The organism is Bradyrhizobium sp. LTSPM299 (genome assembly GCF_000938235.1).
Lineage (GTDB): Bacteria > Pseudomonadota > Alphaproteobacteria > Rhizobiales > Xanthobacteraceae > Bradyrhizobium.
On record NZ_JYMU01000087.1, the window covers coordinates 1 to 57,671 of the forward strand.

Genomic DNA, 57,671 nt, shown 5'->3' on the forward strand with positions numbered 1-57,671 from the left:
GGCCGGTATTGTTCAGCGGTTTGCCTTTGCGCCTTGGACCGGTTCCGGGTCGCCACATCAAAGTGTTTGGCAAAATGCTGACCGCGTAAGATACGCCCAACTCCGTCATGCCCGCGCGCAGACGCGAGTCGTTGCCATAGGCTGTATCCATCAATGCGACGCCACGTGGCAGGCCGGCTTCACATGCCCGACGTATCTGCTCCAGCGCGATCTCCGGTTTGGTTTTGAACTTGACGTCCTTCGGCACACCCGCCTTCTTCCGCCGTGCGCGGTCCTTGGTCCAATCCTGCGGCAAGTACAGCCGATAGGCCACTGGCAGGCTGCTGGAGTGGTTGGCAATCGATAACGACACCGTTACCTGGCAATTGGCCTGCTTGCCGAGCTGGCCGCAATATTGGTGGTGCACGCCGACCGAATGCTTGCCTTGCTTGGGGAACGCCGTGTCGTCGATGATCCACGCTTCGATCGGCCCATCCTTCTCGATCGCCGGCAACACCATCTCGCGCACCTTGGCCAGCACCTTCTCGTCCGACCAGGTCGCGACACCGACAAAGTGCAGCAGCGACTGATGCTGGGCCGCCGTCCGCGCTGGAGCCGTCTTCGCCGCCATCGGCTCGACGCTCTTGCGCTCACCGGGCAGTATCAAACCGGTGCAATAATCGCGCAGCGGCCCAGCTCGGTCCGCGTGACCAATGACGCTCGAAAGCCCCTCAACATACGCCGCAAAGCGTGCTTCGCTGCCCTTGAGATTCATCTGGCCCTCCATCTGCCAAAATCTGAATCTCTTCAATTATTTGATTCTCAGACCCGACGCCTGCGGCCTTCTGACTCAGTAGTACTAATCCGCCCTACGCGTGCTACTCTCCACCCTCCGCCCGTGCGGTGTTTTCGTCGACTGGCAGGATGAGGCTTGCCCGATACTGATACAACGGCAGCATGCAAAGCTGGAAGATGAGCCAGCATGCATAGAGCGCGTCGTCCGAATACGGTTCGCCGTCGCGCAGCAATCCATGCGCGATCGATGACGAATGTAGGGGCCAGGTTTCTTGAGGAAGACGTTCTCGATGTCGGTCGTGATCGCTCTGCCGAAGATCGAATCCAATTCCTCCCGCATCTGTTCGAACAGTGACGATATCGTTCGATCCTCTTGGCTCTTTGTGGCGTCGTCCATTTTAGTGACGTCGTGACCATGACCTTTGAGCACGTGCCGAAGCGAGGCCTCAAGAAGCGGCGTCAGGACGTAGAGAGCGCTGATGAAATCGCCCTGGAAGAAGCGTGTGAAACCGTGGCTGTAAGTCATAACCAGCCCCCGGGGTACGAAGGGGCTCTTCTCCAGAAGGAAGACGAAAATCTCTTCCGAAAGATAGTGTCCTTCGACGATGGACCGCCTGGCCACATCGATCTCCGCGGACGCCGTGATGTGCCGCCGGATTCCCTCGTCCCGCGCAATCTGATGGCGGACCGCCGAATCGCCTGCTGAGTCGCCCAAGCCTGCTCCTTCGCTGCGATAGATGACCTTGCCGTCATGATCATGGTGGCTGACGCCGAACAGGGACGACAGCGGATGCTCGCTGATCGATCGTTCCGCGTCGGCGACCAATTCCGCAGGATCCGGAGACTGGCTCAGGGCGGCGAATACGAACAGTTTGTCGAGTAGATTTAGCCGCTGCATCCTCGCTTCGACGCTCTTAGCTATCTCCTCAAGATTTATCGGATGCGAGAACGACGACATCTCGTCGACGATACCCGCCTGAACGTCGACGAGCAGATGCCTCAGCTCTTTTCGCCGGTCCTTGGTGCCGGGTACGCCATGCAGTTCGCCAACTGCCTCCGTCAACGTATGTGCCGCCAGCATAGCCGATGGTTGTCGCTGCGCTATCGTAACGAGCAACTCGGCTGCAGCCGACTGAGACCGGTTCTTGTCGTTGTCCAGCTTGGCAAGATGATAGGCTCTAGCGGCAAGCCGCCAGAGATCGACGAGGGCATGAAGGTCGGTTTCGACGGGCAGGCGAGTGATCAGGGTCTCCACGTCCTTGCCGACCTGGGCCGCGTCCGAAATCCTAAAGTAGAGATCCAGATGGCCGAACATCTGGGCCGGCCTCGGCTGCTGCTTTTCGACTGATCGTTTCCGTAGATCGGAGACGAGTTTTTGCGCCTCCGACGGCCCGTTCTTGTCCATCCCAGTACCGCGCCCGATGAACAATGCCCGCTTGAGAAGGTCTCGCGCTTGGTGTCTCAGCGCGCCGGTCTGATCTGTATCGAACCGAAACCTGAGGGGGCCGGCATCGACCCTGGAGACGATTTCGACGTATGCCGTCGCGGCAGCGACTCCTAGGCGGCCACGTTTTCTATCGAGCAGCCAGCATATGTCTGCGAGCCGAGCCCGCAGCACGGGGTGTTCGGATCGTTCCGCCATTTCCGCCAAGACGCCCACAGCATCGCGAAAGTCCGCGGGTATGGCCGAGCGGCGTCCGTCCGCGAAGACGACCATCGCGCCGAAGGGCTGGTTCGGCTCGTTGGGTTTGAAATGCATGCCCATGATCGCAGCGAGCATCGAGTAGACGCGGAAAGCCGCGGTTTCCGCCGAGGGCCGGGTCTCTTCGACGACCTTTCGATAGATATCACCAAGTTCGGCCGCGTCGGCGCTGTCTGAGTGCCGAACCGGCCCTTCGAAATCGACTTGGTAAACGTCGTCCAGCGTTACCTCCGTCCAGGGAGGTTGTAGGGGCGCGGTGTCGTCGACGCTATCGCCGCTCGTTGGGCTGTCTTCGCTCAAATCGGTACCCGCAAGTCAGTTCGGAATGAAGCGGGGCACCGCGATATGCCAGCTTGCTTTAGTGAGTGTGCCAGTGTTCAATCTTAGATTGTTAGAATATTTGAGGTTCTCTCAATGAACACGGCTCCAGGATGGTTCGCTGAAATTTCATTGTTTCGAGGCTTCCGGGCTTCATTGCCATACGTTGGATATGTGGCCGCCTTGCTAATCTGTGGCTACGTAATGCTTTTTCCCGCGAGTTACTATCCAAGCGTTGTTGTAGCCTCCAAGCTCATCGGTGTTGGTGCTTCTACCGCTTTATTCACCAGGTTTCTCGGTGGGATGGGACTCTTCTAGGAAGCTATCTCGGATGTTCTGGGCGATGATAAGTGGTTAGACCGCCGCAATGACCTTGATGACCTATGGAGAAGAATTTCTCGTAGGATATTTCTTCCAGGCTTTGTTGAATCAGAAAGCCCATCGGCTGGTGAATTCCTGAATGCACTCAACCAAACAATGACGCTGACCCTTCTTAGGTCCGCGAATACTCATCACAGTTATTACAGCAAAGACGCAACTCGAACTATTATAATTTGCTGGAAGGATGAATCCAGCCGGATAATCGAAGTCAGCGATACTCTGCATTGCGAAATAGTGGTCTTTGGCAAGAACGACGATGCGTACGCTATCCGCTGCATTCCGACGTCGGGGAGCCAGTTGAGCGACTACACACTATCGTTAGTTTGCGACGATCGGCAAGAAGGACGTCTTATCTGAAATCAAGGCATCGGCTGTCGACGGCGTCCACCTTATGCCTCTGAAGGCCGGAGCCACTCACGCGATATCGCGCGAAATGCTGATGACGCAAAATGTTCTGAAGGATCCTCTCTACGTCATTTCCGTCGGCCATGTTTTTTGGGGAATGGACGTTACGATCATAAATGAGATTCCGGAGTTGCTGCTCAATTGGGAAGAGACCGGTATGCGGGGTGTCTTCGAAATAATTATTTCTGAACCGCGACTTGCCCGACTGCGAACTCGAAAGGTTCTTCTGCCCACCCAAGGAATATATATCGTTCTGACGGCAGCTCCCCAAGGTATACAAAAGCCCTAAAAGGCGGCGCATCACGCGCCGCCTCTAGCAAGCTTCTATTCTTCGTGAAACTTAACTGCACCCCGTCGTCGACCCACACGTATCGCACTTCATGCAGGTCCCATTCCGCACCAGCGTGAAGTTGCCGCACTCCGAGCACATCTCGCCTTCGTAGCCCTTGGCTTTCGCCTCGGCGCGACGTTCAGCCTTGCTGGGAGCGGCGGCGGCCGCGGCGCCCGCCTTGCTCCATTGCAGGGCCTCGAGCTTCTCGGTCGGCGAGAGGTCGTGGTTGACTTCCTGCTTCAGCGCGACGGCGCCTTCCAGGGTGTCGGAGACACGCGAGGTGGCGCCGTGCGTGGCGAGGGACGTGACGCGGGAGCCGCCGGCGGGGGCACTGTCGGAGTTCGCGCTCACTGCGGCCGAGCCGCCGCGCATGACGACGAGGTTGTCGGTGCGCGAGCGGGTCAGGCCCTTCGACAGGTACTTGGTGGCCTGGTGGTTCTGGGTCTCCGGGTCCTTGCCTTCCTCGACGCCCTTGCCGAGCGCGTCGAAATTGCTCTCGCGGGGATCGACATGGGCGAGGTCGAAGCGGCTCATGTAGCTGACCGCGAGTTCGCGGAAGACATAGTCGAGGATCGAGGTCGCATACTTGATCGAATCGTTGCCCTGCACCGGGCCCGCCGGCTCGAAGCGGGTGAAGGTGAAGGCATCGACATATTCCTCCAGCGGCACGCCGTACTGGAGACCCAGCGAGACCGCGATCGCAAAGTTGTTGATGAAGGAGCGCAGTGCCGCGCCTTCCTTGTGCATGTCGATGAAGATCTCGCCGATCCGGCCGTCGTCGTATTCGCCGGTGCGGAGATAAACCTTATGCCCGCCGACGACCGCCTTCTGGGTGTAGCCCTTGCGGCGATCCGGCATCTTCTCGCGTTCGCGCATCACGACGATGCGCTCGACCAGCTTCTCGACGATCTTCTCCGAGACCTGGGCGGTGCGCGCCGCCATCGGCTTGTCGTAGTACGACTCGACCGCATCGTCCTCGTCCTCATCGTCGGAGATGAGCTGCGAGTTAAGCGGCTGCGACAGCTTCGAGCCGTCGCGGTAGAGCGCGTTGGCCTTCAGCGCGAGCTTCCACGAGAGCAGATAAGCGGACTTGCAGTCCTCCACCGTGGCGTCGTTCGGCATGTTGATGGTCTTCGAGATCGCACCCGAGATGAACGGCTGCGATGCCGCCATCATCCGGATGTGGCTCTCGACCGAGAGGTAGCGTTTTCCAATTTTGCCGCAGGGATTGGCGCAGTCGAACACCGCATAATGTTCTGGTTTGAGGTGCGGCGCCGATTCCACCGTCATCGCGCCGCAGATGTGCACGTTGGCGGCCTCGATCTCGCGCTTGGTGAAGCCGACCGCGGCGAGCAGGTCGAAGCCGGGGGCCGCGATCGCCTCGGCTGAGATGCCGAGCGTGGTGCGGATGAAGTCCTCGCCAAAGGTCCACTTGTTGAAGGCGAACTTGATGTCGAACGCGGTCGGCAGCGCCTTCTCGACTTTTGCAATGGCTTCGTCGGTGAAGCCCTTGGTCTTCAAGGTCGTGGCGTTGATGCCGGGGGCGTTGGAGAGCGAGCCGTGGCCGACGGCATAGGCCTCGATCTCCGCGATCTCGCTCTCGCGATAGCCGAGCACGCGCAGTGCGGCCGGCACCGCCTGGTTGATGATCTTCCAGTAGCCGCCGCCGGCGAGCTTCTTGAACTTCACCAGCGCGAAATCGGGCTCGATGCCGGTGGTGTCGCAATCCATCACCAGGCCAATGGTGCCGGTCGGCGCCACCACCGTGGTCTGGGCATTGCGATAGCCGTTGATTTCGCCGAGCGCGAGCGCGTCGTCCCAGGCGAGCTTGGCATGCGCGACGATGTCCGCCTGCGGGCAGGAGGCATGGTCGAGCGCCACCGGATTGACGGCGAGCGCCTCATAGCCGCGGCTTTCACCATGCGCGGCGCGGCGGTGGTTGCGGATCACGCGCAGCATGTGGCCGGCGTTCTTCTTGTAGCCGGGGAAGGTGCCCAATTCCGCGGCCATCTCGGCCGAGGTCTTGTAGGCAATGCCGGTCATGACAGCGGTCAGCGCGCCGCAGAGCGAGCGGCCTTCCTTGCTGTCATAGGGCAAGCCCATGGTCATCAAGAGGCCGCCGATATTGGCGAAGCCGAGGCCCAGCGTGCGGAATTCGTAGGACAGCTCGGCGATCGCCTTCGACGGGAACTGGGCCATCATGACCGAGATTTCCAGCACGATGGTCCAGAGCCGGCAGAGGTGCTCGTAGGATTCGACGTCGAAGCGCTTGCCCTCGATATTGTAGAACGTCAGCAGGTTTGCGGAAGCAAGGTTGCACGCGGTGTCGTCCAGGAACATGTATTCCGAGCACGGATTGGACGCGCGGATGTCGCCTGACGACTTGCAGGTGTGCCAGTCGTTCATCGTGGTGTTGAAGTGCAGGCCGGGATCGGCGGAAGCCCATGCGGCGTGGCCGATCTTCTCCCAGAGGTCGCGCGCCTTGAGGGTCTTGGTGACCTTCTTGGTGGTGCGGCCGATCAGGTTCCAGTCGCCATCGGTTTCAACAGCGCGCAGGAAATCATCCTTCAGCGAGACCGAGTTGTTGGAGTTCTGGCCGGAGACGGTCAGATACGCCTCGGAATCCCAGTCGGTGTCGTAGATGTCGAACTGGATGTCCTTGTAGCCCTGCTTGGCAAACTGGATGACGCGCTTGATGTAATTGTCGGGCACCAGACTCCGGCGCGCGAGCTTGATCTCGCGGCGCAGCGCCGGGTTCTTCTCGGGATCGAAGCAGTCGTCGCCACTGCCTTCGCAGTTGACGCAGGCCTTCATCACGGCCTTGAGGTGCTTCTGGTTGATCTTGGAGCCGGTGACGAGGGCTGCGACCTTCTGCTCCTCCTTCACCTTCCAGTCGATATAGGTCTCGATGTCGGGGTGATCGACGTCGACCACGACCATCTTGGCCGCGCGGCGCGTGGTGCCGCCGCTCTTGATGGCGCCCGCCGCGCGGTCGCCGATCTTGAGGAAGCTCATCAGGCCGCTCGAGCGGCCGCCGCCGGACAAGCGCTCGCCTTCGCCGCGCAGGCGGGAGAAGTTGGAGCCGGTGCCGGAGCCGTATTTGAACAGGCGCGCCTCACGGACCCAGAGGTCCATGATGCCGCCCTCGTTGACGAGGTCGTCACTGACGCCCTGGATGAAGCAGGCGTGCGGCTGCGGATGCTCATAGGCCGACTTGGACTTCGTGAGCTTGCCCGTGAAGGGATCGACGTAATAGTGGCCCTGGCCGGGACCATCGACGCCGTAGGCCCAGTGGAGACCGGTGTTGAACCATTGCGGCGAGTTCGGCGCGACCATCTGTTTTGCCAGCTGGAAGCGGATCTCGTCGAAGAAGGCGAGGGCATCTTCTTCGTTCGAGAAGTATTTGCCCTTCCAACCCCAATAGGTCCAGCAGCCGGCGAGGCGATCGAACACCTGTTTTGCGCTGGTTTCGCCGACGATCCGCTCGTTCTCGGGCAGCAGGCTAAGCGCCTCAGTGTCGGGCACCGAGCGCCACAGCCAGGACGGCACGGTCTCTTCCTCGACCTTCTTCAGCTTTGCTGCGACGCCGGCCTTGCGAAAGTACTTCTGCGCCAGCACGTCGGAGGCGACCTGCGACCAGAAATCGGGGACCTCGACATTCTCGGCCCGGAACACGACCGAGCCGTCGGGATTGCGGATTTCCGATGTCGTCAGCCTGAAATTGATCCCGGCATAGGGAGATTGTCCGCTGGTGGTGTTGCGTCGTTCAATGCGCATGGTCGGCCCCGTCTCTTCTTCTGACCGGTCCCGCGTTTCCCACAGGTTTGCCGGTAATGTTATCCTTGAGCGAACTTTCGGAACACGCGAGATCGACCCGCTCTCCCGTCATTCGCAGCTCAGCCGGTAGACCCGGCCTGTTTCTCTCATCCGCGGGGAAGCCGGCTTTCACCGGCCCTGCGGCGGCACGTCCTCGGCCGGTCCGGAGATCCGGGCCTGCCAGGCCATGCATTCAACGCCCCAACACGTCACACGACACGCCACTCGCACGCATCTTTGCGGGCCGGTTCCGGCCTCTGATTTTTCGAGCCTTGCGGCCCGTCTAGGCGCCCCTGAGATGGTCCAAAATCAGGGCAGACAAACCCTTCACCCGCGGCCCAAAGGGCCTGGCGGAGTGGTCATTTTGGAACCCTTGTGGGAGCGACCGGCGGGGACCCAAACACACTCGCGCCGAACAGGCAGAAAGCTAGGCCATGTCAGTTGCGCCCGTCAAGGACTAGTACGAGTTTCTGAATCAAACACTAAATATGGTGGACAGAAGGGGATAACAGGGGGCAATGCCGCGCCTGTGATGGCCCCAAGTATCGGTGAGTCCTCAGGGATTCCCAAGCCAAAAAAATCTCATTTGGGCTGTGGATCGGGGCTTCGCCCCGCTGTTCACAGGCGAACTATTTATCGGCGCTTGCGGATTGATTTTTAGGGACTCACGTAAGCCTACGGGCAAAGCATGGATCAGGCATGTCTGACGCGTGATGGTCGGGCGACAAAATCGCAGGCAAGGTGACCTCTGATTCCACACCCTGCCGGGTCCCATGACAGTTTCGACACCGCCTGCGCGGGCGCGCCTTGCGCCCGCTGGCCTGATGTTCCTCGCCATCACCTCGGTGGGCTGGGGCTTCAACTGGCCGGTCACAAAATTCCTGATCGGCGAGCTGCCGCCGCTCACCCTGCGCGGCGCGACCGGCGTGATCGGCGCTGCGCTGCTCGCCCTGCTGGCACTGATCCGTTCGCAGAGCCTCGCCGTGGAGCCACGGCTGTGGCCGCGGCTGGTGCTGTATGCGGTGCTCAACGTCACCGGCTGGATGGTGCTGATGGGGCTCGCGCTGCTGTGGTTGCCGGCCAGCGAAGCCGCGCTGATCGCCTACACGATGCCGGTCTGGGCCTCGCTGCTGGCGTGGCCGGTGCTCGGCGAGCGGCCGACGCTGTTGCGCACGATTGCGCTTCTGATGGCATTCGTCGGGCTCGGCGCGATCATGGGCGGCAACGGCATCAGCGCCAGCGAGGAGAAGCTGCCCGGCATCATCATGGCGCTGTGCGGCGCGATCGCGTTTGCGCTCGGCACGGTGCTGGCGAAGAAATATCCGCTCTCGATGCCGCCGATCCCGGCCGCGGCCTGGCAGATCGGGATCGGCTGCGTCCCGATCGCGATCGTCGGCCTGTTGGTCGAGACCACGCATCTCGATCGGGTGACGACGACAGGCTGGTGGCTGCTGGTCTATTCGACCGTGATCCAGTTCTGCGTCGCCTACGTCGCCTGGTTTGCCGCGCTCGCCCGCCTGCCGGCCTCGGTGGCGGCGATCGGCACCATGGCGGTGCCTGTCATCGGCGTGGTGGCCTCGGCGATCTCGCTGCACGAGCCGCTGGGCCCGACCCAGATCGTGGCGTTGCTGTTCACGCTGTTCGGCGTCGTGCTGGCGACGCGGTAGCGGCGCGCGAGCTGGGGGCGGAGGGCGCCTGCGTGATTTCGGGATAATGGAATAATGCCGCTGAGTTGCCCGACGTGTCAAGTTGCCTCGTCGAGCGCCGGCAGCCGCCGGCTACTTTGCATGGGGTTGTTTTCGATATTTTGGCAGTGCGCTCCTGCGGAGGCGGGCTCCGCAGGCGGGGAGAGGTCAAGCAAGCGAGGCTCGAGGCCAATCATTCCGTCAGCGCCTGCTGGATCATCCTTGCGAGCTGCGACTTGCGATAGGGCTTGGCCAGCAGCAGCACGCCGGGATCGAGGCGGCCGTGATGCACGATCGCGTTCTCGGTATAGCCTGAGGTGTAGAGCACTTTCATGCCGGGCCGTCGTTTGGCGACCTCGTCGGCGAGCTGCCGGCCGTTCATGCCGCCGGGCATGATGACGTCGGTGAACAGCAGGTCGAATGTCTCTCCCTTGTCCACCAGCGCCAGCGCAGCGCGGCTGTCGGGGGCCGCGATCGTCTTGTAGCCGAGGCTTGCGAGCTGCGTGGTGACGTAATTGCGCACCAGCGCGTCGTCCTCCACGATCAGGATGGTCGCGCTGCCGCGTGGCACCGGCGCCAGCGCGGATGGCTCCACCGCGACCTGGCCGCGGGCGGGCTGCAGATAGAGCTTGATCGTGGTGCCGTGGCCTTGCTCGCTGTAGATCTTGATGTGGCCGCCGGATTGCTTGACGAAGCCGTATACCATGCTCATGCCGAGGCCGGAGCCCTTGCCGACCTCCTTGGTGGTGAAGAACGGATCGAACACCTTGTCCTGCACCGCCTGCGACATGCCGGTGCCGGTGTCGCTGACCGCAAGCAGCACATAGCGGCCCGGCGCGACGTCGGGATTGGCCGTCGCGTAGGCCTCGTCCAGCACGATGTTGCTGGTCTCGAACAACAGCTTGCCGCCCTCGGGCATCGCGTCGCGTGCGTTGATCGCCATGTTGAGCAGCGAGTTGGCGAGTTGCGACGGATCGATATGGGCGTTGGCGACGTCGGGTGCGAGCACCGAATTGATCTCGATCTGCTCGCCGAGCGTCGGACGCAGCAGCTTGGCGATGTCTTGCACGGTGCCGTTGATGTCGACGGTGCGCGGCTCCAGCGGCTGGCGGCGGGCAAAGGCCAGCAGATGCTGGATCAGCTCGCGGCAGCGCTCGGCGGCGCGGTCGATCAGCTCGGCGGTCCTTGCGAGCTGCGGCTGGCCGCGCAGGCTCTCGACCAGCGTCTCGGTGGTGCCGGTGATGATCGTGAGCATGTTGTTGAAGTCGTGCGCGACGCCGCCGGTCAGCTTGCCGATGGCGTCGAGCTTCTGCGACTGTTGCAGCTTGTGCTCGGTTTCGCGCGAGGCGGTGATATCATGATAGACCAGCGCCGCGCCGGTGATCTGACCTTCGCCATCGCGCAGCGGACGGCCGGAGACCACGAGGTGGATCTGCGGTGCGCCGCGGACGGGCCGGGCAATGAACTCAAATCCGTCGAATTCCTCGCCGCGCAGCGCCTTGGCCGACGGCATGTCCTCGACCTTCATGGTTGTGACGCCGTCGGACTGGAACACGTTGCTGAGCGCGCGCAGCAGCTGGACCGTCATGCCCGGCTTGTAACGCAGCATCTTCCCGGCGGCCGGGTTGGCGAGCAGCACAGTGCCGGATGTGTCGATCACCAGCACCGCCTCGGCCATGCTGCGGAAGGTGGTTTCCATGACCGCGGTGGAGCGGCGAAGCTCTTCGAGCGCGGCGGCGAGATCCTTGGTGCGTTCGGCGACCTTGGCCTCGAGCGACAGGTTGGTCGCCTGGGTCGCGGTCAGCGAGTTCTGAAGCTCGCGCCGCGAGCGCCGGGTCGTCAACGTCAGCACGGTCGCCAATAACAGGATCAGCGCGACGCCGGCGAGGTCGATCGCCAGCAGCAGGCGGCCATAGGTCTTCGACTGCTCGGTGCGGACCGCGAGCAGGCGGCGCTCTTCGGTGACCAGACGCTCGAGCTCCGCACCGACCTTGTCCATCAGCGCGCGACTCTCGCCGGCGGAGATCAGCGCCGCCGCGCCGGCGGTGTCGCCGGCGCTGCGCAGCCTGATCAGTTCGGCGCCGAGCGCAATGCCGTGGTCGACCTGCGCCTTGGCGTCCGCGAGCAGCTGCGCTTCCTCGGGCGCGGCCTCCACCGCCGCGATCAGGCTGTCGAATGCGGAAGTGAGGGCTGTGCTCTGTTCGCGAAATTCGTCGGCGAAGGACGGGTCTCCGGTCAGCGCGTAGGCGCGCGCCGCGCTCTCCACGCCGCGTGGCAATGGCCGCGTGTCCGATATCCGCTTGAGGATGCTGAGCGTGCGCTCGGCCGATTCGATCTCGCTGCGTGACTTGACGTCAAGTCCGATCGACGCCGCACTGATGGCGAGGAGGATTGCGAGGCCGCTGCCGAGGATGAGACGCTGGGAAGCCATGACGCCGGGATGAGCGGTTATTTCGAGAGGCGAGCGGACGAGGGGGACTTCGCGAGGCAGTCGTTGATGGCAGCGATCAGCGCCTGCGGCGTGAACGGTTTGCGCAGGCAGGCTGCTGCGCCGAGCTCGATCGTCATCCGCAGGAAATCCGGCGCGCGGTCGGCATTGGCGAAAGCATAGCCGGACATCGCGATGACGGGGATATCGGGCGCACGTTCATGGAACACGCGGACCGCCTCGAAGCCGCGCATATGCGGCATGAAGACGTCGACCAGCATCACATCGAACGTCGCGCTGTCCAGTGCGCGCATGCCGGACTCACCGCCATCGGCGACGGTGACCTCGAAGCCCTGGCGCTGCAAGCAGACCTCGATGGCAACGCAGACCATCGGGTCGTCATCGACCACGAGAATGCGCGGCACGGTGCTTCCTCTTCAGTGGGCTTCGCGTGCCGGCGACTCGCTTGGCCCGTTGCGTGATTAAGTCGGAACGGAGACGGGTAGTCTGTATGATAGAGTGCATATGTCGTTTGATGACAAGCATAATCCCAGCTAGTCGTGACACATCACCTGCATTTGTCCACCCGTTGATTGCAGGCCGGATTACAATTCCATGACCGCAGTTCCCGTCGCCGGCCGCGCTCCGATGTTGCCGCTCGGCGTCACACTCGCCGTGATCGACAATTGATTCTGTCGCACGCATCTCGCGCCGCTGCGTCAGCCGACTCGCACGCATGAAAAAGGGCGGCGTTGCCGCCGCCCTTTGATCATCACGAATTCAGGCCGGCATTACGGGCAGGGATGCCGCAGGCCGTCATTGCCGAGATAGGTGCCCGAAGCCGGGTCGTAGGACCTGAAGCGCTGCACGCAGTAGCTCGCATCGCCGTCGGGCGCCGCTTCGACGGCGACAGGGGCGCTGTCGTCATCGTAATAGCCGTTGCTGTTGTCATAGTAACCGGGGCCGTAGCCATAGCCGGGGCCGTAATAGCCATTGGCAGCGATCGCGCCGCCGACCACTCCGCCGACAACCGCACCGGGCCAGAAGCCGCCGCCGCCATGACGATAGCCGCCACCGCCACCGTTCCAGCCGACGCGGCCACCGCCTCCGCCGCCAACCGGGCCGCCGCCGACCCGCGGGCCGCCGCCAATCGCTCCGCCGCCCGGACGCGCACCGACGCCGGGCCGAAGATAGGCGCCCGCGCCAGCGCCGCCGCCCGGCCTGGCGACAGCGCCACCGCCGTGGCCGCCTACGTGAGCCGGGGCTTGGGCAAAGCTTTGAGTTGGCAGCACCAGCGGCAGCGCAAGCGCCAACGCCGCGGCGGTGCCCAGAACCTTCAGATTGATCATTTTAGACTCCATGAAACCAGATGATGTCTAACCTTTGCTGAGGTCAGACGTTCCCGCGCGGCACATTGATTGTGCGTTATCTTTGCTTCGCAGCCAGCGCATGTATGGCGCGTGAATGCGAAAGCCTCCTGCCGCGTCATTTGGTCGCCGTCAGGGGTATCCTGGCCCGGTCTGACCGGGCGGCAGGCCGTCCGGCCGGCGGCTGGACATTTGGGGATTCAGGTGGCATCAGAGCCCATCTGCCTCGAACCGACAACCGGCCGCGCATGAAACAGTTCCTGCTCAAAGTCTTCACCTGGTGGAACGGCCAGACCTTTGGCACGCAATTGTGGACCTCGCGCTACGGTGAGCTGGTCGGCACCGACGAGCAGGGCAATCGCTACTATCGCACCAAGGGCGGCAAGATCGACCCGACGCTCCTCTTTGAGCGCCGCTGGGTGGTCTACAACGGGTATGCCGAAGCAACGCGGGTGCCGCCGGGCTGGCACGGCTGGATGCATCACACTGTCGACGTCCCGCCGACCGAGCAGAACTACACGGCGCGGGAGTGGGAGAAGCCGCACGTGCCGAACATGACCGGCACTCCGCAGGCCTATCGCCCGTCCGGCTCGACGCTGGCGAGCGGCCGCCGCCCCAAGGCAACCGGCGACTACCACGCCTGGACGCCCGGTAGCTGATCATCCGCAGTTGATGTGGAGATTTGCGCGAGCGCGCATCCGCGTGCAGCGCAAGCGTGCCTGCGGCAACGCAAGCGTGCCTGTGAACAGCGGTAACAGCGGGGACAGCCGCGCCCGGGCGAGCTTCTGCGCTTGCGCCAGTCCCGGGTTCGCAGCTCAATAGGAACATCTTACGGAGATGGGAGACCATCGCGTCGGATCGGGCTCCAGATCGCGACTGTCCCGATGAGCAGCGGCTTCCGAGTAGGACACGGCCAGGAGATAGGCCCCTGGTGCAGATGTTCTGAAATCGCCCGCTAATGTGAGGCCACCGTGAGACAGGAAAGGCCGCCCGGGAAACCAGGCGGCCTTTTTCTGTTGGGCGATGACTGTTCGACTTTTGCTTCGAGGGGGCCGTCCAGGAGTTCGGTTCACTACTCCCGCTTGCGGGCAGGGCTATCACTGCCAAAATATCGAAAACAACCCCATGCAAAGTAGCCGGCCGCTGCCGGCGCTCGACACGACAACTTGACATGTCGGGCAACTCAGCGGCATTATTCCATTATTCCGAAATCGCGCAAGCACCCTCGCCCCGGACGATCGCATATGGCGTTTGCGGACTTCTGCAGCTGACGTTTCCACGTCGGCATGGCCGGGCTAGCCACATGCGATTGTCCTGCCCGCAAGCGGGAGAGGGAGCCCTGCCATCGTGCCTTGCTACTGCGCGAGCCGCGCCGCGGCACGCTCCATCTGTTCCGTGCGGCGCACCTGCGAAGGCGCGATCCGCTCTTTCACCGAAGCGAGCACCTCCGCCGGCGCGGTGTCGGGCGAGCCCGCATTGAATGGGGGTGCCGGATTGTATTCGATCCCGAGCTGGATCGCTTCCGCCATCCTGCGGTCGACCAGCTCGGACACCAGCGTCAGCGCAAAATCGATTCCGGCGGTGACGCCGCCACCGGTGAAACGGTTGCGGTCGACACAAACGCGCGTCTTGGTCGGGATCGCGCCGAAGCCTGCGAGGAAATCGATCGCGCTCCAATGCGTGGTGGCGCGATAGCCCTTCAAGAGACCGGCGGCGCCGAGCACCAGCGATCCCGTGCAGACCGAGGTGACGTATCTGGCACCAGCGGCCTGCTTGCGCAGGAAGGCAAGCATCTCCTCATCGCCCACCATGTCGTTTGTGCCGGCCCCGCCGGGCACGCAGATCACGTCGAGCTGCGGGCAATCGGCAAACGTCGTGGTCGGCGTCAGCACCATCACGGTATCGGTCGGAACCGGCTCGATGCGTTTCCAGATTAGATGCACCTTGGCGCCGGGCACCGAGGAGAACACCTGCAACGGACCGGTGAGGTCGAGCTGGGTCACCTTGGGGAATACGAGCAGTCCGATCTGCAGGGACGTCGACATCGATAGCCTCCAAATTGCGCTTGACGGGACCACCATGGCATGGTGGCCTTTCGTCCAAAATGCCATATATCCCTCATTTCAGGACATGGCACTTCTGCGAAAGGATTTGACGATGATCGGCGTCCTGATCTTTCCCGACTTCCAGTTGCTCGACGCGGCCGGTCCGATCGCAGCATTCGAGATCGCCGCGCGCTTTGCCAACGATACGCCCGCGATCCGGACGCTCGCGGTGAAGGCCGGGCCGGTGCGCAGCTCATCCGGCGTCGAGATGCTCGCACGCGGGCTGAAGCCATCGGCGGCGATCACGACGCTGATCATCGCCGGCGGCAATGGCGTGCGGACGCCGGCCACATGTCCGACCACGCTTTCGTTCGTGCGGCGCCTGGCAGGGCGCGGCGTTCGTATCGCCAGCGTCTGCTCGGGCGCCTATGTGCTGGCTGAGGCAGGTCTGCTCGATGGCCGCCGCGCCACCACGCATTGGCAGCGCACGCCGCATTTCGTGAAGGCTTATCCGAACATCAAGCTCGAGCCCGACCAGATCTACGTCCGCGACGGCAACATCTGGAGCTCGGCCGGCATCTCTGCCGGGATCGACCTGTCGCTGGCGATGATCGCGGAGGATTATGGCGAAGAGGTCGCGCAGAGCACCGCGCGGCAGCTCGTGCTGTATCACCGCCGCAGCGGCGGGCAATCGCAATTCTCCTCGCTGCTTGAATTGAAGGCGCCGAACGGCCGCTTCGGGCCGCTGCTCGCCTGGGCGCGCGAGAACCTCGATGCGCCGCTGACGGTCGAGGATCTCGCTGACAAGGCCGGCATGAGTTCGCGGCATTTCACCCGCGCCTTCATCGCCGAGACCGGCACCACACCGTCGAAGGCGGTCGAGCGATTGCGGATCGAGGTGGCGCGGCAGCGCGTGCAGTCGTCGGGCGAAGCCATCGAGCGGGTCGCCGAGATCACCGGCTTCCGCGATCCCGAACGGATGCGCCGCGCCTTCATCCGCGCCTTCGGCCAGCCGCCGCAATCGCTGCGCCGCGCCGCGCGGACGGGATAGGGCGTGGATCCATAATCCCGATTGCTAGACTAGCTTTACTCGCCGCTGGCAAAGGACGCGACGAGTGCATCGACTTCCTTCTGATCTGGACCCTTGCAGCGGGCGTTGACGCGCGGACCGGTGGCGTAGCCGATCCATAGGACGATCTCGTGCGGCCGCGGCGCGTCGTGGATCTGCGCCGGGGTCGAATCAAAGGCATCGAGATCCCAACCCTCGTCGAGGGGCCCATAGATCAGATCGACCGTCGTGCCCGGCGGGCCCACCTTGGCGTGGCCCGGAATGATAACGCGACCACGCTTGATCGCGCTGCGCATCGCCATGCCCAGTCTCGGATGGATCATCGCAGCGCCATGCTCGAGGTCGCCTCCGATGCCTACCACCGCCGCCTTGGTGTAGGCGCGCAGCTGCGCGGGGCTCGCGCCAAGCGTCGCCAGCGCCGTCTTGGTGAGCGAAGCCCCGAGCTCGAGCGAATATTCGATCAGGGGCTTGAGGTCGGCACCGGCGGCCTTGCCGGCGAGCGGGTTCTCGAACACCGCGGCAATTGCGATGCGTCGCAGCGGGGGGCTGGCGGCCGCGCCGTACTCGCTATTGATCTCTTCGACGAGAGCAACGGTCTTGCGGATGATCATGATGTGTTTCCTCCTCTAGCGTTTAGTGCGGCTTCGTCTCAAGCAGGCCCAACCGTTGCGCGAGCCAGCGCGTGGTGGAAGCCTGGATCAGGATCGTCATCAGGATCGCGATGAAGGTGACGGAGGCGATCATCTCGGCGCCGGGCGCCTTCATGCCGAGCAACAGGCCGGCAAGGGCGGCTGGAATGACACCGGTTTCGCGGGTCCAGCACATGAACAGCATTTCCGCAAAGCTCCAGCGCGCGCGGCGATCCGGCAGTGCGCAGAGGAACACGGTGGCGGGCCGCGCCACGAACATCAGCACCAGCGTGACAGCGACGCCGCCGAGCCAGTATTGCTTCATCAGCGCGAAATCGACCTGTGCACCAAGCAGGATGAAGATGAACAGGCGCAGGATGAACGCCGTGGTGAGCACGAACTCGTCGAGCCTCTCGGCTTCGCCGGGTTCCATCCTGAAGCCGAAGCTTTCCTTGTTGCCGAGCACGATGCCGAACACGAACACCGCCATGAAGCCGGAGGCATGCATGCCTTCGGCAGCAAAGTACGCACCGATCACCGCGACGACGGTGACGACGGGGGCGTATTCGGCGAGGAAGGCCCATTTCTCGTGCGCGATCAGCAGCGCCGCGAGAGTGCCGAGCACGATGCCGGCGACGATGCCGATGACGGAATGCTCGATCAGTCCAAACAGCGAGGCGGAGAGCGAGAACGTGCTACCGGTTGCCACGCCGAGGATGCTGAAGGTGATGATCGCGCCCATGGCGTCGTTGAAGGCGGACTCGCTCATCACGGTCTGCGCGACGCGATCACGGATATGGACCTGGCGGAAGATCGGCACCAGCGTCGCGGGGTCGGTGGAGGCGATGGTCGTCGCGAGCAGGAAAGCCACGATCAGGGGAATGCCGAGGATGACATGCGCGGCAAATCCTGTGATCGCGGCTGTCATCATGATGCCAACGGTTGCGATAACCAGTATGGTGATCCAGACCTGCTTCAACACCGCAAGCCGCAGCGTCGCGCCGCCGTCGAACAGGATGTAGCTTGCACCGAACAGCAGGATGATCTGGTTCAGCGCGGAATCAGCGCCGATCTGCACGAAGCCGAGCGCATGCGGGCCGATCGCGATGCCCGTGACCAGGAACACCGCGACATCGGGAATCCTGATCTTCTGCGCGACGAACGCCGCAAGCGTGCCGATCGCCAGGATCAGGCCGCAGGAAAGCAGCGTGTGCCTGGCGATCTCGATCGAGGAGGACACGTCTAGCCCAGCGCCTTCAGCCAAACGCTGATTTCCGTCACCGCGATGTTGGCCTGGTTGAGCAGCTTGCCCATGGTGAAGAAGCCATGGAACTGGCCGGGGAAATGGCGGTAGGTCACGGCAACGCCGGCATCCCCGAGGAGTTTTGCGTATTCGTCGCCTTCGTCGCGCAGGGGGTCGGCGCCGGCGGTCAATACATAGGCCGGCGGCAGTCCAGCGAAGTTTTTCGCGCGCGCGGGCGAGGCGCGCCAGTCGCTGTGATCGGCGCCGCCGAGATAATGGTTGGCGCACCAGCCGATCACCGTATGGGTCAGCAGGACGCTGGTCTCGGGCTCCCGGTGCGAGGGATGTTGTCGCGCGAAATCGGTCGCGGGATAGATGAGCAACTGTCCGGCAAGCTTCGGTCCGCCATCGCGCGCCGTGAGCGCAACCACGGCTGCGAGATTGCCCCCGGCGCTGTCTCCACCGACGATCAGGCGCGACGCGTCGACGCCGAGGTCCTTTGCGTTGGTGGCGACCCATCGGGTCGCGGTGACGACGTCATCAACCGCGGAGGGGAAGCGATGTTCGGGCGCCAGCCGGTAGTCGACCGAGATCACGATCAGCTCGCCCTCATGTGCAAGCTTCTGGCAAACCACCTCATGGGTATCGAGATCGCCGAACACCCAGCCGCCGCCGTGGAAAAACACCAGGCAGGGCGCGAGGCCATTCTTCTTGCGCAGCGTCTTTGGCGTGTAGGTGCGTGCCGGGATCGTGCCATGTGGCGCTGGGATCGCGAGCGGCGTGCTCGATTCGAGCGCGGGAGGTTCGGGGTTACTGACATGGCGGGCGGCCCGATAATACTCTCGCGCTTCCGGCGCGGAGAGCGTTTCATAAGCGGGGCGGCCGGCTTCCTGGACCGCCTTGTAGACGGCGGCGGCATCGGGATCGAGAACGACGGGCATTGCGAGGACCTCTTGAACTCTTCGTTGATGTCATTCCGGGGCGATGCGTTAGCATCGAACCCGGAATCTCGAGATTCCCCGATGCGCAATTGCGCATCTGCGGTCTGGTGCTAGCGCACCATCCCGGAATGACAGCGGACCCTAGGCAGCGGTGCGGCCGCCGTCGACGGTGTAGGCGGAGCCGGAGACGTAGCTGGCTTCGTCGGAAGCGAGGAAGGCGACGATCGATGCGACCTCGCTCGCGAGTCCGAGCCGGCGCGCCGGGATGCGGTCGACGATCTTCTCGACCGGCGGCGGCGCGTTGCCGCCGGAGCGGCCCTGCAGGATCGTGCTCAGCATCCGGCTGTCGATCATGCCGGGGCAGACGCAATTGACGCGGACGCCGGTGCCGGTGCATTCCCAGGCCGCGCTCTTGGTCAGGCCGATCACCGCGTGCTTGCTCGCGCTGTAGACCGCGATCATCGGCGATCCCATCAGGCCGGCGATCGAGGCGGTGTTGATGATGCTGCCCTTATTCTGCTTCAGCATCACGGGCAGCACATGCTTCATGCCGAGGAAGACGCCGACCACATTGACGTCGAGCACGCGGCGAAAGCTCTCCAGCGAATAGTCCTGGATCGGCTTGATGTCGCCCTCGATGCCGGCGTTGTTGTAGAAGGCGTCGATGGTGCCGAACCGGTCGACGGCGGATCGGACATACTCCTTGACTTCGTCTTCCTGAGTGACGTCGGCGGCCACGGCGAGGGCCTCCGCGGAGGCCGGCAGATCCTTGATCGCAGCCTTGAGGTCGGCCTCGCGGCGGTCGACTGCGACAATCCGCGCACCGCGCTCGGCAAGCAGATGCAGCGTCGCGGTTCCGATGACGCCGGCAGCCCCGGTGACGACGGCGACCCGGCCATCGAGACGGATACGATCGGGCATGGTTGGTTTCCTCTGGCAGGTCCGGTTGCGTGCCGGATTTTCCTGGTTTTCGCGCGCGGCCGCGCGGCTTCAGCCCGCGAACTATCCCACGTGTCCCGGAGGCTGACCAGTGCTGGGGAGGGGTGGCAAACCGCCCTTTCCCCGCCGTATTCGGCGTGTTAACCGGTGGTCCTGCGAGCGGCCGATAAAGGTACACTTGTGACGAGCCCGATTCGCCTGATTAAGCCGCACGAGATGTTCCGAACCATTGCCCTGACTGGCTTCGCGGCCATTATCGCCGCCTCAACCGTCGCGCTTGCGCCGCCCGCGCGCGCGCAGATCGGCACGATTTTCTCCGATCCCGCGCCGCGCCCGCCAGGCTCGATTCCGCGTGGCGGACAGGTGCAGCCGCCCAGCGACGACGACGAGGAAGTGCCGGAACTGCCGCGCGGCCGGTTATTGCCGCCGCCGACCCGGCCGCTGCCGCCGGCTCAAGCCGTGCCGCCGCCCGGCAGTGTGCAATCGCAGCCGCTGGCGCCGCCGCCCGGCGTTCCCCAGAACACCCAGCCCGGGGTTGCGGTCCAGCCGCCCCAGCCCGGCGGCCCCGCCGTCGCCAACACGCCGCCCGGCCAGAACCCGCTGCCGGGCCTGCCGCCAGGGCAGCGCCAGCCCAAGGGCACGCCGCAGCCGTCAGGCGCGCCGCCGGCCGCCGCGACGCTGCAGCCTGGCGATGAGGTCGTGACCGAGCCGCCGTCGACCAAGATCACCAACAAGAAGGCGAGCTTCTCCGGCCTCGACAAGATCACCGGGCGCATCATCAATTTCGACGAGGATATCGGCGAGACCGTGCAGTTCGGCGCGCTGCGGGTGAAGACCGATGCCTGCTACACGCGGCCCTCGACCGAGGCCGCCAACACCGATGCCTTCGTCGAGGTCGACGAGATCACGCTGCAGGGCGAGGTGAAGCGGATTTTCTCGGGCTGGATGTATGCGGCAAGCCCCGGCCTGCATGGTGTCGAGCATCCGATCTACGACATCTGGCTGACCGACTGCAAAGGGCCGGACCAGACCATCGTGACCGCCGCGCCCGATCCGCCGAAGCAGCCGACGGCACCGCCGCCGCCAGTGGCGCAGAAGCGCCCGCCTGCGCCGAAGCAGGCAGCGCCGCGGCCGCCGCCGCAACCGCAATTCCAGCAGCAGCAACCGCCACCTCCGCCGCCCCCGCAACAGCAGCGGCCGGGTGGATTGTTCGGCGGATTGTTCGGGAATTAATTTCGTTGAGCGATGATCGCGAGGGCGTCGGCGCCCTTGATCGGCTGGGTGACGTCGAGCGTCCGGAATTCCGCCGGTGCGCCCGCAACTGCGCGGTCGAGCAGCGCGCGATAGCGCCGCCGCGGGATTTCGATCGCGCCAAAAGTCTTCAGATGCTCGGTGACATATTGCGTGTCGAGCAGCTCGAAGCCGCCCGCGATCAGCCGCGCCACGAGATGCACCAGCGCGACCTTCGAGGCGTCGCGCGCGGTGTGGAACATGCTCTCGCCGAAGAAGGCACGGCCGAGGCTGACGCCATAGAGCCCGCCGACGAGATTGCCGTCCTGCCAAACCTCGACGCTGTGGCAGTGGCCAAGCGCGTTCAACCCGACATAGAGATCGCGGATCCGCTTGTTGATCCAGGTGTCGTCGCGGCCGGGGTGCGGCGCCGCGCAGCCTGCGATCACGGCCTTGAACGCGGTGTCGACGGTGACGGTGAACACATCGGAGCGCACGGTGCGCGCCAGCCGCGAGGCGACGCGGAAGCCGTCGAGCGGAATCACGCCGCGCAGCTCCGGCTCGACCCAGAACAAGGTCGGATCGTCGGCGCTCTCCGCCATCGGGAAGATGCCGCAGGCATAGGCGCGCAGCAGCACTTCAGGCGTGATCTCGGAAGAGACGGAGTCGCGTGACGTCATGCGGCCGAGGATAGCAAACCGCGGGCGTTCTTGCGATGGGCCGTGTTCGACCATCGCGCGGTGTTGACGGGACGCTCAGGTTCCTCCACAAGCCGCGCCGTTAGGTCGCAGGCGCTCGAGCCATGCTGCGACGCTATGCTACGTTGCAACCAAAATGGCGGCGCCGCCCTGCGGACATGGCGGCCGCACGCCCGACAATCAAAAGACAATCAAGAGACGTGAGGGGGACGCTGCATGAAGATGTCATGGAGGACATTTGCGCCGCTGGTGGTCTGGCTGGCGATCTATCTGATCCCGGTGCCGGCGGGGCTGAACGTCGATCAGTGGCACTATTTTGCAGTGTTCGCCGCCGTGATCGTCGGCCTGATCCTGGAATCGATGCCGGTCGGCGCGGTCGGCCTGATCGGGCTGACGGTCGCCGGCGTCGGAGGCTATGTCGAGCACGATCCGAACAAGTCGCTGCGCTGGATGCTCAGCGGTTTCTCGGAAAGCACGGTGTGGCTGATCGTCGGCGCGTTCGTGTTCTCGATCGGCTATCGCAAGAGCGGGCTCGGCCGTCGTCTCGCGCTCCTGCTGGTGCGGACGCTCGGCCGCCGCACCATCGGGCTCGGCTATGCGGTGGCATTCTCCGATCTGCTGCTGGCGCCGGCGACGCCGTCCAATACGGCGCGCTCGGGCGGCACGATCTACCCGATCGTCAGCAACATCCCGCGCATCTACGGGTCCGAACCCGGTCCGACCGCGGGCAAGATCGGCACCTTCGTGATGTGGACGGCGTTTGCCACCACCGCGGTCACGAGTTCGCTGTTCCTCACGGCGCTGGCGCCGAACGCGGCCGCGCTTGCGATCGCCAAGAAGCTCGTCAATGTCGACGTCGGCTGGTCGCAATGGTTCATCGGCTTCGCGCCGCTCGGCCTGCTGTTGCTGCTGCTGGTGCCGCTGCTGAGCTATGCGATCTGCCGGCCCGAGATCAAAGAGAGCCCGGAGATCGTGACGTGGAGCCGGGACGAGCTCGCCGCGATGGGGCCGCCGTCGCGCCAGGAATGGATCATGGCCGCGCTGGTGCTGCTGGCGATGTTCTTCTGGATCTGTGGCTCCAATCCCAACATCAGCCTGCCGCTGTTCGGCTCCAACTTCATCAACGCAACCACGGTCGTGTTCGTGGTGATCTCGCTGATGCTGGTCACCGGCGTGATCGCGTTCGAGGACATTGTTGCCGAGAAGAGCGCGTGGGAGGTGTTCTTCTACTTCACCTCGCTGCTCACGCTGTCGTCGGGCCTGAACGAGATCGGCTTCATCAAATGGGTGGCGGAGGGTTACGCCAGGCCGCTTGCCGGATTGTCGCCGCTCGCAGGCATGATCCTGCTCGTTTCATTCTTCTTCTGGGTCCACTATTTCTTCTCGAGCATCACCTCGCATGCGGCAGCGGTGCTGCCGGTCGTGCTCGCGGTCGGCTCCAGCATTCCCGGCCTGTCGGTGCCGACCCTGACGTTACTGTGCGTCTATTCGCTCGGGCTGATGGGCGTGATCTCGCCTTACGCGACCGGACCGGCGCCGATGTATTACGGCAGCGGCTATATCGGCAAAGGCGACTTCTGGAGATTCGGGCTGATCTTTGGCGTGATCTACTTTGTCGGATTGTTGCTGATTGTGTTGCCCTGGCTACAGGCGATCGGGTAAACTCCGAACCAATCTGGCGTGAAGAACGACAGTGGAGTAGGACCTTCCTTGGAGTAGGATCTTCCTTTCCGATTGTTAACGCGCTTTGTGTGCCGGAAGCGTTCAAAATGCTCCCTCGAGTGTGGCGCGCGCGGGTTCAGGGGACACACGGAACCGCGCGAGCTCATCCGTCTTTCTTTGTGGGCAGCTTATGGACCAGCAGACAAAACACCCGTCGATCCTCGTGCCTGAACAGACTAGGAGGTCGTCGCGCGGCCGGGTCATTCTGACCACGCTTGTCGTGTTGCTGTTGCTCGCCGGCATCGTCTGGTGGACGCGGCAGCAGGCTGCGCCGCAGCCGGCCGGCGGCGGGCGCAATTCTGGACCGATGTCGATCGTGCCGGAGACCGTCGGCAAGGGTGACATCGGCATCAATCTCAACGCACTCGGCACCGTGGCGTCGCTCGCGACGGTGACGATCAGAAGCCAGATCAGCGGCTATCTGATGAAGATCGATTTCAAGGAGGGCGATGAGGTCAAGAAAGGCGACCTGATCGCCGAGATCGATTCGCGCCCCTATGAGGCGACGCTGGCGCAGGCCAAGGGAAACCTCGCGCGCGACGAAGCGATCCTGAAGGGCGCTCAGGTCGATCTTACGCGCTACCAGGGCCTCGCCGCGCAGAACGCGGTGCCGCATCAGCAACTCGACACCCAGATCGCGCTGGTGGCGCAAGACCAAGGCACCGTCGAAGCTGATCGTGCCACTGTGAAATCGGCCGAAGTGAATTTGCAATATTGCCGCATCCTGTCGCCGCTCGACGGGCGGGTCGGGCTGCGCCAGGTCGACCAGGGCAACTACGTCACGCCTGGAGACACCAACGGCCTCGTCGTGATCACGCAGTTGCACCCGATCAGCGTGCTGTTCACCTTGCCGGAGGACAATCTGCAGGCGGTCGCCAAGCGGCTGCGCGACGGCGCGGTGCTGCCGGCGTCGGCCCTCGACCGCAGCGGCAGCAACAAGATCGCAGACGGAACGTTGCAGACGTTCGACAGCTCGATCGATCCGACCACCGGCACGATCAAGCTGCGCGCCCAGTTCGAGAACGACACGCGCACGCTCTATCCGAACCAGTTCGTCAACATTCGCCTGCTACTCGACACCCACAAGGACGTCACGACGATGTCGACGGCTGGAATCCAGCGCGGCGTTCCCGGCACCTTCGTCTATCTCGTAAATGACGACAGCACTGTCACGGTCAAGCCCGTCAAGCTCGGCGTCACCGACGGCGACCGGGTCGAGGTGGTTTCGGGGATTGCGCCCGGCGATCGCATCGTGATCGACGGCGCCGACAAGCTGCGCGAGGGCGCGAAGGTGATCGTTCGTTCCGCCGCGGACGCCGCAAATCCGGCCGCTGCGGCCAAGGGGACAGCGAACGGGGCAGCGAAGGGGGACGGCAAGGGCGCTGATCCCGACAAGGCTGGAGGCGGCAAGCGCAAACGCTCCGAGGACGGGCAGAAGCAATGAACCCGTCGCGGCCATTCATCCTGCGGCCGGTGGCGACGACCCTGCTGATGATCGCCATCATGCTGTCGGGCATGCTGGCGTTCAGATTCCTGCCCGTCGCGGCGCTGCCGGAGGTCGACTATCCCACCATTCAGGTGCAGACCTTCTATCCGGGCGCCAGCCCTGACGTGATGACGTCGTCGGTGACAGCGCCGCTCGAGGTGCAGTTCGGCCAGATGCCGAATTTGAACCAGATGAGCTCGGTGAGCTCGGCCGGCTCCTCCGTGATCACGCTGCAGTTCGGCCTGTCGATTTCGCTCGATGTCGCCGAGCAGGAGGTGCAGGCCGCGATCAACGCCGCGGGCAACCTATTGCCGTCAGACCTGCCGGCGCCGCCGATCTATGCCAAGGTCAATCCGGCCGACGCGCCGATCCTGACGCTCGGCCTGACGTCGAAGACCATGCCGCTGACGCAGGTCGAGGATTTCGTTGATACCCGGCTGGCGCAGAAGATCTCGCAGCTTCCCGGCGTCGGCCTCGTCAGCATCAGCGGCGGCCAGCGCCCCGCGGTGCGTATTCAGGCCGACATCCGCAAGCTCGCGGCCTATGGCCTCAACATCGACGATCTCCGCACCACGCTCGGCAACGCCAACGTCAACACGCCGAAGGGCAATTTCGACGGCGCGATGCGCGCCTACACCATCAACGCCAACGACCAGATCCGTAACGCCAGCGACTACAAATCGTTGATCGTCGCCTACAAGAACGGCTCGCCGGTCCGCCTCAGCGACGTCGGCAACGTCACCGACGGCGCGCAGAACGACAAGCTCGGTGCCTGGATGAACCAGACGCAGGCGATCATCCTCAACATCCAGCGTCAGCCCGGCGCCAACGTCATCTCGGTGGTCGAGGGCATCAAGGCGCTGCTGCCGCAGCTGCAGGCCACGCTGCCGGCCGCGATCGATCTCGATATCCTGACCGACCGAACCGTGACGATCCGGGCCTCGGTCCGCGATGTCGAATACGAGCTATCGCTCGCGGTGATGCTGGTGGTGCTGGTGATCTTCGTGTTCCTGCGCAACGCCCGCGCCACCCTGATCCCGAGCCTGTCGGTGCCGTTGTCGCTGGTCGGCACGCTGGGGGCGATGTATCTGTTCGGCTTCAGCCTGAACAATCTGTCGCTGATGGCGCTCACGATCGCGACCGGGTTCGTGGTCGACGACGCCATCGTCGTGATCGAGAACATCTCGCGCTATATCGAGGAGGGTGAGTCGCCACTGCAGGCTGCGCTGCGCGGCTCCGAGCAGATCGGCTTCACCATCATCTCGCTGACGGTGTCGCTGATCGCGGTGCTGATTCCGCTGTTGTTCATGGGCGATGTGGTCGGCCGCCTGTTCCGTGAATTCGCCATCACGCTGTCGGTCACGATCCTGATCTCCGCCGTGGTGTCGCTGACCCTGGTGCCGATGGCCTGCGCCAAGCTGTTGAAGCCGGAGAGCGCATCGCACGAGAACACGTTCCAGCGGCTTGCCCGCGAAGGCTTCGACCATGTCATCGCGATCTATGGCCGGATGCTCAATTGGGTGCTGGACCGCCAGACCCTGGTGCTGCTGATCGCGCTGGCCACCTTCGGCGTGACCGCGTGGCTCTACATCATCATCCCGAAAGGGTTCTTCCCGCTGCAGGACACCGGCGTGATCCAGGCGATTTCGGAGGCGCCGCAATCGGTGTCCTATGCCGCGATGGCCGAGCGCCAGCAGCAACTCGCGAGCGCGATCCTGAAGGACCCTGATGTCGACAGCCTGTCATCCTTCATCGGCGTCGACGGCACCAACACCACGCTGAACAGCGGCCGCATCCTGATCAACCTGAAGCCGCATGAGGAGCGCAAGGCCGACATTGCGACGGTCATGAACCGGATCAAGGCAAGCACGGCTTCGTTGACCGGCGTTACGCTCTATATGCAGCCGGTCCAGGACTTGACCATCGAAGGCACGGTGAGCAAGACGCAGTACCAGTTCATCCTGCAGGACGCCGATCCGGCCCAGCTCGCCGAGTGGACGCCGAAGCTGGTCGACAGACTGGCGCAACTGCCCGAATTCAGCGACGTCGCAAGCGACATCTCCGCGCAGGGCTTGTCGGTCTTCGTCGAGATCGACCGCGACCAGGCGGCCCGGTTCGGAATCACGCCGGCGACGATCGACAACGCGCTCTATGACTCCTATGGCCAGCGCATCGTCTCGACCATCTTCACCAATTCGAACCAGTATCGCGTAATCCTGGAGGCCGATCCGTCGCTGCAAAACTCGCTGCAGGCGCTGTCGGCAATCTACCTGCCGTCATCGGTCGGCTCGACGCCGGTGCCGTTATCGGTGATGGCCAAGATGCGGGAGGAGACCGCACCGTTGCAGGTCTCGCATCTCGGACAATTCCCGTCCGCGACCGTGTCGTTCAACCTTGCGCCTGGCGCGGCACTGGGCGACGCGGTGACCGCGATCAAGCAGGCGCAGATCGATATCGGCCAGCCGCTCGGCGTCATCACGAGCTTCCAGGGCGCGGCGCTGGCGTTCCAGTCGTCGCTCTCCAACCAGCTGTTCTTGATCCTGGCGGCGATCATCACGGTCTATATCGTGCTTGGTGTGCTCTATGAGAGCTTCATCCATCCTCTCACCATCCTCTCGACACTACCTTCGGCCGGCATCGGAGCGTTGCTGGCGCTGATTGTGGCGGGGCAGGACCTGACGATCGTCGCGATCATCGGCATCATCCTGTTGATCGGTATCGTGAAAAAGAACGCGATCATGATGATCGACTTCGCGCTCGATGCCGAGCGCAACGAGGGCAAGCCGCCACGCGAGGCGATCTACCAGGCCTGCCTGCTGCGCTTCCGGCCGATCATCATGACGACCATGGCCGCGGTACTCGGCGCGCTGCCGCTGATGATCGGCACCGGCGCGGGCTCCGAATTGCGGCATCCGCTCGGCATCTCCATCGTCGGCGGCCTGTTGGTGAGCCAATTGCTGACCCTGTTCACGACGCCGGTGATCTATCTCTGGTTCGATCGGCTCGCGATCAGATTTGCCGGGGGCGCGGGCGAGGTCGGCGAGGCGAGCGGGTCGCATTGAGTCATGGGTCCCTCAACACCCTTCATCCGCCGGCCGGTCGCAACGACGCTGCTGACCTTCGGGCTCGCGGCGGCCGGTGCCATCGCCTTCTTCAAGCTGCCGGTGTCACCGCTGCCGCAGGTGGACTATCCGACCATCTCGGTGCAGGCGACGCTGCCCGGCGCCAGCCCGCAGGATGTCGCGACGACGGTCGCTAGCCCGCTGGAGCGGCATCTCGGCCAGATTGCCGATGTCACCGAGATGACATCGTCGAGCTCGGTCGGCTCGACCCGCATCACGCTGCAGTTCGGGCTCAACCGCGACATCAACGGCGCCGCGCGCGACGTGCAGGCCGCGATCAATGCGGCGAGGGCCGATCTGCCGACCAGCCTGCGCAGCAATCCGACTTACCGGAAGGTCAATCCGGCGGACGCGCCGATCCTGATCCTGACCTTGACGTCGGACACGCTGACGCGCGGCGATCTCTATGATGCGGCGTCCACGGTGCTGGCGCAGAAGCTGTCGCAGGTCGAGGGGATCGGCGAGGTGGTGGTGGGCGGCAGCTCGCTGCCGGCGGTGCGGGTCGATCTGATTCCGCAGGCGCTCTACAAATACGGTATCGGGCTCGAGGATGTCCGTGCTGCGCTGTCGAGTGCCAATGCGCACAGCCCGAAGGGCGGGATCGACGTCGGCGAGCAACGTTTCCAGATCTACGCCAACGATCAGGCCAACAAGGCAGACGATTACAAATCGCTGATCGTGGCCTATCGCAACGGCTCGGCGGTGCATCTCTCAGATGTCGGCGAGGTAACCGACGGGGTCGAGAACCTGCGCAACGCCGGCCTTGCCAACGGCAAGCCTGCGGTGTTGATCATCCTCTATCGGCAGCCGAACGCCAATATCATCTCGACCGTCGATCTGGTGAAGGGGCTGATGCCGCTGCTGCGCGCCTCGGTGTCGCCGGCGATCGATATCGGGCTCGCGGTCGACCGCTCGACGACGATCCGCACCTCGCTGCGGGACGTCGAACGAACCCTCGTCCTCGCCGTGCTGCTGGTCATCTTCGTGGTGTTCGCATTCCTTCGCAGCGCACGGGCCACCCTGATTCCGGTGGTTGCGGTCTCGGTATCGCTCGTCGCGACCTTCGGGGCGATGTACCTGATCGGCTACAGCCTCGACAATCTGTCCCTGATGGCGCTGACGGTGGCGACCGGCTTCGTGGTCGACGACGCCATCGTCGTGCTGGAAAACATTACCCGTTACATCGAGGAGGGGCTGAGCCCGCTTCAGGCCGCGCTCAAGGGCGCCAACGAGGTCGGTTTCACGGTGCTATCGATGAGCGTCTCGCTGATCGCGGTGTTCATCCCGATCCTGCTGATGGAGGGAATTGTCGGCCGGCTGTTCCGCGAATTCGCGATGACGATCTCGATCTCGATTCTGATCTCGCTCGCGGTCTCGCTCGCGACCACGCCGATGATGTGCGCCGTCCTGCTCAAGCCCGAGACCGGGGAGGGCCATGGGCGGCTCTATTGGGCGAGCGAGCGCCTGTTCGAGGCGATGCTGAGCTTCTACCGCAGGACGCTGACGGCCGCGTTGGAGCATCCTGCGTCTGTGATGCTGATCCTGGCGGCGGTGTTCGGTCTGAACTTCTACCTTTACAGTGTCATCCCGAAGGGCTTCTTCCCGCAGCAGGATACGGGGCGGCTGACGGGCTCGATCCAGGCCGACCAGAGCATTTCCTTTCAACTGATGCAGCAGAAGCTGACGCAGTTCGTCACCATCGTCAAAAACGATCCCGCCGTCGAAACGGCGGTCGGATTCACCGGCGGCGGTCAAACCAATTCCGGCTTCATGTTCGTGTCCTTGAAGCCGCTTGGCGAGCGCGTGTCGGCGGATCAGGTCATTGCACGGCTGCGGCGTTCGCTGGCGGTCGTTCCAGGGGCAACCCTGTTCCTGCAGGCGGTGCAGGATATCCGGGTCGGCGGCCGGTCCTCCAACGCGCAGTATCAGTACACGCTGCAGGGGTCGACGTTCGAGGAGCTCAATGAATGGACGCCGAAGATCGCGGCGGCTTTGCAGCAGGATCCGATCCTGACCGACGTCAACAGCGACCAGCAGAACAAGGGCCTGGAGTCCGATCTCGTGATCGACCGGGATGCGGCGGCCCGGCTCGGCGTGACCGTCAGCCAGGTCGACAACACGCTCTATGACGCATTCGGCCAGCGTCAGGTTTCGACGATCTATGTCGCGCGCAACCAGTACCACGTCATCATGGAGGTCGCGCCGCGCTATTGGCAGAATCCAGAGACGCTCAAGGACGTCTATATCAGCACGTCGGGCGGCTCGGTCGGCGGGTCGCAAGCGACCAACGCCGTGGCGGGTACGATAGTGGCGCCTGGAACCTCGGGCGCGGCCAGCGCGGCCAATGCCCAGGCCGCACGCAATCTCGCTACCAACTCGATCGGCGCGACGGGGAAGGGCGTTGCCTCGACCGGATCGGCCGTCGCCACCAGCAGCGAGACGATGATCCCGCTCTCGGCGGTGGCCAGTTTCAAGCAGGGGTCGACGCCGTTGGCGGTCAATCATCAGGGCCTTCTGGTCGCCAGCACCATCTCGTTCAACCTGCCGCCGAACGTCGCGCTGAGCACCGCGGTCAGCAGCATCGAGGCTACCATGAACCGGATCGGCGTTCCGGCCACGATCCGCGGCACCTTCCAGGGCACCGCGAAGGCGTTCCAGGATTCCCTCAACGGACAGCCATTCCTGATCCTGGCGGCGCTGGTGACCATCTACATCGTGCTGGGCGTGCTCTACGAGAGCTACATTCACCCGCTGACGATCTTGTCCACATTGCCCTCCGCAGGTGTGGGCGCCTTGCTGGCGCTGATGGTATTCAAGACCGACTTCAGTATCATGGCGCTGATCGGCGTCATCCTGCTGATCGGCATTGTGAAGAAGAACGCCATCATGATGATTGACTTTGCCCTCGAGGCGGAACGCGGCCGCGGGCTGGAGCCGCTTGAGGCTATCAGACAGGCATGCCTGCTGCGCTTCCGTCCGATCATGATGACGACCATGGCTGCGCTGCTCGGCGCCGTGCCGCTGGCGCTCGGCATGGGCGACGGCGGCGAGCTGCGGCAGCCGCTCGGCATCGCCATTGTCGGCGGCCTGATCCTGAGCCAGGTTTTGACGCTCTATACGACGCCGGTCATTTACCTCTATCTCGACCGGTTCCGCTTGTGGGTCCAGCGCGCGCGCCGTGGTGGCGCACCGCGGGTGCCGGGGTCTTCACTTCAACCGGGCGAGTAAATGCCGATAGTTGCTGCGTTGCGAAGCTTTCAGTTGGCGCTGAAATCCGTCCGTGCGCCGGCATTTCTGTTCGGCAGGCGGCCCGCGCTCGCCACGGTCGTTGGCCTCGGCCTCGGCTTGTCCGGCTGCATTCCGGGATCCGAGCGTCCCGAGCTCAATCTCGAAGTGCCCGCGAGCTATCGGACCGCCATCAAAGGTGACGCCGATGCGGCCGTTCCGGCGCTCGCCTGGTGGCGCGGCTTCCGCTCCGGCGAACTGACCGGACTGATGGAGTCCGCGCAGCTCTACAATCTCGATATCGCGGTAGCGATCGCCCAGATCGTGCAGGCCGACGCGCAGGCCGGCGTCTCAGGTGCCGCGCTATTGCCGTCGGTGAGCGGGACGGCCAACGCGGAGCGCGAGCGCGTGGCATCAGGCTCATCGACCGGCGGCAGCGGGACATTCTCGCAGTACAGCGTCGGGTTGACCGCGAGCTACATCGTGGACTTCTGGGGCAAGAACCGCTCGACGCTGGCGGCGTCCGAGGAGAGCGCGACGGCCTCACGTTACAACCGCGAGGTGGTCGCGCTGACCACGATGGCAACCGTCGCCAACACCTACTTCCAGATTCTGGCAGCGCAGGACCAGATCAAGGTCACCCGCCGCAATCTGGCCGCGGCGGACCGGGTTCTCGCGCTGATCAGATCGCAATTCAACGGCGGCACCGCCTCGCAACTCGACCTGTCGCAGCAGGAGGCGCTGGTCGCGACCCAGCGCGCCGCGATCCCGCCGCTCGAGGTGACGTTGGGGCAGAACATCGCCGCGCTCGCCGTGCTGGTGGCGCGCGCGCCGGCCAATTTCTCCGTGCGCGGCGGGAGCACCACGCAGATCGCGGTGCCGCGCGTCACGCCGGGACTGCCGTCGGAATTGCTCTACCAGCGGCCCGATGTCCGCGAGGCCGAGGCACAGCTTGCATCGTCCAATTTCAGCGTCGAGGCGGCGCGCGCGGCGTTCTTCCCGCAGATCCAGCTCACCGGTTCGACCGGCTTCCAGAGCGCGGCGCTGGCCACGCTGTTTGGACCGGGCGCCTGGTACTACACGCTTGCTGCCGGGCTGACGCAGCCGCTGTTCGACGGCTTCCTGCTGGAGAGCCAGCTCAAGCAAGCCAAGGGCGTGCAGCTGCAGAATTTGCAGGCCTATCGCAAGGCCGTGCTGTCGGCTTTCGCCGACGTCGAGAAGGCGCTGATCGCCCTGCAGAAGTATACGTTGCAGGAGCGCCTGCAGACCGACGTGGTGACCAGTTCGCGAAAGGCCTTCGAGGTCGCCGAAACCCAGTTGCGCGGCGGCACGGTCAATCTCATCACGGTGCTGCAGACCCAGCAGACGCTGTTCACGGCTGAGAACAATCTGGTCACGGTCAGGCTCAACAAATTGCTGGCCGCGAGCAGCCTGTTCCAGGCGCTTGGTGGCGGCTGGACGCCGGCCGGCACCCTGGCGGCGCTGCAATGAGGTCGGTCATGCAACGGTTCACGGCAGTTGTGGTCGCAGGCCTCGTCATCGCGCTGAGCATTCCGTCAGGGGCGAGCCGCGCGCAGCAGCAGCTGGCGCCCAACAGCATTCCGTTGGCGTTCGGCATGACGGTGGACCAAGCCACGCAGGTGCTCGGGACGCCATTGAAGTACGTCCGCGGCCGCCCCGGCGACGAGCTGTTTGTCGCGCTGCCCAATGTCAGGGGCAGCATATTGTCGAACCGCAGCGACGCCCTCTATCTGCAATTCGGCAGGGGACATTTGATCGCCTGGAAGGGCGACTGGGGGACCATTCGGCCATGAGGATCGCAACCATGACCGCAGCGAAGATCCTGCTCGCCGGCATCGCCATCGTGCTCTCGGTGAGTGCGTCATCGGCGCAGGAGCGCCCGTTGCGTTACGGAAACACCAGCGGCTGGTCTTTCGACGGCAGGGACGACGATCGCGATTTTCCAACCAACGGCTATTTCCCTGGCAATTTCGCCGCCGATCCCTTCAGCGCCGGGTTCGGCGCGGCGGGCCTGTTCGGGGTGACGCCGTGGCGCTCGGCGCGGCCCTATCCGTCGCAGGTGGTGTTCGGTGCGCCGTGCCGGAATTGTGGCCCGCACCGGGCCCGGCGGCACCGGTCTCATCACGATTGAGCAAACATCGGAGGGAGGCGGGTTATTTCGCCGCCACGCTGCCCTGTGGTGCCGCTGCGACAAGGCGGAAGCGCACCAGCATCCTTGTGCCGGCGTGGCGGGGATCGCGCTCGACGGTGGCGTCGAGCTTGACGGCCATCGCGGTCACGATGCGCTGGCCCATTCCGGTGCCGCGCGGATCGACCGTGTCGCCCAATCCGACGCCGTCATCGCTGATCGCCAGCAGGATGTCATCGCCTTCGGGCTTCAGCTCGACATGGATCGGGCCGGCGCCGTCGGGATAGGCGTATTTCACCGCGTTCATCACCAGTTCGTTGACGATGATTCCGATCGCGACGGCGCGGTCGGGGTCGATCTCGATCGGCTCGGCCTTCAGCGTCAGCCGTGACATCCTGTTGCCTTCGGCCGATCGCCGGAGATCCTCAAGCAGCGCTCCGAGATACTGGTTGAGCATCACCGTCTTGAAGTCCTGCGAGGTATAGAGGCGGCGGTGCACCTGCGCGACTGCGGCGACGCGCCCCATGGCATTGGTGAGGGCCGCCTTGACGTCGCTCTCGGTTGCGGAGTTGGCCTGCAGATGCAACAGCGAGGCGATGATCTGCAGCGAATTGCCGACGCGGTGGTTGACCTCGCGGAGCAACACCTCGCGTTCCGCGGCCAGCGCTGCGTAGCGGTCGCGCGAGGCGTGCACCTCGGCCTCCGCCTCGTCGCGCGCCTTCTGGATCTCCGCCCGCCGGATCGCGCCGTTGACCGCAACCTGGAGCAGGGGAATGAACTCGCCCCTGACATCCTTGACCAGGTAGTCCGCCGCACCGGCCTTCAGCGCGGTCACGGCGATCGCCGAGTCCTGCGACGCAGTGACGAACACCACCGGCGGTGCGTCCGCTATCTTCAGGATCTGCTCCAGCGTCTCCAGCCCGTCGAGGCCCGGCATGTACTGGTCGAGCGCGATGACGTCGATGCCGCCCTGGGCGAGACGAGCAAGGCCGTCCTGGCCGCTTGCGGCATGCACGACCTTGAAGCCCGCGCGCGTCAGCCCGCGGTCGACCAGGCGGGCGAGCCCCGCGTCGTCCTCGATATAGAGCAGTGTCGGCGTTGCGCTGGTCATATGGCGGCTGGCGGAACCTGAATGACGGAGAAGAACAGGCCGAGCTGGCGTATCGCGTTGGCAAAGCTTTCGTAGTTCACCGGCTTGGTAATGTAGACGTTGCAACCGAGTTCGTAGCAGCGCTTGATCTCCTGGGAGTCGTCCGTCGTGGTCAGCACCACCACCGGCGTCGCCTTCAGGTACTTGTTTTCCTTGACCCGCTTCAGAATATCGATGCCGGACGTATCGGGTAGATTGAGATCAAGCAGGATGAGCAGGGCCTTGCCGTCGCGTTCGGACCCGGTCCCATTTTTGCCGAACAGATAGTTGATGGCCTCTGTACCGTTGGTGAACGGCACGATCTCATTGTTGACACCCGATCGCCGGATATTCCGCTCAATCAGGCGAGCATGGCCCTCATCGTCCTCGATCATGATGATGGTAACTGGATTGCTCATGACTCTCTATCCCGGTTCTTGCCCGTCCAATTGATCGGCAGTGTTATCGTGAACGTGCTGCCGTTGTGAAGTTCCGATGCTACGGACATGGTGCCGCCCAGTCTGCGCACAAGTGCGCGGACATGGGCGAGGCCGATGCCCTGTCCGGGCTTGTCCTGGGTTCCCGCGCGGCGGAACAGATCGAAGATGCGCTGATGGTCCTTCGCATCGATGCCGCGCCCGTTGTCCTTGACCTCGTAGATCGCAAAGCCGAGCTTGGTGCGGCCCTCGATCGTAATGGCGCCGGGAACGCCGTCCTTGAGGTATTTCAGTGCGTTGTCGATCAGATTGGAGAAAATCTGCTCCAGCGCGAGGCGGTCGCTGACCATGGTCGGCAGCGCACCGAGCTGGATCGCGGCGCTGCTCTCGGCGGCCTGATGGGCCACCGTCTTGACGATGCTCTCGATCAATTCGCGGACGTCGACCCGCTCCGGTTTGAACTCGCGGCGGCCTTCGCGGGTCAGATTGAGGATCGCGGTGATCAGCCGGTCCATCTTGGCGATCGATGATTTGATGAAGGCGAGCGACTCGGTGAAATCATCCGATAGCTGCTTGTCGGAGCCTTCGAGCTCGGGCTCCGCGGTATCGGTGGCGTCATCGGGCATTGCCGGTGCGAGCGAGGTCGCGCGATTGAGCGTGGCGATGCGCTTGAAAATGTCGCCGCGCAGCTCCTCCAGTTCGCTGGTGAAGCCCATGATGTTGACCAACGGCGACCGCAGATCGTGGCTGACGATATAGGCGAAGCGCTGGATCTCCTCATTGGCCTCGCGCAAATCGGCGGTCCGCTCGTCGACGGTCGCTTCGAGGTTGAGGTTGTTGTCGAGCAGCCTGGCTTCGGCCTCGTCGCGGGCCTGCGAGGATCGCCGCAGCAACACGATCGAGAAGCCGGCCAGCGCCAGTACCATGCAGGAGCCCGCGATGGTGACCGAGGACGCAAGAACCTGGGTCCGGTCAGCGGTCGCCGTGCGCAGCGCAAACAGGCGGTCTTCCTCGGCGCGCATGTCGCGGCCGATCTTCGCGATGGCCTCCAGCGCGTCGGTCGATGTGTTGTTGCGCAGGATGGCCACGCTGGTTGCCACGTCGTTGTTCTTGACCCGGTCAATGCCGAGGGCGAATTCGGCCAGCCGTTGCTCGATTGCCGTTCTGAGCTTGGCACTGTTGGCGATCTGCGCCGGATTGTCGGTGGTCAGCTTCGAAAGATGGTCGAGGGCGACCGGAATACCCGTCGCCGCGGTCTGATACTCGGTCAAATATTGCGGCGCTGATGTCAGTAGATAGGCTCTGGTCGCACTCTCGGCGCGGCGGACCTCGACGAGCAGGTTCGCGATCTGGCTCTCGACCTCGACGGTATGGACGACCCAGGCATTGTCGTCGCGCGCCTTGTTGACCAGCAGGATCGACGCTACGCTGACTGCGATCAGCACCAGAAACCCCGCCGACAGCAGCAGGATTTGCAACGCCGTGCGCCGTCGTGAAACTGGCGTCACGACCGTCCCGTCAAATCAATGGAGTTCAATGCGTTCCCGTGGAAAGTCATCAACCCTAGCATACGCCTGAGCGGGGGTGCGGGTTCCAGGGGACCGCGATTTATTTCTTGATGTCGTCGGGCTGGCCGGCGAGGTACTGCTCCAGCCAGTGGATGTGGTAGTCGCCTTCGATGATGTCGGGCTCGCGGACCAGCGCGCGGAACAGCGGCAGCGTCGTCTCGATCCCCTCGACCACCATTTCGTCCAGCGCCCGGCGCAGCCGCATCAGGCATTCGCCGCGGGTCTTGCCGTGTACGATCAGCTTGCCGACCAGCGAATCGTAATAGGGCGGGATCACGTAGTTCTGGTAGACGGCCGAATCGATCCGAACGCCAAGACCGCCTGGCGGATGGTATTGCGTGATCCGTCCGGGCGAGGGACGGAAGGTCTGTGGATTCTCCGCATTGATGCGGCATTCGATCGCGTGACCGATGATTGCGATCTCGTCCTGCCGCGCCGGCAGTTCGCCGCCGGCGGCGATCCGGATCTGCTCCAGCACGAGGTCGATATCGGTTATGCTCTCGGTGACGGGATGCTCGACCTGGATGCGGGTGTTCATTTCGATGAAGTAGAACTCGCCGTCCTCGTAGAGGAATTCGATGGTGCCGACGCCGAGATACTTCATGTCCCGCATCGCCTTGGCGCAGGTCTCGCCGATCCTGGCGCGCGCGGCGGCGGCGAGCACCGGCGAGGGGCCTTCCTCCCAGACCTTCTGGTGGCGGCGCTGCAGCGAGCAGTCGCGTTCGCCGAGATGGATGGCGCCGCCGCGGCCGTCGCCGAGAATCTGAATCTCGATGTGGCGCGGCTTCTGCAGGTATTTCTCCAGATAGACCGAGGCGTCGCCGAACGCCGACCTGGCCTCGTTGGCCGCGGTCGACAGCGCCAGCGCCAGGTCAGCCTCGGTCTGCGCGACCTTCATGCCGCGCCCGCCGCCGCCGGCGGCCGCCTTGACCAGCACCGGGAATCCGATTGCCTTCGCGATCGCCATCGCGTCGTCGTCAGGTCCGACGCCGCCGTCAGAACCGGGGACGACGGGAATGCCGAGCCGCTTTGCGGTCTTCTTGGCCTCGATCTTGTCGCCCATCAGGCGGATGTGCTCGGCCTTCGGGCCGATGAAGTGCAGATTGTGATCGGCGAGGATCTCGGCGAAGCGCGCGTTCTCGGACAGGAAGCCGTAGCCGGGATGCACGGCATCCGCGCCGGTGATCTCGCAGGCCGCAAGCAGTGCGGGCACGTTGAGATAGGAGTCCTTCGACGGCGGTGGGCCGATGCAGACGCTTTCGTCCGCGAGCCGTACATGCATGGCGTCGGCATCGGCGGTGGAGTGCACCGCGACGGTGGAGATGCCGAGCTCCTTGCAGGCGCGCAGCACACGAAGCGCGATCTCGCCGCGATTGGCTATCAGGATCTTGTCGAACATCGCAGCGCCTGACGTTGACGATTTCTACTCAATGATTACGAGCGGCTCGCCGAATTCGACCGGCTGGCCGTCCTCGATGAGGATCTGCGTCACCGTGCCGGCGCGCGGCGACGGAATCTGGTTCATCGTCTTCATCGCCTCGATGATCAGGAGCGTCTGGCCGGCCGTCACTTTCGAGCCGACTTCGATGAACGGCTTGGCGCCCGGTTCCGGCGACCAATAGGCGGTGCCGACCATCGGCGAGGGAACGACGCCCGGATGTTTGGCAAGATCGGCCGCAGCCGCCGGGGCCGCCGCAACAGCGGGCATGGCAACCGCCTGCACAGCGGCTGTCGGTACGGAGGCGGCGATGCTGATGTTGCGCGCGACGCGCACGCGCAGGCCGGCGCGCTCGATCTCGATTTCCGTTAAATTGGTTTCGGCGAGCAGCAGCGCAAGCTCGCGAATGAGGGCGCTGTCGTCGCTTTTGGACTCGCTCTTGGATTTTGCGGCTGATTTGTCGTCTGGCTGGCGCGCCATGATCTTGATCCGGAATCTATCTCTGGTGACGGGGAACGTCAGGATTGGCGATTAAGTCTTTGCCGTGACATCGATCTTGGCACCGATCCTGGAGGCGAGGCCCATGATCGCAAGCCGGTAGCCGTCGATGCCAAAGCCGCAAAGCGACGCGAACGCGGCTTTAGCAGTGAACGAGTGATGCCGGAAGCTCTCGCGGGCGTGGATGTTGCTGACGTGGACCTCGACGGTGGGGATTTTCACCGCCACCAGCGCGTCGTGCAGCGCGATCGAGGTGTGGGAATAGCCGCCGGCGTTGATGATGATGCCGACTGCCTTCTTGGCATGGGCCTCATGGATGAAATCGATCAATTCACCCTCGCGGTTGGACTGCCGGCAATCGGCGGCGAGCCCGAACTGCCTGGCGGTGTCCGCGCACAGTTTCTCGACATCGGCGAGATTGGCGTGGCCGTAGGTCTCGGGCTCGCGAGTCCCCAACAGATTGAGGTTCGGGCCGTTCAGCACATAGATCGTTCCGGCAGCAGCCATTCCAGGTTCCGGCGAAGGGTGAAGTGGGCCGGGTTATAGGTAACAACCGGCCGCAGGGGAAGCCTTTAGGTGGTTTGGGCGAGTCTTCAACAGCCTCGTCTGGGCTGTCAGATAGCTGCTGTAACCTTCGGAAAATGTTGATTAACCACATTCTGCGGTAGGCGCCATCCGGCCCGGTCCGGGCGGCCCGCGGGCGGCATGGACTGATGGCAAAACCCCGCCCCAGGAGGGGGCGGGGTTCGTAACCGGGAAGGGGCCTCATGCCCCTTCGCCTCGATGTCGAGACTAGTCCTCGATGATGTAGACGATCTCATGCGTCTCGGGCTGCACGATCACGTAACGCCCGCCGACCAGGATGAAGTCATAGCCGCGCCATTCCGGATAGATCGTCACGACCCGTTCCGGCACCGGATAGAAGTGAACATCAGCCGGCACCCGCGTACCCATCGACACATTGAAGTTCACATTGGTGACCTCGGTCACCTTCTCCGACCGGATCGCGGTCGAGATCTGGGTGCGCTTCTCCGCCGGCGGAGCCGCTTTTGCCGAGGTCGCCGCGTTGCCAGTGGTCTGCGCGCGGTTCGTATCGGTCGGAGTCTTGGTCTGCGCGTTCTGGTTGGTCGGCGAGGTCGTGCCGCTCTTCTCGGCATTCATGTTGCCGTTCTTGTCACGGCCCTCGGCCTTCAGGTCCTTCGGAGCGGTCTTGTCGCGCGCGCCTTCGTCAGAGCTCATGCTCTTCGACTTCTGGGTATTGTCCTGCGCGCCCTTGGTGGCGCCGCCGGCCTTGTCGTTGGATTCGGCCTTCATGCCCGAGGGACTGCTCTTGGTCGACTCGGCGCCCTTCTTGCCGCCGGGCTCGCGCTCCATCGTACCCGAAGCTGCGCCGCCGGACGGTGCGCTATGCTCCATCGCCGCGCCGCCGCCGGCCGCCGGCGATTCCTTGGCCGCACCCTGTGCATTGGCGAAGCCCGTGCCAGCGATCAAGGCCGCAGCAGCGACCGAAATCAGAAAACGGTTAGACATCAAATTTCTCCTCATTCATCAGCATTGCCCGCGCCGACAACGGGGCAGCATGAGCGATGTTCCTCGCGATATGAGGTTCCCCGCGGTTTGTTTCGTGAATGCGCGATGAACGCGCGCGTGCGCAATCGCGCCTGCGCGCGTGATGGCTCTGCGTTTCGGCCAACAAAAAATCCGGCTGCACAGCAGCCGGATTTTGCCGGGAACGAAATCGCGTCGTCGCGTCGATCAGCAGGTCGCCTTGCCGCAGCGGGCGACGCCGATCTTCTCCTTGAGACTGTCGGCACCAACCGCGCCGATCACGACCTGCTTGCCGATCACGTAGCTCGGCGTGCCGTTCATGCCCATGGCTTCGGCGAGGCGGAAGTTCTCTTCGATTGTCGCCTTCGCTTCCGGGCTCGCCATGTCCTTTTCGAGCTTCGCCACGTCGAGACCGATGTCTTTGGCAACCGCAAGCGCGCGCGCCTTGTCGGCGGCGCCGCGGCCGCCCAGCAGCTTCTGGTGAAACTCGAGATACTTCTTGCCGGTCGGGTCCTGCATGCGGACGGCGACCGCGACCTGCGCGGCCTCGACCGAGCCCTGGCTCAGCACCGGGAATTCCTTCAGCACGACCTTCAGCTTCGGATCCGACTTCATCAGATCGAGCATGTCGCTCATCGCGCGCTTGCAGTAGCCGCAATTGTAATCGAAGAACTCGACGAAGGTGACGTCGCCATCCTTGTTGCCGAGCGTCACGCCGCGCGGCGAGTTGAAGATGGTGTCGGCGTTCTTGGCGACGCTCTGCTCGTGCTTGTCGGCTTCAGCCGCGGCCTGGCGCTTGCTCAGCTCGTTCATCGCCTCCTCGATCACCTCGGGGTGCGCGACCAAATAGTTGCGCACGATGGTCTCGATGTCGCCGCGCTGGGTGTCGGAGAAGCTCTGGGCGGATGCCGCCAGCGGCGCGCCGCAAAGGGCGAGCGCGACCAGGGCAGGGGCAAGAAAGCGGAGCGTTCGCATAAGGCTAATCCTTGTTCGGCGGAACTCTAAATACGGCGGGGCCGCGAGCCGGTTTCGGTGATCGTTGTATGGAACTGAGGTTTATTTCTAGTTGTTTTTCTCGCCCGGCATGGGCTTGGCGCTCACAATGTCGTCAGCCTTGACCCAACCGGGGGTACCGATCGCAAACCGGGTTTTGGCGCGCGACGCAAGGTCGCGGGCGGTCTTGTTGTCGCCGCGGAGATAGGCGGCCTGTGCCGATGCCAGATCGGCCTGCGCATAGTCGCCCTTGCGGCCATAGGCCATCGCAAGCTGGGTAAAGCCAATCGGCGCCTCGGACTCGCGCGCGATCGCCGCGCGCAGGATGCTGATGGCCTCGTCGGTGTAGGCCTTGTTGTCGGAGGCGACGAGCGCCTGGCCGAGCAGCATCTCAATCAGTGGCGCGCTGTTGGAGAGCTGTACGGCCCTGCGCAGCGGCGCGATCGCCTCTACGGGCCGGCCGCCCTCGAGCAGGGCCTGGCCGCGCAATTCATAGAAGTAGGGATTATTGGGCTGCAGCTGGATCAGGCCGTCGATCTGCGCGATCGCCGAGCGCAAATCGCCGTGCAGATAGGTCGTGATGGCCCGCGCATAGCGCGCCGGCATGCTGGTATTGGTGAGCGGATAGCGGCGGTAGACCGTATCCTGCCGTTCCATGAATCCGGAGATCTTGGCGCGCATCATGTCGTGGCGGAGCTGCAGCGCGGGATCGTCCTTCTTGTCCCAGTACGGGCTGGCGTGCGCGAACACTTCCAGCGCCTGGACGCGATCGATCGGCATCGGGTGCGACTGAAGGTACGGATCGGCGCCATGGGCCGCGAACAGGCTCTCGTCGGTGAAACGCTTGAACGTGTCGTACATGCCTTTGGGCGACTGGCCGGTCGCGGTCAGGAACTTGACGCCGGCGCGATCGGCGTTTTCCTCCTGCTGGCGCTGATAGGACAATAGCGAGCGCATGATCACGGATTGCGGGGCCGAGATCGCAGCGGCGCCTGCACTGGAGAGACCGTTCCCGGCGCCACCGCGTGCGCCCGCGGCGATCGCGCCGGCGCCGAGCAGCATGGCGATGATCATTTGCGTCTGCGCCTGCGCCAGCTGTTCGTGCAGCTTGGCGAGGTGGCCGCCGGCCAGATGGCCGGTCTCGTGCGCCAGCACGCCAATGATCTGGTTCGGCGTTTCCGACTGCAGCAGCGCGCCATAGTTGACGAAGATGCGGCGACCGTCCGCGACAAACGCGTTGAACGCGCTCTCGTTGATAATCACGATCTGGATGTTCTGCTTCTCCAGGCCCGCCGCGCGCAGGACCGGGCGGGTGTATTCGCGCAGCAGCTGCTCGGACTCGGTATCGCGCAGCACCGGGGGGCCCTTGCCCTGTTGTGCCTGTGCGGTGGCTATGGGGCCGAGCGCAAGTGCGACCGCCGTGACGAGCGCGGTCAGTTTGAACGTCCCGGTGCGAAGCGGAGGGCGGAACAGCATGGGGCGATCGACTGGCAGTGGTCGACCCGCGGAAAGGCAACGCCCGATTCCGGCCCTGATGAGATCAGAAGCGCGGCACGGCCTGTTGTTTTTGCGGTCTTTTGTCACGCGAACCGGTATTCACTCAGTCTGAAAACGCTATAAGAAGCTACCGAATGCGGCCAGTCTGGGGCGGTAACCGGTGCGGGAACCCCAATTCGGCTGCGGCCGCCCAAATAGCAGATATCCATGCTCGATGCGACAGTGAGAGACCGTGTAACCAGCCTGTTGACGGCATCCACGCGGAGCAACGTTCCACCGTTCATGGTGATGGACGTGATGGCCGCAGCGGCTCGAATCGAGGCCGCCGGCGGCCACGTCATCCACATGGAGGTCGGTCAGCCTGCGGCGTCAGCTCCGAAACCGGCGATCGCGGCTGCCCAGGCCGCACTGCAGGACGGGCGGATCGACTATACGTCAGCGCTCGGAATTCCGACCCTGCGCGCGCGCATCGCCCGTCATTACCGCGACACATATGGCTGCGCGGTGGACGCCGAACGGATCATCGTGACCACGGGCTCGTCGGGCGGCTTCATCCTGGCGTTCCTGGCGATGTTCGAGCCGGGTGACCGGGTGGCGGTCACCGTTCCCGGCTATCCGCCTTACCGGCACATCCTGACCGCGCTCGGCTGCGAGCCGGTGCTGATCGAAACCTCACATGAGACGCGTCATGCGCTGACCGGCGAGGCGCTGCTCGCGGCCCATCGCAAGGCGCCGCTGAAGGGCGTGCTGGTCGGCAGCCCGGCCAACCCGACCGGCACGATGATGTCGCGCGAGGCACTGTCGAGCCTGATGGCCGCCGTCGACTGCGCCGGTATCCGCTTCATCTCCGACGAGATCTATCACGGGCTCGACTACGCATTCCCGGCAGTGACCGCGGCCGAACTGTCACCGCAGGCGCTCGTGATCAACTCGTTCTCGAAATACTTCTGTATGACCGGCTGGCGCGTCGGCTGGATGGTGGTGCCGGACGCGCTGGTGCGGCCGATCGAGCGGCTGCAGCAGAATCTCTCGATCTCGGTGCCGACGCTGTCGCAGATCGCGGCTGAAGCCGCATTCGACGGCCGTGACGAGATGGAAGCGATCAAGCGCGGCTATCAGGAGAACCGCCGCATCCTGATCGAGGGCTTGCCGAAGGCGGGCCTGACAAAATTCCTGCCGGCGGATGGCGCGTTCTATCTCTACGCCGACGTATCCGACTTCACCGCCGACAGCTTCGCGTTCGCCAGCCAGATGCTCGAGAAGACGCATGTCGCGGCGACCCCGGGCGTCGATTTCGATCCGGTCCACGGCCGTGCCTTCATCCGCTTTTCCTATGCGCGCTCGGCAGCCGAGATGCAGGAAGCGGTTGCGCGGATCGCGCATTGGCTTAAATAGCCCGCAATCTTCAAGAGCCATCCCGGAGTTTCCCCTTGTCAGTCAAATCGGTTTCGCAGCCCGCCGTCGCGCGGCATTTCCCACTCGCGTCGGTGTTGTGGCCCGCGCAGGCCGGAGAGGCCTCCGGCGTCGCGCGCGCGGTCGTGCTGGTGCTGCTGGGCACCGCGCTGCTCGCCCTGTCGGCGAAGGTCAATCTGCCGCTGCCCTATGTGCCGATGACGCTGCAGACGCTGGTCGTGCTGATGATCGGTGCGACCTATGGCTGGCGCCTCGGGAGCGCGACGATGGTTGCGTATCTCGCCGAGGGCGCGATCGGGATGCCGGTCTTTGCCGGCCCTGTCGGCGGCCTCGTGCCGCTGCTCGGCCCGACCGCCGGATACCTGCTCGGATTCGTTGCCGCGGCTTTCGTGACCGGCTTGCTGAGCGAGCGGGGCTGGGATCGGAGCGTGATCTGGCTGTTTGCGGCGATGGCGATCGGCCATGTCGTCATCCTCGCGGCGGGCTTCTGCTGGCTCGCCTTCGGCGCCGGGCTCGGCGTCGAGAAGGCATGGCTGGTCGGCATCGTGCCGTTCATTGCCGCGACGCTGGTCAAGAACGCGCTGGGGGCTGCACTGGTGCCGGCCGCGCGGCGCGCGGCAGATCGCCGCGGATAAGACCACAAGGCGCGACCGGTTCCATTTGACTCGACCGGCCAAGTTGTTCTTGGCTGGCACTGCCGTCTCTGAGGGGGGAACGACATATGGCAACGACAAACGTTGCCACGGGCGCGCCGGCGACTGCCGGCACCAAGCCGTGGTATAAGATTCTCTATGTCCAGGTTCTGATCGCGATCGTGCTCGGCGCGATCGTGGGGGCCATATGGCCTCAGCTTGCGACCAACGACTGGATCAAGGCGCTCGGCGACGGCTTCATCAAGCTGATCAAGATGGTGATCGCGCCGATCATCTTCTGCACCGTCGTTTCCGGCATCGCGCACATCCAGGATGCCAAGAAGGTCGGCCGCATCGGCATCAAGGCACTGGTCTATTTCGAGATCGTCTCGACCTTTGCGCTGGTGATCGGGCTCGTCGTCGGCAACGTGCTCCGTCCGGGCGCCGGCTTCGGTGGCGCCGCGGCGAACGCCCAGGCGGTCGCTGGCTACGCCAAGCAGGCCGAGGCGCAAAAGAGCGTCGATTTCTTCCTGCACATTATTCCGGATACCGTGGTCGGCGCGTTCGCGCAGGGCGAGATCCTGCAGGTGCTGCTGTTCTCGGTGCTGTTCGGCTTTGCCATCATGGGCCTCGGCGAGCGCGGCCATACCATCCGAAACTTCATCGACGATGCCGCGCATGCGGTGTTCGGCGTGATCTCCATCGTGATGCGCGCGGCGCCGATTGGCGCCTTCGGCGCGATGGCCTACACGATCGGTAAGTTCGGCACTGGCGCGATCCTCAATCTGGTGGGCCTGATCGCGACGTTCTACCTGACCGCGGCGCTGTTCGTGCTCGTGGTGCTGGGCATCATCGCGCGGATCGCGGGGTTCTCGATCTTCAAGTTCCTGGCTTATATCAAGGACGAATTGCTGATCGTGCTCGGCACCTCGTCCTCCGAGAGCGCGCTGCCATCCCTGATGGAGAAGCTCGAGCGGCTCGGCTGCTCGAAATCGGTGGTCGGCCTCGTGGTGCCCACCGGCTATTCGTTCAACCTGGACGGCACCAACATCTATATGACGCTGGCGACGCTGTTCATCGCCCAGGCGCTCAACTTCGATCTCTCCTTCAGCCAGCAGCTCACGATCCTGGTCGTGGCGATGCTGACCTCGAAGGGCGCATCCGGCATCACCGGCGCGGGCTTCATCACGCTGGCGGCGACGCTTGCGGTGGTCGATCCGCGGCTGGTGCCGGGCATGGCGATCGTGCTCGGCATCGACAAGTTCATGAGCGAATGCCGCGCGCTGACCAATCTCTGCGGCAACGGCGTCGCCTGCGTGATCGTCGCCTGGTGGGAGGGCGAGCTCGATCGCGACAAGCTCAACGCCAATCTCGCGCGGCAGATCGATCCGACCGACATGGAGACCGCCGTCACGACCGATTAATCGCGTCCGAGGTCAGAACCGATCCGGCCGATACGGCGAGGCGTCCACGGAGGGGGCCTCGCCGTTCATCATTTCGGCGAGCAGTCGCGCCGTGGCGGGGCCGAGCGTGAAGCCTTGATGGCCGTGGCCGAAATTCGTCCATAGCCCGCGATGGCGTGGTGCAGGCCCGAGCACCGGCAGCATGTCGGGCGTGCAGGGGCGCGTGCCGAACCACGGCGCGGGTTCGACCCTGGTCCCGATCTCGAGCAGGCCTCGCGCGGCGGCTTCTGCATGGCCGAGCTGAATCGGCGTCGCGGGAGCGTCGGGGCTGGTTAGTTCCGCACCGGTGGTGATGCGGGTTCCCTTGGCCATCGGCGCCATCGCATAGCCCATCGCGGTGTCGACCAACGGCAGATCGAGCGAGCGGCCGCCCTGATAATGCATGTGGTAGCCACGCTTGCGCACCAGCGGAATCCGGTAGCCGAACTTACGCAGCAATTGGGGCGACCAGGGCCCGAGCGCGACCACCACGTTGGCGGCGTCGATGCGGCCTGCGGCGGTATCGAGCGACCAGCCGGATGAGGTCTCCGTCAGCGTCTGCGCGTCGCCGCGCGAGAGCGTGCCGCCGAGGCGCTCGAACAGGCCGGCATAGGCCGAGACGAGGCCGCCAGGATCCGACACGGTCCAAGGTTCGAGCCAGTGGATGGCGCCGGGCAGGTCGTCGCGCAGGATCGGTTCGGCCCTGGCGAGCTCGCTGCCATCAAGGACACGAAACGTCACGCCATAGTCGCGCTGGTTTTCTTCCGCGGCCGCAATCGCTTGCTCCAGCGCCGCGGGATCGCGGTGAAGGATGCGGAAGCCGGCGCGACGGATCAGATTGTCAGCATGGGCCTCGCGGATCAGCGTGTCGTGCTCCGACGTGGCGTGGGCGATCAGGCGCGCCCAGGCGACGGTGGCCTTGCGGTGCCGCTCGGGCGTGGAGTGCCACCAATAGCGCAGCAGCGGGCCGGCGTGCTGCGGCAGCGAGGCCAGCCGATAACGCACGTCATTGGTGCGGCCCATCGCGATCCTTGCAAGCGTCGCGAGATCGCGCGGCATCGGATAGGGCCGGACCGCCTCGCTCTGGATGATCCCGGCATTGCCGTAGCTGGTCTCCCGGCCGGGCTCCTTGCGGTCGACAAGCGTGACCGACCAGCCGCGGCGCTGCAAATGCAGCGCCGTACTGACGCCCACCATGCCGCCGCCAAGAACTATCGCGCTTTGCATTGAATCCTGTTCTCCGTCAGGCTGGGCTCGACGCCAGCGTGGCGCGGGTCGTGCCGATGGTTGAAGCGACGACAACGGAGATCGCCGTCATGACGATGAGAAAGCCGAAGGCTGCGTCAAAGGATCCGGTGCCGCTCACGATGAAACCCATCACGGCTGGGGCGACGAAGCCCGCGCTCTGGCCGCCGAGATTGACCATGCCGACAGCCGATCCGATCTGGTCGTCGCGGAGCAGTTTTGTGGGAAGCGCTATCACCGAGGCCAGCACGAAGCTTTTGAAGAAGTAGACCAGCGATTGATACAAGATCAACGCCGTGATCGTCTCCGACTTGTACATTGCGTAGAGGAAAATGCCAGTCAGGGCGGAGCTGCCGATCAGGAGGTATTTCTCGCGCTCGGCGAAGAAGGTCGTCATGACCCAGCCGCCGATCGCGGTCGCGATCGTGCCAGCACGAATGGAATCGGCGTCAGCAGGCCGACCGCCTTCAGATCGAGCCCGCGCTGCTGCAGCAAATAGAGCGGCATCCAGGAATCCAGCCCCTTGTTGACGCAGCTCAGACCGAACCAAACCACCATCAACTGCCAGAGCAGCGGATTCTTCATCAGCTCGCGCATCGGCGCGCGGCTGGCGGTTAGCGTCGTGACGGCGGCGCCCGAACCGGTATCGCCGGTGCGGCCGATATGAGGCACGAAGATGAAATAGACCAGCGCAAACAGGATACCGGCGAAGCCGATCGCATTGAAGGCATGACGCCAGCCGAGCCAGAGGATGAGCGGCGCCATGATCAGCGGTGCGACCATGCTGCCGGCATAGTTCGATGACAGCAGCAGTGCCGACATCTTCGGCCGGCTGTCCCGCTTGAACAGTTCGGCGACGGCCCGGATGCTGGCCGGCGGAAAGCCGCCCTCGGCGATACCGAAGATGAAACGGATCGCCACCAGCGAGGCGAGCGACCACGCGACGCTGGTGAAGGCGGTGAACAGCGACCACATCGCGATCGTGACGATGACCACGTATTTCGAGCCGAAGCGATCGGACAGCCAGCCGCCCGGGACCTGCATCACCGCGTAGCCGAGAAAAAATGCGCTGATGACGATGCCGAGATCGGATGCCTGCAGATTGAAGTCCTTGCCGATCTGCGCCAGCGCCAGCGAGATGGCCGCGCGGTCGATGTAGGAAATGCAGAACGCGAGGTAGAGCAGGACGAACCCGACGACACCAGTGTTCCGCTTCGGCAGGGCAGGCATCATCATCTCCGATCACGCACCGCGCACCGGTGCAGCTAGCGTTGGTGTCGGGCTAGTCCCATGCGAGGAAGCCTGGTGCCGCCGACAACGGCGGTGCCGCGGCCAGCCGCGCGAGATCGGGGATCGGCCGGCGCAGGTCGGGAGCCGCCGCGAACGCCGCCTCGAGGGCGGCCGCCACGGCCAGCACGATGGCGTCGCCGCCGCGCGGTCCGACGATCTGCAGGCCGAATGGCATGCCGGCCTCGTCGACGCCGACCGGCAGACTTATGGCCGGGTGTCCCGCGAGCGTCACGCCATAGGCAAGCGCAAGCCAGTGGAAATAGGACGTCGTGGGTTCGCCGTCGATCTCGGTGGGATAGAGTTCGGACCAGGGACGCGGACTGAGCGTGATCGTCGGGCTGATCAGGACATCGCATTGTTCGAAGAAGGCCTGAAACGCACGGTAGATTCGCGTCTGCGTGGCTGCGGCACGCGCATAGTCCTGGAGATCGTAGCCGAGGCCTTCTTCGATATTGGCCCGTACATTCCGGCCGAGCATTTTAGGACGCTCCTGGTAGGTCTTGCCGTGCGTCGCCAGGAACAGCGCCGCGCGCAGCACGGCAAAGGCGTCGTCGGCTCCGCCGCAATCCGGCGTGGTCTCGCGGCATTCGGCAACCATCGGCGCAAGCTGCGCGACGCGATGACGGAAGACGCGCCGGATCGCGCGCTCGGTCGGCGCAAAGCCGAAATCTTCGGTGAAGGTGACGCGCAGCTTGGCGAGCTCCGCAGGGCGGGGTGTGTTCCAGCGCTCGGGACGTCCACGCAAGGGCTCACCCGGCAGCGTGTAGGCGAGGGGGTCGCGCACATCGTCGCTCGCCATCACTGACAGCATCAGCGCGATGTCGGCGACATTGCGCGCCATCGGGCCGTCGGTCGACAAATTGGACCAGCCGAATGCGCGCCGTTCGCTGGCCACCAGGCCATAGGACGGGCGCATGCCGACGATGCCGGCATACGCTGCGGGGTTGCGCAGGCTGCCGCCGGTGTCGGAGCCGGAGGCGAGCGGGGACATGCCGCATGCCAGCGCCACGGCGGAGCCGCCTGACGAGCCGGCCGCCGAGCGCGAGGGATCGAACGGATTGCCGGTCGCGCCGTGCACGGGGTTACGGGTGTTGCCACCGGCCGCCCATTCCGGCGTGTTGGTCTTGCCGATGATGATCGCACCCGCCGCGCGCAGCCGCGCGACCGAGGCCTGGTCGGTGGCCGGCACATGATTGGCGAACAGCGGGCTGCCATAGGTCGTGCGCAGCCCGGCGGTGTCCTGGGTATCCTTGATGAGCAGGGGAAGCCCGTGCAGGGCACCGGTCTCGTCACCGCGAAGGATCGTAGCCTCTGCCGACTTGGCGGCCGCGCGGGCACCCGCCTCATCGAGGGTCACGACGGCGTTGACCGCGGGGTTCGTTGCAGCGATGCGCGCAAGGCAGCCATCGAGCAGCTCGACAGGCGAGACTTCGCGCTTGGCCATTAGCCGTGTCAGCTCGACGGCGCTCGAATCGCAGAGTTCTGCCAAGTGTGATCCCTTTCCGTTGTGAAAATTATTTAGCACATCGGAAATTAAACTCGAGGCTTCAATATTGGCCAAGACGGTCATTTTTGTGCATATTGGATAGGAATTCTGCCTGAACGATCGTCATGAGCCCTCCATCGACGATCCGGAGCCCAGAAGAATTAGATCGATCGAACAACAATTTTTCTGGCTGCTGATACGTGATAGAGATCGAACATGAGCGACATCACCACGCCCGAGGGGACCAACTCCCAGCTCGGCCAGTGCCTGAAGGCCGCCCGCCAGGTGCGGGGCCTGACGCTGAAGCAGGTTGCGGAGCGGACCGGAATGGCGTTGTCGACCTTGTCGAAGGTCGAGAATGGGCTGATGTCGCTGACCTACGACAAGCTGCTGCAGCTCACCTCGGGCCTGCAGATGGAGATCGCCGAGCTATTCAATCCCGCCGCCGGCCGGCCCGGGCGGGATCGACCCGTCACGGCTCGCCGCAGCATCAGCCGGGCTGGGCAGGGGCAGGTGATCACCACCAAATTTTATACCTACAGCTATCAATGCACCGACCTGATCGGCAAACGCATGGTGCCGATCATGGCCGAGGTGCGGGCCCGCTCGCTGGAGGAGTTCGGCCCGCTGCTGCGCCACGCCGGCGAGGAGTATTTTCTGGTGACGAGCGGGCGGGTCGCGGTTCACACCGAATTCTATGCACTGGAGATCCTGAGCGCGGGCGATGGCATCTATCTCGACAGCACGATGGGACACGCCTACCTCAACGCCGGCGACGAGCCGGCCAGGGGTGTCTGCCTGTGCACGAGCGAGGCGCCGGATCTCTATGATCAGCTGCGCCAGATCGCGACCCGCGATGCGGCATCGCTCAACGAAGGCGGCTGACGTTCGGCGCGCCTGTCCAATAAAAAACGCCCGGTTTGAACCGGGCGTTTTCGTTTGCGATGGGTCCTAATCGCCGCCGCCGAAGCGCCGCGACCACCATCCCTTGCGGGTCGGAGCCTCGGTGGTGGCAGCCGGTCCGGCCTCTGGAGCGGAGGCAGAGTGCGATGATTCCGCCGGGCTCTGGACCAACTCGGGCGCTTGAGCTTCCTGCGCCGGACTCGAGGCGAAGCTGACCTTTTCACGCACGGTCGAACGTCGCCGCGCGGCACGCTCGGCCTCGGCCGGGTTTTCGTCGGGTACGACGGAAGCCTCGGCAGGTGCCGGCTCGGCCGGCTGGAACTCCGGCGCAGGTGCAACCGGCTCGGGCTCGACCAGCGATGGGGCGGGCTCGGTCGAATGGCCATCGAAGTCGGCGACCGCGTCAGTGACTTCCGGCGCCGACGTCGGGCCCAGCTCATCGGCGATCGATCCCGCGAGACCGTCCTCCGGTCCACCGGTGCCACGCCGGCGGCGGCCGCCACGACGTCCACGGCGGCGCGGGCGGCGCTCGCCATTGGCGCCCTGATCGCCGCGCGAACCCGGTTGCTCTTCGCCTTCCTCCTCGTCGCCTTCGGCATCCTCGGCCGCGACCGCTTCGGTGGCCTCAGGCGCCACATGCATGAGGGCGTCAGCGTCCTCGCGCGGCGCCGGGCCGCCCTCGCGCGTTTCGCCGCTGGCGCGACCGCGCCGCCGGCGACGCCGCTTGTTGCGGCGCTGACCATCACCTTCGCCCTCGGCACCAGCTTCCTCGCCGGCTGCCGGGTCGTCGGCAAGGCTCTCGGTCTCTTCGGTTTCGACCTCGACCTCGGCCTCGTATTCAAACGGTTCCTCGTCGTCATCGGCCTCTTCAGGCTGCGCCGGCGACGCGGCGGCCTGCGCCACCAGCAGCGCCTTAGCCGCTTCGAGCGTATGCACCTGTTCGCCGCGATCGATGATGTAGGACTGCTGGGCGCTCACCGTGGCGTCGGCGACCACCGCCAGCGTCACCTTGAAGGAGTTTTCGAGATCGCGCAGATGGCCGCGCTTGTGGTTGAGGACATAGAGCGCGACGTCGGTGCGGGTGCGCACCACCAGATTGTGGGTTGCGCCCTTCATCAGGATTTCCTCGATGCCGCGCAACAGCTGCAGCGCCACCGACGAGACCGAGCGGACGTGACCCGAACCGCCGCATTGCGGGCAGGGCTCGGTCGAACTCTCCAGCACGCTGGCGCGGATGCGCTGGCGCGACATCTCCAGCAGGCCGAAATGCGAGATCCGGCCGACCTGGATCCGTGCACGGTCCTGCCGCAGGCAATCGGACAGCTTGCGCTCGACCGAACGGTTGTTGCGCTTCTCGTCCATGTCGATGAAATCGATGACAATCAGGCCGGCGAGGTCGCGCAAGCGCAGCTGCCGCGCGACTTCCTCCGCCGCCTCCAGATTGGTCTTGAGCGCGGTGTCCTCGATGTGGTGCTCGCGCGTCGCCCGTCCCGAGTTGACGTCGATCGAGACCAGCGCCTCGGTCTGGTTGATGACGATGTAGCCGCCGGAGCGCAGCTGCACGGTCGGCGAGAACATCGCGTCCAGCTGGCTCTCGACACCCATCCGGGAAAACAGCGGCTGGCCGTCGCGATACAGCTTCACCGCGCGCACGTTCGCGGGCATCAGCATCTTCATGAAATCGCGCGCTTCGCGGTAGCCGGGTTCGCCCGCCACCTGGATCTCGTCGATCTCCTTGTTGTAGAGGTCGCGCAGCGAGCGCTTGATCAGCGAGCCTTCCTCGTAGACGAGGCTTGGGGCCTGCGACTTCAGCGTCAGGTCGCGCACGGTCTCCCACATCCGGATCAGATACTCGAAGTCGCGCTTGATCTCCGGCTTGCTGCGGGCAGCGCCGGCGGTGCGCAGGATGATGCCCATGCCCTCGGGCACGTCGAGGTCCTGGACCACTTCCTTCAGCCGCGAGCGGTCCTGAGCGGAGGTGATCTTGCGGCTGATGCCGCCGCCACGCGCAGTGTTGGGCATCAGCACGGCGTAACGGCCGGCGAGCGACAGATAGGTGGTGAGCGCGGCGCCCTTGTTGCCGCGTTCTTCCTTGACGACCTGAACCAGCATCACCTGGCGGCGCTTGATGACTTCCTGGATCTTGTACTGGCGGCGCGGCCGGAACGCGCGTTCCGGAACTTCCTCGAGCACGTCGTCGCCGCCGACGGACTCGACGACTTCCTCTTCCTCGCCGTCTTCGTCGTCGTCCTCATCGTCGCTGGCTTCGTCGGCATGCTCGCTCTGGGATGCGGCAGCGTCGCCGGAGCCATGCTCGGCTGCGACGTGGTCGTCGCCGGTCGCATGAATCTCGTCACCATGGGGCGCGTCGTCAGCGTGGGCCGCGTTTTCCTCGGCCTGCTCCTCATGCGCCCGCTCAGGCTCATGATTGTTTTCGACGACGGTGTCCGGCACTGCTGACGCAGCGGATGCCTCGACCACGGCAGCGACGGGATCGGGCTGGGCGTCACCAGCCAGAGCCTCGCTTACCGCGGGGGCGTGGTCGTGCTCTTGCGCGTGGTGATGATCGTGGTCGTGATGATGGTCATGGTCGTGATCATGATGATCATGGCCGTGATCGTCATGGCCGTTGTCGTGTGCCTCGTGCTCATGACCTTCGTGGGCAACCACGTCATGCTCATGATGTTCGGCATCGACGGGATGTTCGTGCCCGTCGTGGGGCTGCGGCGCCTGCGGATCGACAGCGGCGCCTTCGATCACCTCGCTCTGCACGCGATCGCCATTGCCGCGGCGGCGGGCGTTGCGATGCCGCGACCGGCGGCGGTGATGGCCGCGGTTCTCGTGCTCTTCCTCCGCCTCGCGATGTGCGCGCTCATCGGCTTCGATCAGCGCCAGACGGTCGGCGACCGGGATCTGGTAGTAGTCGGGATGGATTTCGCTGAAGGCCAGGAAGCCGTGACGATTGCCGCCATATTCGATGAAGGCGGCCTGCAGCGACGGCTCTACGCGCGTGACCTTGGCGAGGTATATATTGCCGCGCAGTTGTTTGCGCTGGGCAGTCTCGAAATCAAACTCTTCGACGCGATTGCCGCGGACCACAACGACCCGGGTTTCTTCCGGGTGGGTGGCATCGATCAACATCTTGTTGGGCATTTTGGGGCTCTTGACGGCGGCGGGCGCGGTGCATGGCGCGCGCAAGCTGCGCGGCCCGGTGACGCGACGGTCCACCTGATTCGGGGGTGAGGGGAAGGCCAAAACGCGTCTTGAGGCGCAGCGCCGATCGGGAGCCCACCGTTACGATGCGACGGGCGGAGCTTTCGCCTCGCGTCAGCGCGATCGTCTCGGGGATCCTGGTCGGCAATACAGTCTGGCGCATTAAGCGTCGGCCCGTCTAAACATGGTGGCGGCGAGAAATACCGCCGTATCTTTTGCTGAAAGCCCAGCGCGGCGCCGAAGCGCCTGCCGGCCATCGCATATCGAGGCCCCGAAGGACCGGATAATCAGTTGTGCCGTGTCTCAAAACCGTCCCTCTGGCGAGAGTGTGCCTGGGACCGGACGCCGCTCGGGCTCGAAACCGCCCCTCCTTGTCAGCCGCGCGCTGCGCTGGCTGCGGAGGGGATCGGAAAAACACGTTGGACCTTTCGGGACCGAAAGTTCCACCGCTGCACCGGGAGGCTGAACGCGACACAACCGGGAGTACTAGCCGTCAGCATTCCGTACATACGTGGATTGGCAGTCAGGCGCAAGAGAAGCGTCGCGGCAGGGCAACACTCGATCCTTTTCGCTCTTGCGTCATTAAGGCACGATTAACCGTGTGGTTTTAATCGGGTAAGACGCTGCTTGGGAGGCACCGAGTCGGTGGCGAACCGCGCAAATCACCTTGTTTTGCTGGGATGCGGGCTATTGTGCGCCGCAGCATTGGTGTGTGCCGAGCCGACCGGTCCGAGTGCCGCCGAGGGGCCGAAGGCGGCAGCAGCCACTCCTATCAAAGTTGCTGCCGAGGCCGCTCCCGCCGCCACCCCCAGCTTCCCAATCGCTTCCGACGCGCGACTCGCCGGCGACGGCAAGCAGACCCGCTTCATCCTCGACCTCGACCGGAAAATCGAGTTTCGGGCCTTTCCGCTGGCCGACCCCTATCGGGTGGTGGTCGACGTTCCGCAGGTCACCTTCCAGCTCGCAGCCGGCACTGGCGCTGCCGGCCGAGGGCTGGTGAAGGCATTCCGCTATGGCCTGGTAATGCCTGGCGGATCCCGAATCGTGTTCGATCTCACGGGGCCGGCGAAGGTTGCCAATTCCTATGTGCTCGACGCCGCCAACGGCCAGCCGCCGCGACTGGTGCTGGAGTTCGAAGAGGTCGACCGCACCGCCTTCGTGCAGTCGCTCGCCCCGGAGAACCGGCCTGATCTCAAGCGGGCGATCTCCGACACCAATGCCAATGCCGCGGTCGTCCCTCCGGCCACGACGGCGGCGCTGACACCAGCCGCGATCCCGGACGCGCGCCCGCTGATCGTGATCGATCCCGGCCATGGCGGCATCGACAACGGCACCCAGTCCGGTGGCGAGATGGAGAAGACCCTTGTCCTGGGATTCGGCCTCGCTTTGCGCGACCGGATCGAGAAGTCGGGCAAGTACCGGGTCGTCATGACCCGGACCGACGACACGTTCATTCCGCTCAATGACCGCGTCAAGGTCGCGCGCACCCAGTCGGCCGCGCTGTTCGTGTCGATCCACGCCGACGCCTTGCCGCGCCGCGAGGGCGATGCCCAGGGCGCCACGATCTACACGCTGTCGGACAAGGCCTCCGACGCCGAGGCCGAGCGGCTGGCCGACGCCGAAAACAAGGCCGACTCGATCGGCGGCGTGAACCTGACCGATGAGCCGACCGAGGTTGCCGACATCCTGATCGACCTCGCGCAGCGGGAAACCAAGACCTTCTCCAACCGCTTTGCCCATCTCCTGATGACCGAGATGAAGACCACGGCGAGGATGCATAAAAATCCGCTGAAATCGGCGGGTTTCCGGGTGCTCAAGGCTCCCGATGTTCCGTCCGTTCTGGTCGAGCTGGGCTATGTCTCCAACAAGGATGATCTCGAGCACCTGGTTTCGGAGAGCTGGCGGAACAAGACCGTCGGCTCGATGGCCCAGGCGATCGACGCGTTTTTCGCCAAACGGCTGGCAACTGCCGGACCGGCCAAATGAAATCAGCTGCGTGAGAAGGCCGTTGCGCGACAGAAGCCCTAGTTTGGCCACAGCCGCGACGGTATAGAAAACGGACCGCAGGGCCGTCAGAATCGACCATATTGTCTGACGGCTCTTGTATATTGGGCATGTGCAACGATCGCTTGTTGCGCCCAGGCTTCGCCGCGTGAGACGCTTTCGCACGTTAGGACCGGCGCTTCCGAGAACCGAGCGCCGACGGGTAGGGACGGAACTTCGATAATGCGCCTGCTTGTGCGGTTTATGGGATTCTTGTTCGCCGCCGGAACCGTCGTGTTCCTGGTCGGCATCGCCGCCGTCGCCGGTGCGATCTGGCATTTCTCCAAGGACCTGCCGGACTATTCGCAGCTGCAGGACTATGAGCCGCCGGTGATGACGCGGGTGCATGCCGCCGACGGCGCGCTGCTCGGCGAATACTCCAAGGAGCGGCGGCTCTATCTGCCGATCCAGGCGGTGCCGAAGCTCGTGATCAACGCGTTCCTCGCCGCTGAAGACAAGAACTTCTACGAGCACGGCGGCATCGACTATTCCGGCATGGCACGCGCCGCGATCCTCTATGCACAGAACTACGGCTCCAACCGCCGTCCGCAGGGTGCCTCGACGATCACCCAGCAGGTTGCGAAGAACTTCCTGTTGACCAACGAAGTCTCGTTCGCGCGCAAGATCAAGGAAGCCTTGCTCGCGATGCGCATCGAGCGCGCCTATTCCAAGGACCGCATCCTCGAGCTTTATCTGAACGAAATCTATCTCGGGCTCGGCGCCTACGGCATCGCAGCCGCGTCGCTGGTCTACTTCGACAAGTCGGTCAACGAGCTGACGATCGCGGAGGCGTCCTATCTCGCGTCGCTGCCGAAGGCGCCCGCGGCGCTGCATCCGGTGCGCAACCGCGACCGCGCCATCGAGCGGCGCAACTATGTGATCGACCGTCTCCTGGAAAACGGCTGGATCAAGCAGGCCGATGCCGACAAGGCGCGCAAGGATCCGCTGGTCGTCACCAGCCGCAGCAACGGTGCTCATATTTTCGCCGGCGAATATTTTGCCGAGGAAGTCCGTCGCGACATCTTCGAACGCTACGGCGAAAAGAAACTCTATGAGGGCGGCCTGTCGGTCCGCACCACGCTCGATCCGAAAATCCAGGTGATGGCGCGCAAGACCATGGCGGCCGGTCTCGTCAACTATGACGAGGCGCAGGGCTGGCGCGGCGCGATGCAGAAGCTCGACATTTCCGGT

42 protein-coding genes and 1 pseudogene (1 of these 43 running past the window's edge) are annotated in these 57,671 nt (G+C 64.3%); 17 read left to right on the top strand and 26 right to left on the bottom strand.

The features are described from left to right. From UP10_RS38050 to UP10_RS38065, 3 genes and pseudogenes are all read right to left on the bottom strand, one after another. On the bottom strand, nt 1-766 hold a 766-nt coding region (locus UP10_RS38050; RefSeq protein WP_044591622.1), incomplete at its 3' end, for an IS701 family transposase. Between the two features lie 91 nt (nt 767-857). After that, a pseudogene (locus UP10_RS38055) lies at nt 858-2,776 on the bottom strand (DUF7380 domain-containing protein). A 1,144-nt stretch (nt 2,777-3,920) separates the two neighbouring features. Continuing rightward, complete coding sequence (locus UP10_RS38065) at nt 3,921-7,688, bottom strand: vitamin B12-dependent ribonucleotide reductase (RefSeq protein WP_044592317.1); 3,768 nt, start codon at nt 7,686-7,688, stop codon at nt 3,921-3,923. 812 nt (nt 7,689-8,500) lie between these two features. On the opposite strand from UP10_RS38065, the gene UP10_RS38070 reads away from it, so the two are divergent. Continuing rightward, a complete protein-coding gene (locus tag UP10_RS38070; protein ID WP_044592318.1) occupies nt 8,501-9,394 on the top strand; it encodes a DMT family transporter in 894 nt (297 codons plus the stop codon). A 211-nt stretch (nt 9,395-9,605) separates the two neighbouring features. On the opposite strand, the gene UP10_RS38075 is transcribed toward UP10_RS38070, so the two are convergent. The 3 genes from UP10_RS38075 to UP10_RS38085 form a co-directional block, all read right to left on the bottom strand. After that, entirely contained in the window at nt 9,606-11,843 is a 2,238-nt protein-coding gene (locus tag UP10_RS38075) for a CHASE3 domain-containing protein (protein WP_044592319.1), read from the bottom strand. Between the two features lie 17 nt (nt 11,844-11,860). After that, the gene (locus tag UP10_RS38080; RefSeq protein ID WP_044592320.1) at nt 11,861-12,265 is read right to left on the bottom strand and encodes a response regulator; all 405 of its coding nucleotides are present in this window, start codon (nt 12,263-12,265) and stop codon (nt 11,861-11,863) included. 366 nt (nt 12,266-12,631) lie between these two features. Then, nucleotides 12,632-13,189 carry a BA14K family protein gene (locus UP10_RS38085; RefSeq protein ID WP_044592321.1) on the bottom strand — a complete coding sequence of 186 codons (558 nt, stop codon included), beginning with the start codon at nt 13,187-13,189 and terminating at the stop codon, nt 12,632-12,634. Nucleotides 13,190-13,455: 266 nt separating this feature from the next. Between UP10_RS38085 and UP10_RS38090 the strand changes: the two genes are divergently transcribed. Further along, the gene (locus tag UP10_RS38090; protein ID WP_044592322.1) at nt 13,456-13,866 is read left to right on the top strand and encodes an NADH:ubiquinone oxidoreductase subunit NDUFA12; all 411 of its coding nucleotides are present in this window, start codon (nt 13,456-13,458) and stop codon (nt 13,864-13,866) included. A gap of 696 nt (nt 13,867-14,562) precedes the next feature. Here the strand turns inward: UP10_RS38090 and UP10_RS38095 are convergent. Then, on the bottom strand, nt 14,563-15,252 hold the full coding sequence (locus UP10_RS38095; RefSeq protein WP_044592323.1) for a DJ-1/PfpI family protein: 690 nt from the start codon (nt 15,250-15,252) through the stop codon (nt 14,563-14,565). A 112-nt stretch (nt 15,253-15,364) separates the two neighbouring features. Here UP10_RS38095 and UP10_RS38100 point away from each other — a divergent pair, with 112 nt between their 5' ends. Beyond that, nucleotides 15,365-16,303: a GlxA family transcriptional regulator gene (locus UP10_RS38100; RefSeq protein ID WP_044592377.1), complete on the top strand. Its 939-nt coding sequence runs from the start codon at nt 15,365-15,367 to the stop codon at nt 16,301-16,303. A gap of 35 nt (nt 16,304-16,338) precedes the next feature. Here the strand turns inward: UP10_RS38100 and UP10_RS38105 are convergent, their stop codons facing one another. From UP10_RS38105 to UP10_RS38120, 4 genes are all read right to left on the bottom strand, one after another. Beyond that, nucleotides 16,339-16,932: an amino acid synthesis family protein gene (locus UP10_RS38105; RefSeq protein WP_044592324.1), complete on the bottom strand. Its 594-nt coding sequence runs from the start codon at nt 16,930-16,932 to the stop codon at nt 16,339-16,341. A 22-nt stretch (nt 16,933-16,954) separates the two neighbouring features. Continuing rightward, nucleotides 16,955-18,214 carry a cation:proton antiporter gene (locus tag UP10_RS38110; protein ID WP_050044026.1) on the bottom strand — a complete coding sequence of 420 codons (1,260 nt, stop codon included), beginning with the start codon at nt 18,212-18,214 and terminating at the stop codon, nt 16,955-16,957. Next, nucleotides 18,193-19,134: a LipP1 family hormone-sensitive lipase gene (lipP1, locus tag UP10_RS38115; protein ID WP_044592326.1), complete on the bottom strand. Its 942-nt coding sequence runs from the start codon at nt 19,132-19,134 to the stop codon at nt 18,193-18,195. Before lipP1 ends, UP10_RS38110 begins: the two co-directional genes overlap by 22 nt. Nucleotides 19,135-19,275: 141 nt before the next feature. After that, nucleotides 19,276-20,055, bottom strand: a complete 780-nt coding sequence (locus UP10_RS38120; RefSeq protein ID WP_044592327.1) for an SDR family NAD(P)-dependent oxidoreductase — start codon at nt 20,053-20,055, stop codon at nt 19,276-19,278. A 234-nt stretch (nt 20,056-20,289) separates the two neighbouring features. Here UP10_RS38120 and UP10_RS38125 point away from each other — a divergent pair, with 234 nt between their 5' ends. Further along, nucleotides 20,290-21,306: a DUF2155 domain-containing protein gene (locus UP10_RS38125; protein ID WP_044592328.1), complete on the top strand. Its 1,017-nt coding sequence runs from the start codon at nt 20,290-20,292 to the stop codon at nt 21,304-21,306. On the opposite strand, the gene aat is transcribed toward UP10_RS38125, so the two are convergent. Next, complete coding sequence (aat, locus tag UP10_RS38130; protein WP_044592329.1) at nt 21,303-21,983, bottom strand: leucyl/phenylalanyl-tRNA--protein transferase; 681 nt, start codon at nt 21,981-21,983, stop codon at nt 21,303-21,305. The two genes, UP10_RS38125 and aat, sit on opposite strands and share 4 nt — an antisense overlap. A gap of 234 nt (nt 21,984-22,217) precedes the next feature. On the opposite strand from aat, the gene UP10_RS38135 reads away from it, so the two are divergent. The 7 genes from UP10_RS38135 (at nt 22,218) to UP10_RS38165 (ending at nt 33,708) form a co-directional block, all read left to right on the top strand. Further along, nucleotides 22,218-23,663, top strand: coding sequence for a DASS family sodium-coupled anion symporter (locus tag UP10_RS38135; protein WP_044592330.1), 1,446 nt, complete (start codon nt 22,218-22,220; stop codon nt 23,661-23,663). Nucleotides 23,664-23,853: 190 nt separating this feature from the next. Then, entirely contained in the window at nt 23,854-25,167 is a 1,314-nt protein-coding gene (locus UP10_RS38140) for an efflux RND transporter periplasmic adaptor subunit (protein ID WP_044592331.1), read from the top strand. After that, nucleotides 25,164-28,271, top strand: a complete 3,108-nt coding sequence (locus tag UP10_RS38145) for an MdtB/MuxB family multidrug efflux RND transporter permease subunit (RefSeq protein WP_044592332.1) — start codon at nt 25,164-25,166, stop codon at nt 28,269-28,271. Before UP10_RS38140 ends, UP10_RS38145 begins: the two co-directional genes overlap by 4 nt. 3 nt (nt 28,272-28,274) lie before the next feature. Continuing rightward, on the top strand, nt 28,275-31,559 hold the full coding sequence (locus UP10_RS38150) for an efflux RND transporter permease subunit (protein ID WP_044592333.1): 3,285 nt from the start codon (nt 28,275-28,277) through the stop codon (nt 31,557-31,559). Then, a complete protein-coding gene (locus UP10_RS38155; RefSeq protein WP_245322166.1) occupies nt 31,560-33,047 on the top strand; it encodes an efflux transporter outer membrane subunit in 1,488 nt (495 codons plus the stop codon). A gap of 8 nt (nt 33,048-33,055) precedes the next feature. Then, nucleotides 33,056-33,370, top strand: coding sequence for a hypothetical protein (locus tag UP10_RS38160; RefSeq protein WP_044592334.1), 315 nt, complete (start codon nt 33,056-33,058; stop codon nt 33,368-33,370). A gap of 11 nt (nt 33,371-33,381) precedes the next feature. Continuing rightward, the gene (locus tag UP10_RS38165) at nt 33,382-33,708 is read left to right on the top strand and encodes a BA14K family protein (protein WP_245322167.1); all 327 of its coding nucleotides are present in this window, start codon (nt 33,382-33,384) and stop codon (nt 33,706-33,708) included. Between the two features lie 22 nt (nt 33,709-33,730). Here UP10_RS38165 and UP10_RS38170 read toward each other — a convergent pair whose 3' ends face one another. From UP10_RS38170 to UP10_RS38210, 9 genes are all read right to left on the bottom strand, one after another. Next, the gene (locus UP10_RS38170; protein WP_044592336.1) at nt 33,731-34,816 is read right to left on the bottom strand and encodes a sensor histidine kinase; all 1,086 of its coding nucleotides are present in this window, start codon (nt 34,814-34,816) and stop codon (nt 33,731-33,733) included. After that, nucleotides 34,813-35,253: a response regulator gene (locus UP10_RS38175; protein ID WP_044592337.1), complete on the bottom strand. Its 441-nt coding sequence runs from the start codon at nt 35,251-35,253 to the stop codon at nt 34,813-34,815. The genes UP10_RS38170 and UP10_RS38175 overlap by 4 nt, the downstream gene beginning before the upstream one ends. Further along, nucleotides 35,250-36,779: a sensor histidine kinase gene (locus UP10_RS38180; RefSeq protein ID WP_044592338.1), complete on the bottom strand. Its 1,530-nt coding sequence runs from the start codon at nt 36,777-36,779 to the stop codon at nt 35,250-35,252. Before UP10_RS38180 ends, UP10_RS38175 begins: the two co-directional genes overlap by 4 nt. 100 nt (nt 36,780-36,879) lie before the next feature. Beyond that, nucleotides 36,880-38,238 (bottom strand): acetyl-CoA carboxylase biotin carboxylase subunit, encoded by a 1,359-nt coding sequence (accC, locus tag UP10_RS38185; protein ID WP_044541890.1) that lies wholly within the window; start codon nt 38,236-38,238, stop codon nt 36,880-36,882. Nucleotides 38,239-38,262: 24 nt separating this feature from the next. Continuing rightward, complete coding sequence (gene accB / locus UP10_RS38190; protein ID WP_044592339.1) at nt 38,263-38,757, bottom strand: acetyl-CoA carboxylase biotin carboxyl carrier protein; 495 nt, start codon at nt 38,755-38,757, stop codon at nt 38,263-38,265. 51 nt (nt 38,758-38,808) lie between these two features. Beyond that, nucleotides 38,809-39,282: a type II 3-dehydroquinate dehydratase gene (aroQ, locus tag UP10_RS38195; protein WP_044592340.1), complete on the bottom strand. Its 474-nt coding sequence runs from the start codon at nt 39,280-39,282 to the stop codon at nt 38,809-38,811. Between the two features lie 285 nt (nt 39,283-39,567). Beyond that, nucleotides 39,568-40,305 (bottom strand): DUF1236 domain-containing protein, encoded by a 738-nt coding sequence (locus UP10_RS38200; RefSeq protein ID WP_044592341.1) that lies wholly within the window; start codon nt 40,303-40,305, stop codon nt 39,568-39,570. Between the two features lie 225 nt (nt 40,306-40,530). Beyond that, nucleotides 40,531-41,298: a DsbA family protein gene (locus tag UP10_RS38205; RefSeq protein WP_044592342.1), complete on the bottom strand. Its 768-nt coding sequence runs from the start codon at nt 41,296-41,298 to the stop codon at nt 40,531-40,533. Between the two features lie 87 nt (nt 41,299-41,385). Continuing rightward, on the bottom strand, nt 41,386-42,792 hold the full coding sequence (locus UP10_RS38210) for a M48 family metalloprotease (RefSeq protein ID WP_044592343.1): 1,407 nt from the start codon (nt 42,790-42,792) through the stop codon (nt 41,386-41,388). Between the two features lie 228 nt (nt 42,793-43,020). Here UP10_RS38210 and UP10_RS38215 point away from each other — a divergent pair, with 228 nt between their 5' ends. The 3 genes from UP10_RS38215 (at nt 43,021) to UP10_RS38225 (ending at nt 46,282) form a co-directional block, all read left to right on the top strand. Beyond that, a complete protein-coding gene (locus UP10_RS38215; RefSeq protein ID WP_044592344.1) occupies nt 43,021-44,208 on the top strand; it encodes a pyridoxal phosphate-dependent aminotransferase in 1,188 nt (395 codons plus the stop codon). Between the two features lie 92 nt (nt 44,209-44,300). After that, nucleotides 44,301-44,861: a biotin transporter BioY gene (locus UP10_RS38220; RefSeq protein ID WP_245322171.1), complete on the top strand. Its 561-nt coding sequence runs from the start codon at nt 44,301-44,303 to the stop codon at nt 44,859-44,861. An 86-nt stretch (nt 44,862-44,947) separates the two neighbouring features. Further along, on the top strand, nt 44,948-46,282 hold the full coding sequence (locus tag UP10_RS38225; protein WP_044541896.1) for a dicarboxylate/amino acid:cation symporter: 1,335 nt from the start codon (nt 44,948-44,950) through the stop codon (nt 46,280-46,282). 12 nt (nt 46,283-46,294) lie between these two features. On the opposite strand, the gene UP10_RS38230 is transcribed toward UP10_RS38225, so the two are convergent. Genes UP10_RS38230 through UP10_RS38240 form a run of 4 tightly spaced genes read right to left on the bottom strand, consistent with a single transcriptional unit; the run spans nt 46,295 to nt 50,324 of the window. Then, nucleotides 46,295-47,527 carry an NAD(P)/FAD-dependent oxidoreductase gene (locus tag UP10_RS38230; RefSeq protein WP_044592345.1) on the bottom strand — a complete coding sequence of 411 codons (1,233 nt, stop codon included), beginning with the start codon at nt 47,525-47,527 and terminating at the stop codon, nt 46,295-46,297. 16 nt (nt 47,528-47,543) lie between these two features. Then, entirely contained in the window at nt 47,544-47,942 is a 399-nt protein-coding gene (locus UP10_RS46190) for an MFS transporter (protein WP_245322168.1), read from the bottom strand. Beyond that, a complete protein-coding gene (locus UP10_RS38235; RefSeq protein WP_245322169.1) occupies nt 47,939-48,775 on the bottom strand; it encodes an MFS transporter in 837 nt (278 codons plus the stop codon). The genes UP10_RS46190 and UP10_RS38235 overlap by 4 nt, the downstream gene beginning before the upstream one ends. A gap of 52 nt (nt 48,776-48,827) precedes the next feature. Beyond that, a complete protein-coding gene (locus tag UP10_RS38240) occupies nt 48,828-50,324 on the bottom strand; it encodes an amidase (RefSeq protein WP_156180671.1) in 1,497 nt (498 codons plus the stop codon). A gap of 213 nt (nt 50,325-50,537) precedes the next feature. Here UP10_RS38240 and UP10_RS38245 point away from each other — a divergent pair, with 213 nt between their 5' ends. Beyond that, the gene (locus UP10_RS38245) at nt 50,538-51,206 is read left to right on the top strand and encodes a helix-turn-helix domain-containing protein (protein ID WP_044592347.1); all 669 of its coding nucleotides are present in this window, start codon (nt 50,538-50,540) and stop codon (nt 51,204-51,206) included. A gap of 66 nt (nt 51,207-51,272) precedes the next feature. On the opposite strand, the gene UP10_RS38250 is transcribed toward UP10_RS38245, so the two are convergent. After that, entirely contained in the window at nt 51,273-54,377 is a 3,105-nt protein-coding gene (locus UP10_RS38250) for an Rne/Rng family ribonuclease (RefSeq protein ID WP_044592380.1), read from the bottom strand. Between the two features lie 705 nt (nt 54,378-55,082). Here UP10_RS38250 and UP10_RS38255 point away from each other — a divergent pair. Both UP10_RS38255 and UP10_RS38260 read left to right on the top strand, forming a co-directional pair. Further along, nucleotides 55,083-56,423 (top strand): N-acetylmuramoyl-L-alanine amidase, encoded by a 1,341-nt coding sequence (locus tag UP10_RS38255; RefSeq protein WP_044592381.1) that lies wholly within the window; start codon nt 55,083-55,085, stop codon nt 56,421-56,423. Between the two features lie 240 nt (nt 56,424-56,663). Continuing rightward, nucleotides 56,664-57,671, top strand: the start of a protein-coding gene (locus UP10_RS38260) for a penicillin-binding protein 1A (RefSeq protein ID WP_044541899.1). Its footprint extends 1,476 nt past the window's final position; 1,008 of the gene's 2,484 nt are visible here — the first part of the coding sequence; it begins with the start codon at nt 56,664-56,666; the stop codon falls past the right edge of the window.

Coding starts and splice junctions, on each gene's coding strand:
- UP10_RS38065 (WP_044592317.1), bottom strand. CDS start 7,688: ATGCGCATTGAACGACGCAACACCACCAGCGGACAATCTCCCTATGCC.
- UP10_RS38070 (WP_044592318.1), top strand. CDS start 8,501: ATGACAGTTTCGACACCGCCTGCGCGGGCGCGCCTTGCGCCCGCTGGC.
- UP10_RS38075 (WP_044592319.1), bottom strand. CDS start 11,843: ATGGCTTCCCAGCGTCTCATCCTCGGCAGCGGCCTCGCAATCCTCCTC.
- UP10_RS38085 (WP_044592321.1), bottom strand. CDS start 13,189: ATGATCAATCTGAAGGTTCTGGGCACCGCCGCGGCGTTGGCGCTTGCG.
- UP10_RS38090 (WP_044592322.1), top strand. CDS start 13,456: ATGAAACAGTTCCTGCTCAAAGTCTTCACCTGGTGGAACGGCCAGACC.
- UP10_RS38095 (WP_044592323.1), bottom strand. CDS start 15,252: ATGTCGACGTCCCTGCAGATCGGACTGCTCGTATTCCCCAAGGTGACC.
- UP10_RS38100 (WP_044592377.1), top strand. CDS start 15,365: ATGATCGGCGTCCTGATCTTTCCCGACTTCCAGTTGCTCGACGCGGCC.
- UP10_RS38105 (WP_044592324.1), bottom strand. CDS start 16,932: ATGATCATCCGCAAGACCGTTGCTCTCGTCGAAGAGATCAATAGCGAG.
- lipP1 (WP_044592326.1), bottom strand. CDS start 19,134: ATGCCCGTCGTTCTCGATCCCGATGCCGCCGCCGTCTACAAGGCGGTC.
- UP10_RS38120 (WP_044592327.1), bottom strand. CDS start 20,055: ATGCCCGATCGTATCCGTCTCGATGGCCGGGTCGCCGTCGTCACCGGG.
- UP10_RS38125 (WP_044592328.1), top strand. CDS start 20,290: ATGTTCCGAACCATTGCCCTGACTGGCTTCGCGGCCATTATCGCCGCC.
- aat (WP_044592329.1), bottom strand. CDS start 21,983: ATGACGTCACGCGACTCCGTCTCTTCCGAGATCACGCCTGAAGTGCTG.
- UP10_RS38135 (WP_044592330.1), top strand. CDS start 22,218: ATGAAGATGTCATGGAGGACATTTGCGCCGCTGGTGGTCTGGCTGGCG.
- UP10_RS38140 (WP_044592331.1), top strand. CDS start 23,854: ATGGACCAGCAGACAAAACACCCGTCGATCCTCGTGCCTGAACAGACT.
- UP10_RS38145 (WP_044592332.1), top strand. CDS start 25,164: ATGAACCCGTCGCGGCCATTCATCCTGCGGCCGGTGGCGACGACCCTG.
- UP10_RS38150 (WP_044592333.1), top strand. CDS start 28,275: ATGGGTCCCTCAACACCCTTCATCCGCCGGCCGGTCGCAACGACGCTG.
- UP10_RS38155 (WP_245322166.1), top strand. CDS start 31,560: ATGCCGATAGTTGCTGCGTTGCGAAGCTTTCAGTTGGCGCTGAAATCC.
- UP10_RS38160 (WP_044592334.1), top strand. CDS start 33,056: ATGCAACGGTTCACGGCAGTTGTGGTCGCAGGCCTCGTCATCGCGCTG.
- UP10_RS38165 (WP_245322167.1), top strand. CDS start 33,382: ATGACCGCAGCGAAGATCCTGCTCGCCGGCATCGCCATCGTGCTCTCG.
- UP10_RS38170 (WP_044592336.1), bottom strand. CDS start 34,816: ATGACCAGCGCAACGCCGACACTGCTCTATATCGAGGACGACGCGGGG.
- UP10_RS38175 (WP_044592337.1), bottom strand. CDS start 35,253: ATGAGCAATCCAGTTACCATCATCATGATCGAGGACGATGAGGGCCAT.
- accC (WP_044541890.1), bottom strand. CDS start 38,238: ATGTTCGACAAGATCCTGATAGCCAATCGCGGCGAGATCGCGCTTCGT.
- accB (WP_044592339.1), bottom strand. CDS start 38,757: ATGGCGCGCCAGCCAGACGACAAATCAGCCGCAAAATCCAAGAGCGAG.
- aroQ (WP_044592340.1), bottom strand. CDS start 39,282: ATGGCTGCTGCCGGAACGATCTATGTGCTGAACGGCCCGAACCTCAAT.
- UP10_RS38200 (WP_044592341.1), bottom strand. CDS start 40,305: ATGTCTAACCGTTTTCTGATTTCGGTCGCTGCTGCGGCCTTGATCGCT.
- UP10_RS38205 (WP_044592342.1), bottom strand. CDS start 41,298: ATGCGAACGCTCCGCTTTCTTGCCCCTGCCCTGGTCGCGCTCGCCCTT.
- UP10_RS38210 (WP_044592343.1), bottom strand. CDS start 42,792: ATGCTGTTCCGCCCTCCGCTTCGCACCGGGACGTTCAAACTGACCGCG.
- UP10_RS38215 (WP_044592344.1), top strand. CDS start 43,021: ATGCTCGATGCGACAGTGAGAGACCGTGTAACCAGCCTGTTGACGGCA.
- UP10_RS38225 (WP_044541896.1), top strand. CDS start 44,948: ATGGCAACGACAAACGTTGCCACGGGCGCGCCGGCGACTGCCGGCACC.
- UP10_RS38230 (WP_044592345.1), bottom strand. CDS start 47,527: ATGCAAAGCGCGATAGTTCTTGGCGGCGGCATGGTGGGCGTCAGTACG.
- UP10_RS46190 (WP_245322168.1), bottom strand. CDS start 47,942: ATGACGACCTTCTTCGCCGAGCGCGAGAAATACCTCCTGATCGGCAGC.
- UP10_RS38235 (WP_245322169.1), bottom strand. CDS start 48,775: ATGCCTGCCCTGCCGAAGCGGAACACTGGTGTCGTCGGGTTCGTCCTG.
- UP10_RS38245 (WP_044592347.1), top strand. CDS start 50,538: ATGAGCGACATCACCACGCCCGAGGGGACCAACTCCCAGCTCGGCCAG.
- UP10_RS38250 (WP_044592380.1), bottom strand. CDS start 54,377: ATGCCCAACAAGATGTTGATCGATGCCACCCACCCGGAAGAAACCCGG.